39 protein-coding genes and 2 pseudogenes (2 of these 41 only partly in view) are annotated in these 57,671 nt (G+C 71.8%); 22 read left to right on the top strand and 19 right to left on the bottom strand.

The window, feature by feature from the left end:
• From CG719_RS24875 to CG719_RS24860, 4 genes are all read left to right on the top strand, one after another.
• On the top strand, positions 1-3,127 hold the 3' portion of the coding sequence (locus CG719_RS24875; RefSeq protein ID WP_100570901.1) for a Pls/PosA family non-ribosomal peptide synthetase. It extends 932 nt beyond the left edge of the window; the window shows 3,127 of its 4,059 coding nt (coding positions 933-4,059); the start codon falls outside the window, past its left edge; its stop codon occupies positions 3,125-3,127.
• Positions 3,124-3,816: a BPL-N domain-containing protein gene (locus CG719_RS24870; protein WP_100570900.1), complete on the top strand. Its 693-nt coding sequence runs from the start codon at positions 3,124-3,126 to the stop codon at positions 3,814-3,816. The genes CG719_RS24875 and CG719_RS24870 overlap by 4 nt, the downstream gene beginning before the upstream one ends.
• A gap of 87 nt (positions 3,817-3,903) precedes the next feature.
• The gene (locus CG719_RS24865; protein ID WP_100570899.1) at positions 3,904-4,581 is read left to right on the top strand and encodes a response regulator transcription factor; all 678 of its coding nucleotides are present in this window, start codon (positions 3,904-3,906) and stop codon (positions 4,579-4,581) included.
• 3 nt (positions 4,582-4,584) lie between these two features.
• Positions 4,585-5,967 carry a sensor histidine kinase gene (locus CG719_RS24860; protein ID WP_199836767.1) on the top strand — a complete coding sequence of 461 codons (1,383 nt, stop codon included), beginning with the start codon at positions 4,585-4,587 and terminating at the stop codon, positions 5,965-5,967.
• A gap of 53 nt (positions 5,968-6,020) precedes the next feature.
• On the opposite strand, the gene CG719_RS24855 is transcribed toward CG719_RS24860, so the two are convergent.
• The 4 genes from CG719_RS24855 to CG719_RS24840 form a co-directional block, all read right to left on the bottom strand.
• Entirely contained in the window at positions 6,021-12,644 is a 6,624-nt protein-coding gene (locus CG719_RS24855; protein ID WP_100570898.1) for a type I polyketide synthase, read from the bottom strand.
• A gap of 70 nt (positions 12,645-12,714) precedes the next feature.
• Entirely contained in the window at positions 12,715-18,921 is a 6,207-nt protein-coding gene (locus CG719_RS24850) for a type I polyketide synthase (protein WP_199836766.1), read from the bottom strand.
• Positions 18,922-18,977: 56 nt separating this feature from the next.
• A complete protein-coding gene (locus tag CG719_RS24845; protein WP_100570897.1) occupies positions 18,978-20,561 on the bottom strand; it encodes a PfaD family polyunsaturated fatty acid/polyketide biosynthesis protein in 1,584 nt (527 codons plus the stop codon).
• Positions 20,562-20,602: 41 nt separating this feature from the next.
• Positions 20,603-21,793, bottom strand: coding sequence for an SDR family oxidoreductase (locus tag CG719_RS24840; RefSeq protein ID WP_100570896.1), 1,191 nt, complete (start codon positions 21,791-21,793; stop codon positions 20,603-20,605).
• A gap of 618 nt (positions 21,794-22,411) precedes the next feature.
• Here CG719_RS24840 and CG719_RS24835 point away from each other — a divergent pair.
• On the top strand, positions 22,412-23,731 hold the full coding sequence (locus tag CG719_RS24835) for a hypothetical protein (RefSeq protein WP_100570895.1): 1,320 nt from the start codon (positions 22,412-22,414) through the stop codon (positions 23,729-23,731).
• A gap of 89 nt (positions 23,732-23,820) precedes the next feature.
• Here the strand turns inward: CG719_RS24835 and CG719_RS24830 are convergent, their stop codons facing one another.
• Positions 23,821-25,197 carry an NAD(P)-binding domain-containing protein gene (locus CG719_RS24830; protein ID WP_100570894.1) on the bottom strand — a complete coding sequence of 459 codons (1,377 nt, stop codon included), beginning with the start codon at positions 25,195-25,197 and terminating at the stop codon, positions 23,821-23,823.
• A 304-nt stretch (positions 25,198-25,501) separates the two neighbouring features.
• Between CG719_RS24830 and CG719_RS24825 the strand changes: the two genes are divergently transcribed.
• From CG719_RS24825 to CG719_RS24815, 3 genes are read left to right on the top strand one after another with little or no spacing between them, the layout of a single operon-like run.
• A complete protein-coding gene (locus tag CG719_RS24825; protein WP_100570893.1) occupies positions 25,502-26,116 on the top strand; it encodes an ABC transporter ATP-binding protein in 615 nt (204 codons plus the stop codon).
• Positions 26,113-26,928 carry a hypothetical protein gene (locus CG719_RS24820; RefSeq protein ID WP_100570892.1) on the top strand — a complete coding sequence of 272 codons (816 nt, stop codon included), beginning with the start codon at positions 26,113-26,115 and terminating at the stop codon, positions 26,926-26,928. The genes CG719_RS24825 and CG719_RS24820 overlap by 4 nt, the downstream gene beginning before the upstream one ends.
• Positions 26,929-26,972: 44 nt before the next feature.
• A complete protein-coding gene (locus CG719_RS24815) occupies positions 26,973-27,494 on the top strand; it encodes a hypothetical protein (protein WP_100570891.1) in 522 nt (173 codons plus the stop codon).
• 262 nt (positions 27,495-27,756) lie between these two features.
• Here CG719_RS24815 and CG719_RS24810 read toward each other — a convergent pair whose 3' ends face one another.
• The 3 genes from CG719_RS24810 to CG719_RS24800 all read right to left on the bottom strand — a co-directional run bounded on the left by CG719_RS24810 (position 27,757) and on the right by CG719_RS24800 (position 30,637).
• Positions 27,757-28,599, bottom strand: a complete 843-nt coding sequence (locus CG719_RS24810; protein ID WP_100570960.1) for a phosphotransferase — start codon at positions 28,597-28,599, stop codon at positions 27,757-27,759.
• A gap of 161 nt (positions 28,600-28,760) precedes the next feature.
• Positions 28,761-30,032 (bottom strand): MFS transporter, encoded by a 1,272-nt coding sequence (locus CG719_RS24805; RefSeq protein WP_100570890.1) that lies wholly within the window; start codon positions 30,030-30,032, stop codon positions 28,761-28,763.
• 2 nt (positions 30,033-30,034) lie between these two features.
• Entirely contained in the window at positions 30,035-30,637 is a 603-nt protein-coding gene (locus CG719_RS24800; RefSeq protein WP_159024950.1) for a winged helix-turn-helix domain-containing protein, read from the bottom strand.
• Between the two features lie 134 nt (positions 30,638-30,771).
• On the opposite strand from CG719_RS24800, the gene CG719_RS24795 reads away from it, so the two are divergent.
• Together CG719_RS24795 and CG719_RS24790 are read left to right on the top strand one after the other, a co-directional pair.
• Positions 30,772-31,746, top strand: coding sequence for an ATP-binding cassette domain-containing protein (locus CG719_RS24795; RefSeq protein WP_100570889.1), 975 nt, complete (start codon positions 30,772-30,774; stop codon positions 31,744-31,746).
• Entirely contained in the window at positions 31,743-32,504 is a 762-nt protein-coding gene (locus CG719_RS24790; protein WP_100570888.1) for an ABC transporter permease, read from the top strand. The genes CG719_RS24795 and CG719_RS24790 overlap by 4 nt, the downstream gene beginning before the upstream one ends.
• On the opposite strand, the gene CG719_RS24785 is transcribed toward CG719_RS24790, so the two are convergent.
• The 3 genes from CG719_RS24785 to CG719_RS24775 form a co-directional block, all read right to left on the bottom strand.
• The gene (locus CG719_RS24785; RefSeq protein WP_100570887.1) at positions 32,488-35,631 is read right to left on the bottom strand and encodes a BTAD domain-containing putative transcriptional regulator; all 3,144 of its coding nucleotides are present in this window, start codon (positions 35,629-35,631) and stop codon (positions 32,488-32,490) included. The two genes, CG719_RS24790 and CG719_RS24785, sit on opposite strands and share 17 nt — an antisense overlap.
• A 304-nt stretch (positions 35,632-35,935) precedes the next feature.
• A complete protein-coding gene (locus tag CG719_RS24780; protein ID WP_100570886.1) occupies positions 35,936-36,754 on the bottom strand; it encodes an SAM-dependent methyltransferase in 819 nt (272 codons plus the stop codon).
• 200 nt (positions 36,755-36,954) lie between these two features.
• On the bottom strand, positions 36,955-37,713 hold the full coding sequence (locus tag CG719_RS24775; protein WP_100570885.1) for a PIG-L family deacetylase: 759 nt from the start codon (positions 37,711-37,713) through the stop codon (positions 36,955-36,957).
• Between the two features lie 307 nt (positions 37,714-38,020).
• Between CG719_RS24775 and CG719_RS24770 the strand changes: the two genes are divergently transcribed.
• Positions 38,021-39,043 carry an ADP-ribosylglycohydrolase family protein gene (locus tag CG719_RS24770; RefSeq protein WP_100570884.1) on the top strand — a complete coding sequence of 341 codons (1,023 nt, stop codon included), beginning with the start codon at positions 38,021-38,023 and terminating at the stop codon, positions 39,041-39,043.
• Positions 39,044-39,114: 71 nt separating this feature from the next.
• Here the strand turns inward: CG719_RS24770 and CG719_RS37195 are convergent, their stop codons facing one another.
• Positions 39,115-39,249, bottom strand: coding sequence for a hypothetical protein (locus CG719_RS37195; RefSeq protein WP_267895368.1), 135 nt, complete (start codon positions 39,247-39,249; stop codon positions 39,115-39,117).
• Positions 39,250-39,445: 196 nt separating this feature from the next.
• Here CG719_RS37195 and CG719_RS24765 point away from each other — a divergent pair, with 196 nt between their 5' ends.
• Together CG719_RS24765 and CG719_RS24760 are read left to right on the top strand one after the other, a co-directional pair.
• On the top strand, positions 39,446-40,690 hold the full coding sequence (locus CG719_RS24765; RefSeq protein ID WP_100570883.1) for an MFS transporter: 1,245 nt from the start codon (positions 39,446-39,448) through the stop codon (positions 40,688-40,690).
• A 162-nt stretch (positions 40,691-40,852) separates the two neighbouring features.
• Entirely contained in the window at positions 40,853-41,629 is a 777-nt protein-coding gene (locus tag CG719_RS24760) for a hypothetical protein (protein ID WP_100570882.1), read from the top strand.
• A gap of 88 nt (positions 41,630-41,717) precedes the next feature.
• On the opposite strand, the gene CG719_RS24755 is transcribed toward CG719_RS24760, so the two are convergent.
• Together CG719_RS24755 and CG719_RS24750 are read right to left on the bottom strand one after the other, a co-directional pair.
• Positions 41,718-42,224 (bottom strand): GNAT family N-acetyltransferase, encoded by a 507-nt coding sequence (locus tag CG719_RS24755; RefSeq protein WP_100570958.1) that lies wholly within the window; start codon positions 42,222-42,224, stop codon positions 41,718-41,720.
• A 90-nt stretch (positions 42,225-42,314) separates the two neighbouring features.
• Positions 42,315-43,055 (bottom strand): SDR family oxidoreductase, encoded by a 741-nt coding sequence (locus tag CG719_RS24750; RefSeq protein WP_100570881.1) that lies wholly within the window; start codon positions 43,053-43,055, stop codon positions 42,315-42,317.
• A 357-nt stretch (positions 43,056-43,412) separates the two neighbouring features.
• On the opposite strand from CG719_RS24750, the gene CG719_RS24745 reads away from it, so the two are divergent.
• Positions 43,413-43,880 carry a nuclear transport factor 2 family protein gene (locus tag CG719_RS24745; RefSeq protein WP_100570880.1) on the top strand — a complete coding sequence of 156 codons (468 nt, stop codon included), beginning with the start codon at positions 43,413-43,415 and terminating at the stop codon, positions 43,878-43,880.
• On the opposite strand, the gene CG719_RS24740 is transcribed toward CG719_RS24745, so the two are convergent.
• Positions 43,877-44,497: a hypothetical protein gene (locus tag CG719_RS24740; RefSeq protein WP_100570879.1), complete on the bottom strand. Its 621-nt coding sequence runs from the start codon at positions 44,495-44,497 to the stop codon at positions 43,877-43,879. The two genes, CG719_RS24745 and CG719_RS24740, sit on opposite strands and share 4 nt — an antisense overlap.
• A gap of 408 nt (positions 44,498-44,905) precedes the next feature.
• Here CG719_RS24740 and CG719_RS24730 point away from each other — a divergent pair.
• The 5 genes and pseudogenes from CG719_RS24730 to CG719_RS24710 form a co-directional block, all read left to right on the top strand.
• Positions 44,906-45,481, top strand: a pseudogene (locus CG719_RS24730) (LLM class flavin-dependent oxidoreductase); the annotation flags it as partial.
• Positions 45,481-46,167, top strand: coding sequence for a hypothetical protein (locus CG719_RS24725; RefSeq protein ID WP_234375750.1), 687 nt, complete (start codon positions 45,481-45,483; stop codon positions 46,165-46,167). The pseudogene CG719_RS24730 and the gene CG719_RS24725, both read left to right, overlap by 1 nt.
• The gene (locus CG719_RS24720) at positions 46,164-46,778 is read left to right on the top strand and encodes a toxin (protein WP_100570877.1); all 615 of its coding nucleotides are present in this window, start codon (positions 46,164-46,166) and stop codon (positions 46,776-46,778) included. The genes CG719_RS24725 and CG719_RS24720 overlap by 4 nt, the downstream gene beginning before the upstream one ends.
• On the top strand, positions 46,775-47,962 hold the full coding sequence (locus CG719_RS24715; RefSeq protein ID WP_100570876.1) for an MAB_1171c family putative transporter: 1,188 nt from the start codon (positions 46,775-46,777) through the stop codon (positions 47,960-47,962). Before CG719_RS24720 ends, CG719_RS24715 begins: the two co-directional genes overlap by 4 nt.
• Positions 47,955-49,352, top strand: a complete 1,398-nt coding sequence (locus tag CG719_RS24710; RefSeq protein ID WP_100570875.1) for an NAD(P)/FAD-dependent oxidoreductase — start codon at positions 47,955-47,957, stop codon at positions 49,350-49,352. Before CG719_RS24715 ends, CG719_RS24710 begins: the two co-directional genes overlap by 8 nt.
• 98 nt (positions 49,353-49,450) lie before the next feature.
• Here the strand turns inward: CG719_RS24710 and CG719_RS24705 are convergent, their stop codons facing one another.
• Positions 49,451-50,002, bottom strand: a complete 552-nt coding sequence (locus CG719_RS24705; protein WP_100570874.1) for a GNAT family N-acetyltransferase — start codon at positions 50,000-50,002, stop codon at positions 49,451-49,453.
• A gap of 48 nt (positions 50,003-50,050) precedes the next feature.
• On the opposite strand from CG719_RS24705, the gene CG719_RS24700 reads away from it, so the two are divergent.
• Complete coding sequence (locus CG719_RS24700; protein WP_100570873.1) at positions 50,051-50,671, top strand: TetR/AcrR family transcriptional regulator; 621 nt, start codon at positions 50,051-50,053, stop codon at positions 50,669-50,671.
• 7 nt (positions 50,672-50,678) lie between these two features.
• On the opposite strand, the pseudogene CG719_RS36720 reads toward CG719_RS24700, so the two are convergent.
• A pseudogene (locus CG719_RS36720) lies at positions 50,679-51,117 on the bottom strand (FAD-dependent monooxygenase); the annotation flags it as partial.
• Positions 51,118-51,214: 97 nt separating this feature from the next.
• Positions 51,215-52,474 (bottom strand): cytochrome P450 family protein, encoded by a 1,260-nt coding sequence (locus tag CG719_RS24690; protein ID WP_100570957.1) that lies wholly within the window; start codon positions 52,472-52,474, stop codon positions 51,215-51,217.
• Between the two features lie 291 nt (positions 52,475-52,765).
• Here CG719_RS24690 and CG719_RS24685 point away from each other — a divergent pair, with 291 nt between their 5' ends.
• Positions 52,766-54,385: an FAD-dependent oxidoreductase gene (locus CG719_RS24685; protein WP_100570872.1), complete on the top strand. Its 1,620-nt coding sequence runs from the start codon at positions 52,766-52,768 to the stop codon at positions 54,383-54,385.
• Between the two features lie 89 nt (positions 54,386-54,474).
• Positions 54,475-55,515, top strand: coding sequence for an amidohydrolase family protein (locus CG719_RS24680; RefSeq protein ID WP_100570871.1), 1,041 nt, complete (start codon positions 54,475-54,477; stop codon positions 55,513-55,515).
• A gap of 98 nt (positions 55,516-55,613) precedes the next feature.
• Here CG719_RS24680 and CG719_RS24675 read toward each other — a convergent pair whose 3' ends face one another.
• Positions 55,614-57,671 carry the 3' portion of a glycoside hydrolase family 3 protein gene (locus CG719_RS24675; protein WP_100570870.1) on the bottom strand. 846 nt of this gene lie beyond the right edge of the window, so only the last 2,058 of its 2,904 coding nucleotides appear in the window; its start codon lies beyond the right edge, outside the window; its stop codon occupies positions 55,614-55,616.

Below are 57,671 nucleotides of genomic sequence, written 5' to 3'. Positions count from 1 at the left end.
GCGCGTCCTCAACACCTACGGGCCGACCGAGGCCACCGTCACCGCCACCTGGCAGGAAGTCCGGCCGGGACGCCCGGTGACCATCGGCCGCCCGCTGCCGACCTGCTCGGCCGTCCTCCTCGACGAGCGGCTGCGACCCGTGCCGCAGGGCGCCGTCGGCGAGATCTGCCTGGGCGGCCCGGGCCTCGCACGCGGCTACGCGGGACGGCCCGACCTGACGGCCGAGCGTTTCGTCCCGCACCCCCTGGCCCCCGGCCCGGGCCGTCTGTACCGCACCGGAGACCTCGGCAGGATGACCGACGACGGGGAGATCGAGTACCTCGGCAGGGCCGACGCCGAGGTGAAGATCCGCGGCTACCGGGTGTCCCTGGAGGAGATCGACAACGTACTGCTGGAGGACCCCGGCGTGGCCCAGGCGGCCACCACTCTTGTGGCGCCGCGCGACGGACACGACGGCGACCGCGTCCTCGCCGCCTACGTGGTGCCCGCCGGGAACGGCACGGACCCCGACGACGATCTCACCGCCCGCCTGAACCGGCGCCTGCGCAGGTCGCTGCCCGCCTACATGGTCCCCGCCACACTGGACTTCCTCGACCGGCTGCCCGTCATGCCCAGCGGCAAGACGGACCGCAGGAGACTGCCCGCACCCACCGGCCGCCGGCTCGCCGGCACCGGCCGTGTCACGCCGGTCCGCGACCGGCTCGAGGCCAGGGTGCGCGACGCCTGGGCACGGACGCTCGCCATGGACCCCGGCGAACTCTCCGCGGACGCCGACTTCTTCACCGACCTCGGCGGCCACTCGCTGCTCGCCGCCCGAGCGGTGTCCCTGCTGCGCGACCCGGGCGGCGGCCCCGGCCCCACCCTGCGCGACCTCTACGAGAACCCGACCGTGAGCGGCTTCGCGGCACGGCTGCGCGCCACGGCCGACGCCTCCCGCACGCCGCGGCGGCCCCGCCCCGCCCTCCTGCGGCACGGCCGCGCCCGCATCGCGCGCGCCGGCCTCGTCCAGGCCACGGCCCTCTACGTACTGCTCCTCCTGCTCACCGGCCCGGTGGCCGGATCCCTCGTGCTGAGCCACGGACAGGTGACGGGCGGCGAAGCCACGGGGCCCGCCCTCGCAGTGCTGGCCGGCTGGTTCGCCGTGCGCTGGCTCGTCCCCGTCCTGCTCGCACGGCCCCTGGCGGCGGGCGTCCGGCCCGGCCGGTACCCCCTCTGGGGAGCGACATACCTGCGGCTGTGGCTGCTGGACGTACTGCTGCACGGCATCAGCCCCCTGCGGACGCTCAGCGGATCCCCCCTGATGGGCCCGTACCTGCGGCTCCTCGGCGCCCGCGTCGGCCCCCGCACCACCATCGCCACCAGCTTCGTCGGCCTGCCCACGCTGCTGCGCGTCGGCCAGGACGCCACGATCGGCTACGGCGCCACACTGCGCCCCTGGCAGGTCGCCGACGGCTGGGTCACCGTCGCGCCGATCACCGTCGGCGAGCGGGCGTACGTCGGGGCCAACGCGGTCCTCGAACCAGGGGCCCGCCTCGGCCCCGGGTCCGCGCTCGGCGAGCAGTCCGCGGCAGGCCCGGACGAGGCCGTCCCGGCCGGATCGCGCCGCGCCGGATCGCCCACGCGCCCGGTCGAGGCACTCGCCCCGCACGTCGAGACGATGCTGCGCGAGCGGACCGGGGTGGATCCCTGGCGGCCCCGCCACCTGGCCGCCGTCGTGCTCGGCCTGGTCCTGCTGGAGTCCGTCGTGGTCGCCGCGGCCCTGCCGAGCTCCGCCCTGCTCTGGTGGGCCTGGTCGCGCGGCGGCACCTCCGCCGCTCTCGCGGCGGCCGCGCTGTCCGGCCCGGTCTTCGTGGCCACGGTGTGCCTGGTCGTCGCCGTCGGCAAGCGGGCCGTCCTGACCAGGACACCACCCGGGATCCATCCGGCGCGCTCGGCGCTGGGCGTGCGCAAGTGGATCGCCGACAAGCTGCTGGAGCAGAGCCTCACCCTCACCAACTCCCTCTACGCCACGCTCTACACCGTGCCGTGGCTGCGGCTGCTCGGCGCCCGCGTCGGGCGGCGCGCCGAGATCTCCACCGCGGCGCACCTCGATCCCGACCTGCTCACCCTCGGCGACGGCAGCTTCGTCGCCGACATGGCGGGCGTCGGTGCCGCGGCCTTCGCGGCCGGGCGCATGGCCTGCCGGCCCACGGATATCGGCGAACGCGCCTTCGTGGGCAACGCGGCGCTCGTTCCCGCCGGGACGCGGCTCGGCCCGGGCTCGCTCGTCGGCGTGGGCACCGTGCCGCCCGCGCAGCGCGTGCCCGCCGGCAGCACCTGGCTTGGCTCACCGGCCCTGCGGCTGCCCGTGCGCCAGGACAGCGGCTCCTACCCGGAGGAGAAGACGTTCCGGCCCACCCGCGGAGCCGTCCTCGGCCGGCTGGCCATCGAGTTCTTCCGCGTCACCGTGCCCATGTCGCTGCTCGCGACCGCGGCCTGCCTGTACCTGCTCGCGCTGTCGGAGACCGCCCGCCGCACCGGGCCGTGGGTGGCGCCGGTCGTGTCGCCGCTGTTCACGGCGGGCGGGGTGCTGATCGTCATCGGGTGCTGCGTGGCGGCCAAGTGGGTCGTCGCGGGGCGGTACCGGCCGCGCGTGGAGCCCCTGTGGAGCCTGTTCGTGCGCCGCACGGAGTTCGTCACCGGCCTCTTCGAGGCGGCGGCGGTGCCCGCGGGCGTGGGCGCCCTGGTGGGGACGCCGTTCCTGCCGCCGGTACTGCGCCTGCTCGGTGCCCGCATCGGACGGCGCACCTGGATCGGCACCACCTACCTCACCGAGTTCGACCTCGTCGAAGTGGGCGACGACGCCTCGATCGGCATGCACGTCTCCCTGCAGACCCACCTGTTCGAGGACCGGGTGATGAAGATGTCCACGGTGACCGTCGGCCCCGCCGCGAGCGTCGGTGCGCGGACCGTCGTGCTCTACGACACGCAGGTGGGCGCCGGTGTCCGGCTCGGGGCGCTGTCCCTGGTGATGAAGGGCGAGCGCCTGACACCGGGAACGAGCTGGCGCGGGCTCCCCGCCGAAGGAGACGGCACAGTACCGCCGGCCGGCCAGGCCGACGGCGTACCCGCGGTGGGGCGGCCATGACACACCCGGGGCACTCAGGGGCCGCCGCCGGGCGCCGCCCCCTCGCCCTCGTCTACCACGGCCCGGCCTCGCTGCCCGGCTGCCCCGAGGCGGTCGCCGCACTGCTCTCCGCCGGGCCGTGGAACCTCGACGTCCGCTACACCGGCCCGAACGAAGCGCTCCCGCTGTCGGCCGAGATCCTCACCGAGGCCGCGCTGTACGCCCAGCCCGGAGGGGGCACGCTCGCGTCCGCCTACCGGAGACTGCGGCGGCGGCGCCGGGAGATCCGCGACTTCGTCCGCGACGGCGGGCGCTACCTCGGGTTCTGCCTCGGCGGCTACCTCGCCGGGGCCACCCCGGGCTTCGGCCTGCTCCCCGGCGACACCGACCAGTACATCTCCTCCCCCGGAGCCACCGTCCACGACGACAGCGACACCCTCGTCACGGTCAACTGGGGAGGCAGGCCCCGCACCGTCTTCTTCCAGGACGGCCCCTTCTTCGTCCTCGACGAGCACGCCGACGCCACCGTCCTCGCCACCTACGACAACGGCACCCCCGCCGCCCTCGTGACCCCCTTCGGCCGCGGGCGGGTGGCGGTCACCGGTCCCCACCCGGAGGCGACGACCGACTGGTACACCGACCACGGCCTGCCGGTGCACGACACCCTGGACCTGGCCATGGACCTGGTGGAATCCGTGATGGAGGAATGACCCCACCGCCGTAGCGCACACGTCTCTCGGCTTTCTCACGGAAAACGGAGGCTCCCGTCCGGAGCTATCGTTGTTCCTGAGGCTGCCATGCGGACGTTGATCATCGAGGACGAGCAGGCACTCGCCGAGGCCATCGCCGACGGACTTGCCACGGAGGGCTTCGTCTCGGACCTGGCACACGACGGCCCGGACGGACTCTGGCGGGCGCTCCACGAACCGTACGACGTCATCGTGCTCGACATCATGCTGCCGGGCCTGTCCGGCTACGAGGTCCTCAAACGTCTGCGGGCGGCCCGGACCTGGACCCCGGTGCTGGTCCTCACCGCCAAGGACGGGGAGTACGACGAGGCCGACGCCCTCGACCTCGGCGCCGACGACTACCTGAGCAAGCCCTTCTCCTACGTCGTGCTCGTCGCCCGCCTCAGGGCCCTGCTGCGGCGCGGCGCACCCGCCCGCCCCGCCGTCCTCACCGTCGGCGACCTCGCGCTCGACCCGGCACGTCGCCGCTGCCGCCGTGGCCACCGCGACATCGACCTGACCGCACGCGAGTTCACTCTCCTGGAATACCTGCTCAGGCACCCCGACGAGGTGATCAGCAAGGCGGACATCCTCACCCACGTGTGGGACGAGCACTTCGACGGCGACACCAACATCGTCGAGGTCTACGTCGGCTACCTCCGCCGCAAGATCGACGCCCCCTTCGGACGCCGGACCATCGAGACCGTCCGCGGTGCCGGCTACCGGCTGCGCGGCGGTACGGGGTGACCAATGGCCGCGGGGATCCGGTCGTGGTGGGCCCGCCGGTCACTGCGCCTGCGGCTGACCGCCGCCGCGGGCGCCGTCATCGCCGCCGGACTGGCCGGAGCCGCCTTGCTGCTCGTCGTCTGGCTGCACGCCAGCCTGATCAGCGGACTCGACCAGACCGCCTTCCAAGGAGCCCAGGTCGTGGCGGCGGACCAGGACGGCGACCAGACCACGGCGGACGTGCCCACCACCGACCACGGGGGAGTCGCCGTCCAGGTGATCGCGGGGAACGGGAAGGTGCGGGCCAGCTCGGCCAACCTGCGTGGCCGGCCGCGCGCCTTCACCTTCCCGGCGAGCCGGGCCGCGACCCCGCGGGCCCACACCATCGACGACATCCCCGTGGGCACGGGCGGGACATGGCGCGCCGTCGGCATCCCCGCGGGCACCGCCCGCGACCCGGTGACCGTCTACGTCGCCGTGCCCACCGAGAGCGTCGACCACGGTCTTGCCCAGCTCACCGTCGGCCTGGCCACCGGCGTACCGGCGGTCGTCGCCGCCCTCACCGGAGTGGCGTGGCTGCTCACCGGGCGTGCGCTGCGCCCCGTCGACGGCATGCGCGCCCAGACCGCCGAGATCACCGCGTCCGACCTGAGCCGCCGCCTCGACGTACCGCCCGCCGACGACGCGCTCGGCCGGCTGGCCACGACCTTCAACGACCTGCTGGCCCGCCTGGACACCTCGGCCCGGCGGCAGCGGCGGTTCGTCGCGGACGCGGCCCACGAACTGCGCAACCCCCTGAGCACCCTGCACACCCGCCTGTCCGTCGCGGCCCAGCACCCCGGCCTGGGGGACGGGCAGTCCCTCGCCGCCGGGCTCCTGCCGCAGACCGAACGGCTCACCCGGCTCGTCGACGACCTGCTCCGGCTCGCACGGCTCGACGCCCGGCCGCGGCTGCGGGCCCGCCCCGTCGACCTGGACGAGATCGTCTTCACCGAGGTGCGCGAAGCCCGTCGGCGCACCCGCCTCGTCATCGACCAGCACGCCGTGGGCGCCGCGCGGGTGGCGGGCGACGGGGACGCCCTCGCCCGTGTCGTGCGCAACCTGCTGGACAACGCGCTGCGCCATGCCCGCACCCGGATCGACGTCAGCCTCCACACACTCGGCGACACCGCACAACTGACCGTCGCCGACGACGGACCCGGCATCCCGGAGGCCGACCGCGAGCGCGTTTTCGGGCGCTTCACCCGGCTCGACGGCGCCCGCGCCCGGGACACCGGCGGCAGCGGCCTCGGCCTCGCCATCGTCCGTGACACCGTCACGGCCCACCACGGCAGCGCCCGGATCGAGGACAACCGCCCCGGCGCCCGGCTGGTCGTCCTGCTCCCGGCGACGGGCCAGGGCCCGTGAAACCCGGCCGCCCCACCGGCGAGCAGTACGCCCGCCACGGCCGGGCACTCACGTCACGGAGCGGATGAGGGCCCGGGAGCCGCGTCTGACACCACGCGCATGCCCAGCCCCCGCACTCGGTAGATGCAGGTGTCGTCGCCCCACAGCGTCGCGTCCGCCGTCGCGTAGGGCCCCCGCGCGTCCGTACCGCTCTCCACGATGTCCATGTCCACCCGGATCAGCCGGTTGGCCGGGGTGATCTGGCCGCGGTAGGTCCAGGTCGTCTCGCGGCCGGGCAGCACCGGTTCGAACCGCGGGTGCGGGATGCCGTCCGCCGCGCCGCGTTCGAGCAGGTGGTACTGGAGAAGCTGGCACATGGCCTCGACGCCCAACGACCCCGGCTGCACCGGGTCCTGGAAGAAGTGCGCACGGAAGAACCACTCGCCCGGGACGACGTCCTTCTCCGACCGCAGCCGCCCGAGCCCCCGGCTGCCCCCGTCCGGCCAGGAGCCGGTGATCCGGTCGAGCATCAGCAGCATCGGGCCCGGCAGCCGTGGTTCCCCGGCGCAGTAACGGGCGGGCCGGGCGGTCAGATCGACGACGCGGTCGCAGGGCTCGTCGAGACGCGCCCGGTCCGCGGCCGACACCGTGAGGCCTTGCTGGTGCTCGAAGGCCGACGGCGGGAAGTAGCCGAAGGTCGTCGACAGTTCGAACAGCGGCACGCCGTCGGCCGTGCACCTCACCCGGAACGACTCGATGATCATGTCCCCGCTCTGCGAGACACGCGTCAGTTCGGCATGGGTGCGGACCGTGCCCGTCGCCGGAGTGACCTCACCGGTGACCGTTCCCGCGCCGTCCAGGTTGCGGAACAGCAGATCCGTACCGGTGGTCAGCGCGCTGCCCGCGTACGAGGCCAGCCACCCGCAGGGTTGCAGCGCGATCTCCATCAGGACGGCCAGCGGCATCGTACGGCCGCCGCTCTGCTCGAAGTACCAGGCACGCGCGGGCACGTCGTACTCCGCGACGACACCGCTGCCCTCCCGCATGCCGCCCTGCGGACCGTCCACCGAGACGATCCGGCTCATGAAGTGGTACGGCGGACCGGGCAGCCGTGCGACCCTGCGGGTGCCGTCGAACGGCTCGTACGCCGCACCGAACGCCTCGGTCGGCCTGCCCCAGGCACACGCCAGCAACGAGGCGTAGCCGAAGGGGAGCCCATCGGCCGCCGTCGCCACCGGCTTCTCCTCCCGGTGCTCGGCCAGCCCGCCGAGCACCGGGAGCGGCACCGGCGCACCGCTGCCCTGCACGACGGGCGGGCCCGAGCGCCGCCAGTGCGACAGCGGCCAGTCGGGCACCAGCCGCAGCGCCACCTCCTGGCCCAGGAACGCCTTCGTCCCGTCCACCCAGCCCAGCACGTCCGCGTACAGCGTCGGCACCGGACCGGCCGAGACACCGCGCACGAACACCTCGTAGACGACGCGCCGCCCGGCCGGAGTGGCCTGGCCGCGGCACATCGCCTTGAAGGGCAGCCCGTCGACGGGCTCGAAACGCCAGCCGTCCCGGTCCACGGTGAAGCCGAGGGCGGTCAGGTAGAACGCCATCGCCTGGAGGCCGCCCTGCAGCATCAGGGTGCCCGGCATGCAGGGGTCGTTCTTGAAGTGCCCCGCGAAGAACCAGTCGTCCGGCGACAGCGGGGTCTCGGCCCGCAGATAGCCGCGGCCCCACGGACCTCCGGCCGGGTCGAACTCCGTCACCTCGTGCAGCAGCCGCAGCCTGCCGTCGTCGAGCCCCGGTGAGCGTACGTGCGCCGCCGTCGTCTCCCAGCCGGGGCCGAAGCAGTCCGCCGGCCGTCCCTGGGCCAGGGCCCGCACCCGGTCCGCGTCGAAGCGAGCGCGCCCGCAGCGCACGGCGGGCGGGTCGAGCGGCAGGTCGTCGCCGGGCGGCCGCTCGGCGGGATCCCACCGCACACCGCCGCTGCCCGCGAGCTCCTCGGGGGTGAAGAACCCGGCCTGGCCCTCGCGGACGCTGAGCCGGAGCTCGTCGTCCACGTAGCAGTCGTAGTGGAAGAAGGCGAGCCGGACACCGTCGTGCTCCGCGTGGCCGTCGACGTGGATCTCGTAGTGCAGGGTGTCGCCCGCTTCCGGCGGGCTGCCGTGGTACGTCACCTCGCAGCCGAGCAGCCGGTAGGCGCGCTCCCCCCGGTTGAGGAGGTCGATGCCCAGCCAGCTGAGCAGGAGCAGATCCCCCTGGCCCGCCTCGATCATCAGCCCGGCGGGCATACGTCCGGTGGAGTCCAGGTACCAGCCGCCGGGCAGGACGTCGGTCTCCGTCCAGATCGTCCCGCCGGTGCGCACCGGGCCGGGCGCGACGAGCGCCGCCGGCACGGCGTCGATGCCGGTGACCCGGTCCGCGAGCAGCATGGGCGGCTGGGGCATCCGGGTCTGCACCGCGTACGCGTCCTGCTCGGCGAACCGGGGGCCGAACAGCGCGGAGACCTCCCGCGAGGCGAGATGCTCCAGCTGGGCACGGTCGAACTTCGGCCCCGGCCTCAAGGGTGCCGTCTCCGGAGGGACAGACGGCAGGGAGAGCGGGCGGGGAGCGGACGGTACGGGAGCCGGACGCGGGGCCGGGAGGTCCGGTGGCCGCACGGGAACGGACACGCCGCCGCTCCTCAGCGCGGTGACGGCGAGCGCGGACATCCGCAGGAACCGCTGATGGGCCTCGGCGTGCCCGGCGAGGATCTCCTGGTGCAGCGCGGCGACCCGACCGGTCTGCCGCAGGACCGCGGCACGGGCGCCCGTCACCCGCGGCTCCCGTCCGTCCGGTTCCGTCGGCCGGACGCTCGGCGCCGGACGCCGCTCCGAGGCGCCGGGGCGGGGCACGGCGACGGAGGCCGGTGCCCCGGAGCGGCCGGGCTCCCGGTCCGGCACCGGCGCCAGCTCGGGGGCCCGGGGCAGGGTCACCGGGGCCGCCTCCACCGGCGGCAGCACCGGAGACGCGGGTACGGGCACGGTCACCGCGGGCCCGGGACGCGGAACCTCGGCGGCGGCCTCCGCCAGCCTGGCGAACAACTCGTCGGCGCGCACCGGCACCCCGGCGGCGACGAGTTCGGCCACCGCGAGGCAGGGCTGCCGCAGCCCGGTGTCGCCCGGGGCGTCCAGCGCGACGGCCACATGATCCCGGTCGCCCAGCACCCGCTTGATCCAGCCGGTGCACAGCTTGCGCGGCCCGTGCTCCACGAAGACCCGGACACCGTCGGCCCACGCCTGCTCGACCGTGGCCGCGAAGTCGATCGTGTTCAGTCCCTGCGCGGTGAGGGCCTCGGCGGCCCGCTCGGCCGTCGGCCGGTACGACTGCCCGGTGGCCCCGCTGTAGAACCGCACACCGGGCACGTCGACGGTGGCCTGGTGGTGCGCCTGGCGCCACACCTCGCGGATCTCCGCCAACTCCGGTGCGTGGGCGGCCAGGTCGTAGTCGAGCTCGATCGCCCGGTCGGCGCCGATCCTCGCCACGACGGCCGCGCACGCGCGGGACTCGCCGCCGATGACACAGACGCCGGGCGCGTTCACCGCCATCAGATGGACCGCGACCTCGGCGGCGAGCTCGGCACGGACCACCTCCAGGGGCGCCGTGACCAGATGGCTGGACCAGCGGGAGCCCTGGACACCCAGACGCTCCCAGTGCCTCCGGACCGCCCTGAGTTCACCGGTGAGTTCGGTCGTGAACAGACCACTGTCACGGGTGACGTCGAAGAGCCTCGCCGAGTCCGGCCAGGCACCCAGCGCCACCAGGGCGGCCGACTCGCCCGAGGAGTACCCGACAGCGGCGTCCGGCCGCAGCCCGAGCACCTCCCGGCTGAACACCGTGTGAACGGCGGCGAGTTCGGCGGCGGCCCAGATCTGGTCGAACACCCCGCGCTCCGTCCGGGAACGCAGTCGTGCGCCGATGGCCCCGTGCCGGGCCCGGAAGGCCTCGCCGAGCGACGGCAGCGCGAGCATCAACTCGCGGCCCATATCGGGGTACGCGGCAGAGCCGTTGGTGTACACGAACGCGGTCTGCCCCGTGACCGGCCTGTCCCGGTACGCCACATCGGCCGGGCGGGTCCCGTCCCCGGCCAGCCAACGACGGGCCGCCTCCACACGGCCCGGCAACGCGTCGTCGTCGGCCACGAGCGCCAGCCGGGCCGGTCCGGCTCCGGACTCCGCGCCGGCCTCCAGCGCGGCCAGCACCTCCCGGCGGCCGGCCCCGGAGAAGACGTGCAGACGCGGAGCCGGGCCCCGCAGCCACGGCCGTGCGTCTCCCGCGCGCAGCCGGACACTCGCGGTGGGCCCTTCCATCGGTGTCACCACGGCCTTCGCGGTGTCCGCGACGGCCGCGGTGTCCGCGGGACCGCCCGAGCGGGGCACCGCGCGGTGATGCAGCGAGAGCGCCGCGACCGCGACGGAGACCAGCCCGCACGCGGCGTGAGCGCGCCCGAAGGCCGACGCCGGGTCGAACACCGCGTCGGGGCCGTCTCCGATGACCATGCCGGGCGCGCCGGGGGTGTCCTCGTCCAGCAGGGCGACGACGGTGTCGCCGTCCCTGCGCGCGGCGTCCAGCGACTTGAGGACCAGGACGACGGCGGCGTCCCCGGGTTCGTCCTCGTGTCCCAACTCCCTTTGGGCTGCCCGGTGCACCGCCTCGCAGGACAGGTCGGTGGCACCGACGAGGGCGGCGTCGACCTCCCCCGACCGTACGGCCCGGGCCGCCAGGTCCAGCGCCACCAGTCCGGACGCCTCCTCCGCCGAGACCGCGAACCCCGGTCCCGCCAGGTCGAGTTGGGTGCTGATCCGGTTCGCGACGAGGTTCGGCATGCTGCCCACCACCGCCTCCGCGGTCATGGGCGGCACGAACGCGTCCCGCGCCGGCCCCGCCGACGCCGCCGTGGCGGAAAGCCCGGCCTGCTCCAGCCAGTGGGGAACCCGCCAGCGGGCGCCCGCCCGGGCCACCTCGGGGTCCACCCCCATGCCGACGACCACCATGGTCCGCTCCCGAGGCAGGGACACCGACCGTACGGCCTCCCGGGCCGCCTCCAGCACCAGGAGCTGATGGCGCACCGTCCGCTGAAGGGCCAGGGGCGGGAAGCACAGGTCCCTCAACTCCACGGCGATCTCCGTGGCGGGACCCCGCAGTTCACCGCCGAGCACCGCCCGACGGAAGTCCTCGGTACAGGTCCCGTCGCCGACGCGGGCGCCCAGGGCGATGATCGCCACCGGTGTACGGACGCCCGGCGACTCCCGCACCCGGGCCGGGGCGGTCACGGCGTCGGCCGGCGGGTGGACCGGCTGCGACACGGCGGACGTCGGGCGCAGCGGTCGCGGTGCGGCGGGCACCGGGTCGCCGTCCGGAAGGTCCACCACCAGATGGGCGTTGGTCCCGCCGAACCCGAACGCGCTCACCGCGGCCCGGCGCGGCCCCGACCACGGTTCCGGCGCCGCCAGCACCCGCAACGGCGTGCCCGCCAGCGCCTCCAGCGGCCGCTGTGCCCCGAGCGTCGCCGGACGCACCCCGGCGCGCAGCGCGCCGAGTACCTTCAGCAGCCCGGCCGCGCCCGCCGAGGCCAGCAGGTGCCCGACGTTCGACTTCGCCGAACCGATGGGCACGTCGTCACCGGCCCCGAAGACCCGGGCCATGGCGCGCGCCTCCACCGCGTCCCCGACCGGCGTCCCCGTCGCATGGCACTCGACGAGCGACACGGTCCCGGGCGCGACGCCCGCCACCTCGTACGCCAGGCGCATGGCACGGACCTGGCCCTCCTCCGACGGACTGATCAGCCCGGCCCCCCGCCCGTCGTTGGACAACCCGACACCGCGGATCACCCCGAGCACGGGCAGACGGGCGGCGCGGGCCTCGGACAGCCGCATCAGCGCGACGAACCCGGCGCCCTCGCCGTGCACCAGGCCGTCCGCGTCCCGGTGGAAGGGGCGGCTGCGCCCCGTACGGCTCGTCGCCGACAGCCCGCAGAACCCCACGTGCAGATAGAGGGGGTCCGCCCGGCTGACCGCACCGGCCACCATCAGGTCCGCCGTGCCGTCGTGCAGCCGGTCGCACGCCAGCTTGACCGCGTACAGCGACGACGCGCAGGCGGCGTCGAGGGACCACGCGCCCGCGCCGAGCCCGAGGGCCCGTGCGGCGAGCAGGGCGGGCAGCCCGGACGAGAAGCGGTTCCGGGCGTCGGGCCGCTCCCCGCGCTCTCCCGTCAGCAGGGCGTCACGGAGCCGGGGTTGCTGGGCGGACAGCCAGACGTGCTCGGCGAAAGCCGCCCCCGAGGGCGTGGGGTAGGACAGGTTTCCCAGCACAAGGCCCGCGCGCGGCAGCGGACCCTCGCGGCCCGCCTCCGTGAGCGCCTGCCGGACGCCGTACAGGACCCAGTGGAAGAGCGGGTCCAGGGACAGGATCCGCTCCGGGGCCATCCGGAAGCCGCTCGGGTCGAAGACGGACTCGAACCCCGTGACGAACCCGCCGACATCGGTCCAGGTCCGGTCGAGATGGTCGTCCACCGAGCCCATGGCCCAGCGGCGGGGCAGCCGCCACCGGCGCTCCGGGACGGCCGACAGGCTCGCGCGGCCCGCGGCGACGTTGTCCCAGAACGTGTCCGGATCGAGCGCGTCGGGCAGCACACAGCCCCGGCCGACGACGGCGATCGGTTCGAATTGCATGTGGGTCTCACTTCACGGCGGGGCAGGGCGGGACTGGTACGCGGGGGGCCGGGTCGGAAGGGCGCGCGGCTCAGGAGGGGCGGCGGACGAGTTCCACGCCCAGCAGTTCCAGACGGACGGCTCCGTCGGCGTCGATGAGCGCCGCGTCGCAGCGCGCCCCCGTGCTGTGGACCTTCCGGCCCCGCAGCACACACCGCACGGTGCCCTCCACCGGGCCGCGCCGGTGCACCCTGCACTCCGCGACGGCCATCGGCAGGGTCGCAGCACCGAGTGCCTCCTGCGCCCAGACCAGGGCGAGTTGGAGCGCGCCGTCCACGGCGGCCGGGTCGAGCGGCCAGTGCTCACCCGGCCACTCCAGAACGGATACGCCCGCGACGACCGCCTCGGCCCCGTGCTCCGAAACACCTTGCGGCGAGCGGACGGAGTGGAAGCGGGGGCCGTGGAAGAGGATCTCCCCGTCGTACAACTCGGCGCCATCCAGCGGCTTGAGGCCGTCCGGGCTGCTCCACGCGGCCGGATCCGGCTCCTCGGCTCCGGTGTCCAGTACGGCCCGGAAGTGCGCCACCCCGCTGTCGCCCCGCAGTTCCGCCTCCAGCCCCGACGGCGAACCGGCCGGGCCCCGGCTGCCGTGCAGGGTGAGCCGGTGGCCCGCGCCGGCCAGTTCGGGCAGGGCGCACTTCCTGTACACCCGCAGATCGCGCAGGACGAGAGAGCCGGCTGCACCCGGCAGCCATGCGGTGGCCGCCCCGGCGAACCAGTTCAGGACCATCGCCACGGGCAGCACGGGAACCCCGGCGATCGCGTGATCGGCCAGCTGCGGCAGGCTGGCCGCCCGGACCAGCAGCTCAGCCGGACGCGGATCGCCGGCCGGCGACAGGGCCTCCGGATCGTCCCCGGCCACCAGGACGACCCGGGCCCCACCGGCCGCGCCGTCCAGCTCGGCCGTGAAGGCGGCCGCCCCCTGCTCCAGAGGGATCAGCGGAACCCCGGACCGGCCGAAGTGCCCGGCCAGAGCCGGCGTGACCATACCGCCGCGCCACGGACCCCAGGCGACGCACCGCACCAGACAGCCGGGGCGGCGGACCTGCTCGGCGGACGCGACCTGAGCGAGGATCTCGTTGGCCATGGCGTAGTCGCTCTGCCCCGCGTTCCCGAACACGGCCGCCACCGAGGAGAACAGGCAGATCACGTCCAGCGGATCGTCCGCCGTCGCGGCCAGCAGCGTGCGCAGACCGTCCACCTTGGTGGACATCACCGACTCGACCTGCTCGTCGGTCTTGTCGGCGATCAGCTTGTCGGCCAGCACCCCCGCGCCGTGCACGATGCCGGTGACCGGCCCCCACGCGTCACGTACGTCGCGCAGTGCCGCGGCCACGGCGTCCTCGTCGCGGACGTCCACCCGCACGTACCGGACGGGGGACCCCGCCTCCTCCAGCGCCGCCAGCGTCGCCCGCACCTCGCGCGCGCCCAGGATCTCCCGGGCCCGCGCCGCGATCCGGGCGGGCGAGGAGTCCGCCGCGTCCCCGGCGGAACGCTCGGCGAGCAGCCGGGTGAGCGCCGGTTCGTCGGCGGCCGACGCGAGCCCCTCGGGCTCGGGAGACGGTGCCGTCCTGCCGAGCAGCACGATCCGCGGACGATGGGTCCTGGCCAGGTCCAGCAGCGCGGCGGCGGTCACCCCGCGGGCCCCTCCGGTGGCCACGATCACCGACTCCGGTGTGATCCGCCGGGTGCCGTCGGGCGTCACCGGCGCGGGCACCGCCAGCAGGGTGGTGCGGGTACCGTCCGCGCGGAGACCCACCTCCAGGTCGGGGCCGCCTTCCAGCAGCTCCCGCACGATCGCCTCGGCGACCTCCTCGTCGCTCCGGCCGCCGCGTTCGCAGTCGACGGCCTTGACCGAGGCTCCCGGCCACTCCTTCGCCGCGGTCCTGGTCAGACCGGCGACCCCGCCCAGCCAGGCCCGGTCGGGTGCGTGACCGCCGAGCCCGAAGTCGCCTCCGGTGTCCTGCACGGTCACGAACAGCCCGCCGCGCTCGGCCGCCTGTGCCGCGACTGTGCGCGCGGCGCGGAACACCGACCGGTGTACCTCCCGCGCCTCGTCCGGCGCGCCGCTTTCCGTCAGCCCGCCGAGGTGGATGACACCGCGCGCGCCCTCGGGCACCTCCGCCGTGGCGGTGGCGTCCACGCCGTGCTCCGCCAGCTTCCGCGCGACGAGGCCGGTGAGCGGGGCGTCCTGGGGGCCCGCGCCCGTCACCACGAGCGGTCCGTCCAGGAGCCCGGCCGTCGCCAGGCCGGACGCCGGTGACTCCACGGCGCGCGGCACCAGCCTCGTCAGTGCCGTCTCCTGCCCGGACTCGGTGCGCATGGCCGGGATTGTTGGGACGCCGGCCATCTCCGGGGCGGCGGGAATCGCGGGTGCGGTGGGAATCCCCGAGACGGCGGGAGTTCCCGCCACTGCGGGGGTTCCTGACGCTGTGGGAACCTCCGACATGGCGGGGGGCCCGGACGAGGCGGACGCGGACGCGGCCGGGGCGTTCGGCGCCGGGGTCCCGGGCTGCCGGCCGGCCTCCGTGAGCGCCTCGACGATCTCGCGCAGCGTACGGAGCTTGCCGAGCTCTCCGACGTCTCCCGTCGCCATGTCGCCGACGCTGCGGCGCACGGCCGACAGGATCTCGACGCGCTTGATCGAGTCGACTCCCAGATCAGCCTCCAACTCCATGTCCACGTTGAGCATCTCGGCCGGATAGCCGGTGAGCCGGGCCACCACCGAGAGCAGGAGTTCCTCCAGCGCGGACGCCGACAGGGGCGCGTCATCGGTGGCCTGAGCCGGGGAATCCACCGGGACGGCGGCAGGCGCCCGGTCCTCGGCGGCGACCGGTGCGGGCGACGGCGCGACGCCGGACCCGGCGGGTACGAAGGCCGGTTGGGCCCCGGGAACGCCGACCGCCGCCGGGGCCGGTGTCACGGGTGCAGGGACCTGCCGAGGCGCTGAAGGACGGGGGAGCGGGAGCGGTGCCGGGGGAGCCGGGGCGTCGAGCACACCGCCGGTGCCCTGGATCCCGAGCATCGCAGCCAGGGTGGTCTCGGTCATCCGCAGAAAGGCCAAATGGCTGTCGGTCAGCATGCGTTGGCAGGCCGCGTGAGCCTCAGCCGTGTGCCGCTGGACGCTCTCCACCGCGGCGTACCACTCGGCTCCGGGGGCGGCTCCGGACTCGGCACCGTACACGGACAGGGCGTCGTCGGCGGGCACGGCGTCGTACGCGGGTACGGGGTCGTACGCGGGTACGGGGTCGTGCGACGGCTCGGCTTCGTACGCGTGCATGGGAACCACCGGGATGTCGGACGCGGGGGAGGGGGAGGGGGAGAGGGCAGGGGCAGGTGCGCCATACGAGTGGCGCTCCGGCCCACGCTCCAGCACGGGTGCGGGCGGCGATGGCTCGGCCCCGTCGGCGCGGGGCGGGTACAGCTGACCGTAGTTGGCTCCGCTGATCTTCACGGTCATCCGGGGCGTGCGCTCCTTGACTGGGGTTCCGGGCGAGGCGTACGGCGCCCAGAGGGGATCGAAGTCGAGAGGGATGCCGCGCACGGCGAGTTCGCCGAGCGCAGTGTGCAGGCTGGAGACCCCGGACCGGTCCGGCCGGTCCAGGGGGACGGCCGCGTGCTCGCGGTCACCGAGGATCTGCCCGACCAGGCCGGTCAGCGCGGTGCCCGCGCCGACCTCGACGAAGGTGCGCACCCCCGCCGCGTACATCGCCTCGATCTGGTCCTGGAAGAGCACCGGTGAGGCCAGGTGCTCGGCGATCCGGCGGCGTACCTGGGCGGGCGACGACGGGTACGGTGCCGCGTCCGCGTTGCCGTACACCTCGAACCGTGGCTCCGTGAACGTGACCGTACGCAGGAACTCGGCGAGCGGTTCACCGGCCGGGGCGACCAGCGGGCTGTGGAACGCGGTCGACGTGGCCAGCCGGCGTGTGCCGACACCCTCGCCCGCGAACGCCTTCTCGGCGCGCGCGACGGCCTCCGTCGCCCCCGAAAGCACCACCTGGCGCGGGGAGTTGTGGTTGGCCGGCCAGATGTCGCCGAACCCGCCGGCGGTCAGCACCGACACCACGTGCTCGCGGTCCGCCGCCACGGCCAGCATCGCGCCCGGCACGGCGGCCGCGTCCCGCATCAACTCGCCGCGCCTGCGGGCCAGACCGACCAGGGCGTCGGCGTCAAGGGCACCCGCGCAGTGCAGTGCCACCAGCTCACCGAAACTGTGGCCCGCCGCGCAGTCCGGTCGCAGCCCCAACTCCCGCAGTACGTCCAGCAGTGCGAGCGCGTGCACCGCGAGAGCGGGCTGCGCCCACTCGGTGGCGGCCAGAAGCGCCGCCTGAGCCGCGCGTTCCTCGTCGGTGAACGCGGGCGGCGGGAACACCACCCGGTGCAGGGGCCGTCCGTCGAAACCGGTACCGCCCAGCCGGTCCCACACGGCCTGGGCGGTCGGCGAGAGCATCGCGAGGCCGGCGCCCATCCCGACGTACTGGGAGCCCTGCCCGGGGAACAGGAAGGCGAGCCGGCCGGGCTCAGGGTCCCCCACGGCGTACCGGATGCCGTTCGGTGTCGAGAGCGCGGTGCCGGGCCGTTGCCGGATCAGTGTGAGCGCCTGCGCGCACTTCTCCCGCAGGTCCTCGGTGTCCGTGGCGACGACGGCCAGCCGCACCGGGTCGGTGGGCGAGAACGCGCGATGGCTCTCCCGGGCGAGCGCGGCCAGCGGACGGTCGCCGTCCGTCTCCGGCGGCACCAGGTCGGACGGTGACGCGCCGCTGAACAGGACGAGTTCGTCCGGCGCTGAGCGATGGCGCGGCGGCACACGGGCCGCGGTGCCCGAGGGCACGTACTCCTCCAGCGTGACGTGGAAGTTGCTGCCCCCGAAGCCGAAGCTCGACACCGACGCCCGGCGCGGATGACCGGCGGGCCGCACCCACGGCCGGGTCTCGGTGTTGACGTAGAACGGGCCGTCCGGGTCGGCGGCCGCCGTGATCGGCCGGTCGACCTTGATGGTCGGCGGCAGCACCTTGTGGTGCAGGGCCATGACCGCCTTGAGCAGCCCCGCCGCGCCCGCCGCGCACTTGGTGTGCCCGATCTGCGACTTGACCGAGCCGAGCGCGCACCACTGCCCGTCCGTACGCGGCCCGTCCGTGCGCCCCGGCGCCTCGAACACCGCGCGCAGCGCCGTCAGTTCGGCGGTGTCCCCGGCTTTCGTGCCGGTCCCGTGCGCCTCGACCAGCTCCACGGTCCGTGGACCGTATCCCGCCTGCTCGTACGCGCGCCGCAGAGCCCGTGCCTGACCGTCGGGGAGCGGCGCGTAGATCGCCGTACTCCGGCCGTCGGACGAGGTGCCGATGCCCCGGATCACCGCGTGGATCCGGTCGCCGTCCCGCTCCGCGTCGGACAGCCGCTTCAGCGCGTACATCACGACCGCCTCGCCCAGCATGGTGCCGTCCGCCGCGTCCGAGAACGGACGGCAGTCACCGGAGCGGGAGAGCGCGGGCGTCTTGGAGAAGCACAGGAACATGCCGATGTCGTTGCCGGTGTCCACGCCTCCGCTGATCACCAGGTCGGCCCGTCCGAGCGCCAGTTCACCGACCGCCGTGGACAGGGCCGCCAGGGAGCTGGCACAGGCGGCGTCGGTGGTGTGGTTGGTGCCGTGCAGGTCGAACCGGTTGGCGATCCGTCCCGCGACGACATTGCCGAGCAGGCCCGGGAAGGTCGACTCCTGCCACGGAGTGAAGTGCGCCGAGATGCGGTCGCACACGGCCCGCGCCTCGGCCTCTGCGAAACCGTACTCCCGCAACGCCTTCAGCCACAGCGGGCGTTGGGCGCGCCCGTACATGTGCGGGAGCAGTTCCAGGGCGGCAGCGCCGAGGACGACGCCGACCCGGTCCCGGTCCATGTCCGGCAGACCGCCGGCGTCGGTCAGCACCTGGTCCGCGACCATCAGGGCGAGCAGTTGGGAGGTGTCCGTCGCCGGCAGACCGGCGGGCGGCACACCGTACGCCAGCGGATCGAAGTCCACCTCCGGCAGGAAGGCACCCCGGCGGGCGTACGTCTTGTCGGGGGCGGCCGGGTCGGGGTCGTAGTGGTCCGCCACCAGCCAGCGGGAGGAGGGCACTTCGGTGATCAGGTCCCGGCCGCCGGTCACGATCCGCCAGTAGCCGGCCGCGTCCGTCGCGCCGGGCACCAGGGCACCGACACCGACCACGGCGACGGGCACCTGCCCGGGGGCGGAAGCGGACACGACATCTCCTCGGGGATGGACGGCTGCTGCTGACGACTTCGGGACTCGAGGGCCGCTCATGCCAGCCCGCACGGGGTGTAGGTGAACGCCTCGGACGGCAACGGGACTCCGTAGGTGCGCAGTTGATGGGCGCGGGTGAGCACCGCGGCGCCTTCGAGCAGGTTGAGCGCGATCTGCACCACGGACCGGTTCGCCGGTTCGGCGAGGAACGTGCCCGCGACCCAGCGGTTGAACGCGCCCATCGCCGGACCGCACCAGATCTGGTAGTCGGCACGCCGCGCCGACTCGCCGCTGATCGCCCACCGGCTGGAACTGCCCAGGTACCAGCGGAAGACCAGCGCCATACGGTGCTTGGGATCGGCCTCCGCACGCGTGATCTCCGAGGGGTCGCGGCGTTCCCAGAAAGCGCGCGTACGCTGCCAGACCTCGTCGAACGAGGCTCGCAGCACATCCCGTTCGATCGCGATGCGCACCGCGGGCGGGATCTCCTCCAGCGCGCCGTGCGCCCGGTACGCGGCGTGGAGTCTGGCGGCCCGCTGGGCGAACATCGTTCCCCGGGACAGCACCTGCAGCGTGACTCCCAGTTCGAACATGTCCGCCGCCGGTGCCATCGCCACGTCGGCGACGTCCGCCTCGCAGAGCATCGACTTGGCCTCGTCGGACAGGCCCGCCTCGACGGCGGTCTGGTTCACCGATCCGACGACGACGTAGGACGCGCCGAGGGCGAAGGCGGCGGCCACCGCGTCCGGAGTTCCCAGTCCGCCGGCCGCGCCGATCCTGACCGGCCGGGGGTAGCCGAACCGCCGGCAGAGCGCGTCGCGCAGCAGGACGATCCTCGGCAGCAGGGCCGACAACGGCCGGTTGTCGGTGTGACCTCCGCTGTCGGCCTCCACGGTGATGTCCTCGGCCACCGGCACCAGGGCCGCGAGAGCGGCCTCCTCCGGGGTCAGCTTCCCCTGGGCGACGAGCAGGTCGAGGAGCGCGGCCGGCGCGGGGGAGAGGAACCTCTCCGCCACCTCGGGCCGGGAGACCTTGGCGAGCATCCGCGTACCCCGGACGATCCCGCCGTCGGCGCCCCGGCGCAGACCCCGCGCCGAACACAGAACGACGGCCGGGGTCAGCTCCATGAACGCCGACGCCGAGATCCGGGGCACGCGGCAGCGCAGCAGCAGCTCGGCGACGCGGAACTCCAGCGCGGGCTCGGCCGGTGAGTGGATGAGGTTCACGCCCCAGTTCGGACGGGACCGCAGTTCTTGCGCCAGCGCGTGCACGGCCCGCTCCACCTCGGCGTACGCCAGACCGCCGGCGCCGAAGAAGCCGAGCATCTCCGCCCGGGCCATCGCGGACACCATCCGCGTGGTCGCGATGCCGTTCGCCATCTCGCCCGCCACATAGGGGAAACGGACGCCGTGCGCCTCGCAGAAGGTGCGCCCGCCGAGCCACTCGGGGTACAGCGGCGGCAGCGTGCCGAGCACCTGTCCGTCGGGTACGGGGCCGGTCGCGAGCCCCAGCTCACGGCCGCTCGGCCCGCTGACGACGTGTACGGGTTCCCGGACCCTTCGGGCACAGGCGGCGATCTCCTCCAGGGAGAAGGCCGGAGGGGACGCGGCGGGGGCGTCAGGAGGGTAGAGCACGGGCACGAAGGGGCTCCAGCGGGGAGAGGGAAGGCGAGGTGCGCGGGTCAGGCGTACCGGGCGGACGGGAAGGCGGCCGTGGGCGTGGGTGACGGCCCGGCAGGAACCGGGTTTCTCGGGAGCAGCCCGCACAACAGGTAGTCGAGGTCCACCGGCCGGGAGGCCGCCGACGGACCGAACAGGGCCCGGACCCTGGTGTCGTCGAAGCGCCGACAGTGGGCCAGGTAGGCCGTGAGGCCCGGGTAGAAGTCCACCAGCGCCTCCAGCGCCGACAGATCGTCCGGCTTGGTGGCGACCAGGTCGATCGACAGCCCGACCAGCCGCTCCAGCAGGGTCACGATCGTCGGCACCGGCACGTCGCGGTCATGGACGACGTGGTACGTGTCGACTCCGCCCGAGGGTGTCCGGCCGGCCAGCCGCACCATGACCTCGGCGGCGTGCTCCACCTGCATCAGGTTCAGCCGGCCGTGCGGATGCCCCACGATGCGGACGCGGGGACGACCGTCCGGGAGGCCGGCACCGTGCGGGCCATCGGACCCGGCACCGTCGCTTGCAGGTCTCCCGGGACCGGCGGCGCGTCGCGCGTCGCGCAGGATCCGCTCGATGACCTGCAGCGGATGCGAGGGCAGTTCCGGGTGCGGCGGCAGATCCGTGACCAGGATGCTGGGCCGCAGCACCACGACCGGACGGCGGTGCTGCCGCGACCACGCGTGGATCAGCACCTCCGCCTCGTACTTGGAGCGCTCGTAGGTGTTCTCGAAGCCGTTCGCGTCGTCCAGCTCGTCCTCGTACGCGACCCCCTCACGCCGGCTCCCGGCGACGAAGGCCGTACTCACGTGGTGGAGCACGGGTCTGTGGCGTCCGGCGGCGGCCAACTCCAGCACGTGCCGGGTCCCTTCGACGTTGGTCCGGCGCAGCTCGGGAAGATCCCCCTCCAGGTTGATGCTGCCCGCGCTGTGCCAGATCGCGCCGAGCCCGTCGGCCAGCTCCTGGAACGCGCGCCTGGACAGCCCCAGCCCGGGCTGCTCCAACTCGGTTTCCACCACCCGTAGTCGGCCGGGGAGTTCGGCGACGAACGGCTCGGGCGCGCCGGTCAGTTCGAAGAACCGGCTGATGCGGTGCACCGCGTCGCCCGACCCCGCGTGGGCCAGGACCGTCACCGACCGGTGTGTGCCGAGCAGACGGCGCAGCAGGCGCAGTCCGAGGAATCCGGTGGCGCCGGTGAGGGCGACGTGCATGACCTTGGCTCCAAGGGTTCCGAGAGGGACAGGACCACGACCGCGCGCGAGGGCGGTGACGGCCGGGCCGCTGCGGCGGCCGGGAGGCGGGACGCAGTCGACCGCCCCCACGGCGCGCAAGGGCACCGGCGGGCTCGGCCTGATGATCGCGGGGCAAGGCACACAGTGTCAGACGGCGGACGGCGACGGAGCTTTCGATCCCACCGGCTCACCTGAACGGATGACCTGGGCCATGGTCCGTGCGTATCCAGGACGTTCCTTCGAAGCGCCCGTCGCGATGGCAGGACGCCCGTCCGCAGCGACGCGACGAAGCGGCCGGGACCGAGCGGGCGACGGGAAGGCCTGTCCTCCTTTCGGATGATCTCGCCGGAGGCGGCGGAGAGGTGACGATGCGCGGCCCCGGGCGGTTCCGCCTCGCCGCCTGCGGGCGGTGCGGTGCGTCCAGCCCGGCGTGAGACGGAGGAGCCCGCGGTCCCGAGCGCCTACGGCCGCCCACCACGCGCGGATATAAACCGTGTTGATCCAGGCCGAGGTGACGCGTCCCGCGGTCGGTCGGGATGGCCGACCGCCCGGCCTCGCCCCGCCTGCCCGTCCCTCGGCACGAATGGAAGTTCCCCGATGCCCGCGTCCGTCCCGTCAGCCCCGTCCGATCCGTTGCCCGGTCTCCCCACCCACACGATCGACCGCGTCTTCCTCAGCATGGAACGCCGTCACCCCGACACCCGCTGGGACGCCGGCGGCGTCGCCTACCTGAGCGGGCCGCCCCCGAGCCTGGCGGACCTCCGCGCGTACGTGGGCTTCCGCCTGGGCCGGCTGCCCCTGCACACGAGCTGGATCCAGGGCGGCGGCTCACGGCGCCCCCGGTGGCGGCCGGACGCGGACTTCAGCATCGACCGTCACGTCCACGAGGTGGTCGCAGAGGGTTCCGAGGGCTGGGACACGGCCCTGCACACCGCGGTCAACGCGCCGTTCGCGCCCGGCACCTACTGGGGGCTCTGGCTGGTCCATGGCCATGCGCCCGACGAGTACGCCCTGTGCTACCGCTTCCGCCACGCCTGCCAGGACGGTTCGGCAGCCGCGATGACGTTCCGGGCCATCCTGGGCGAGGGGGAGGCCTCGGCCCGCCCGGTGCCGGCGAAGGGCCGCCCGGCCGGTCTGCCTCGGCGGGTGGGCACCGCCGTCGGGCTGGCGGCGAAGTTCATTGCCGGCTCGCTCACCCTCCCCGGCCGCCGTCCGGCCATCCCCTTCGTCCCCACCGGGGAGCGGCGACTGTGGCGGGGCCGGGTGTCGGCGGACGCCCTCCGCCGGATCGGTGCGGCACGTGGGGGATCGGCGCACGACGCCCATCTGGCCGCGCTCGGCGGGGCGTTGTCGGCCTGGTCCGCCAAGTCCGGTGTACGGCTTCCCCGCGTGACGGTACTGCTGCCTGTCGACGCGCGCCGCCCGGAGGAGGAACAGACCTGGGGCAACCGCTGTTTCGCCCTGCCGTTGGAACTGCCCGTGCGGGCCGCCCCGCAGCGCGGCACCCCGTCCCGGGACGGCGACTCGTCCCTGCGGCGCCTCGAGTACGTCATGGCGACGACCCGGAAACTGCGGGGCGACTCATGGAGGCAGGGTATTCAGGACCTCGTCCGCCACATGCCCGACCGCCCGACCGAGTGGTACCTGCGCAGGATGCTCTCCCCGGGCGTCACCCAGGTCATGGCCACGTCCATGCCGGTCGCCGACAAGGGCAGCCTGGGGACCACCCAGGTGACGGGCGTCGCCCTGCTGCCCCTGCTGGTGCCCGGACACCTCTTCGGAGTGGGCCTGTCGTTCTTCGGCAGCTCGGCCGAGGTGACCTTCGTGTCCGACCGGGCCCTGCCGTTCGGGGAGTTGCTCCCGGAACTGTGGGAGCAGGCCGTGGGTGAGCTGGAAGGGGCCTCGGCGCCCGAGTGAACGAACCGGCACCGGGCCGAACCCAGCGCTCGGGTACGGTCCCGGTGCCAACCCTTCCTTTCAGAAGGCCACTTGGCGATCCCCAGGGCTCACACGGCGTCGGCCGCACGGGTGGTGCCGCTGACGCCGGGCAGGCTCGGCATGACGCCACGTGCGCGACGCCTGCCCGCTCGGCGCTCCCGGCGCAGGGTCCTTCGGTAGGAGCGGAAGTCGATCTCGATCCCGTGGCGGTAGGTGGACACGTACGTCGTGCGATGGCGGCGCCACTCGCGCGCGATCGCCCGTGCCATGTCCGCCGGTGACGGCAGCGCCACCGCGCCCTCGATCAGTTCGGCGATCCATTCCGCCTGCGGTTCGAGCAGCGGGAAAGCCGCGCCGGAAGGCTGTGCGAGCCCCATGAAGTAGAGCCCGGGGATGCGGGGCGGGACGGTACGCAGATAGAGCTCGGTGCGGCCGTCCGGGGCGGCGAACAGGGACGGTTCCAGGAAGGGGAACGAGATGGTGTAGCCCGTCGCGTACACCACCGCGTCCACCGGTTCACGGCTGCCGTCCGTGAAGGCCGCCGTGGTCCTGCCGAAGGAGCGGACACCGGGCTTCGGCGTGACCGCGCCCCGGGCCAGCTGGACGAGGAGTTCGTCGGAGGTGGAGGGGTGGCGGGCGAGCGGCCCGCGGTCCGGCGCGGGCAGCCCGTAGTGGGCCGGGGCACCGCGGGTGAGCCGCAGGAGGAGCCGCAACCCCGGGTCCTTCAGGAGCCGCGGGAGACCGGACAGCGGGCTCCACACCAGATGGTCCGCCGGACGGCCGAGCAGCATCTTGGGGAACACGTGCGCCGCGTCGCGCGCGGAGAGGAACGTCCGGGCCGCCGTGCGCGAGATCTCCGCCGCGATCTCGCACGCGGAGTTGCCCATGCCGATGACCAGCACCCGCAGACCGGCGTACGGGTCAGGGGTGCGGTAGTCGTGCGAGTGGATCGCGGTCCCCTCGAACTCCTCGGCACCGGGCACGGCGGGGGCCGGGAGACGCGGGTCCCAGTGATGGCCGTTGGCCACCACCACCTCGCTGTAGCGCCGCCTCTCCTCGCCCGTGTCGCCGCGGCGCCGGCACACCACCTCCCAGCCGCCGCCGTCCAGGGGCCGCACCGAAGTGACCTTCGTGCCGCACACGATGTGGCGGTGCAGGCCGAACGACGCGGCGTAGTCCTCCAGGTAGGCCAGGACCTTGCTGTGGTGCGGAAAGACCGGGTAGCTCTCCGGCATGGCCAGGGAGGAGAACGACATGCTCTCCTTCGAGATGTTCGCGTGCAGCGACGCGTACACCCCCGACATGCCGTTGTCGTTGCCGTACCGCCAGAGTCCGCCGATGCCCGACCCGGCCTCGAAGCAGTCGAACGGAACGTCCCGGGAGGCGAAGACCCTGCTCGCCGCCAGGCCTGAGGGGCCGGCGCCGATCACACATGTCCTCCGCATGACTGACCGACCTTTCTGGACCGGGGCGGAAACCCGGGCGGGCGGACCCGCCGGCCCCCCGGTCCGGGCGACGCTAGCCGTCCCGGTGGTCCCGAACCCCCTTTCCGTCGGCGGAACCGCCGCACGCGTGACGCTGCGGGCGCCGGATTGACGCCGTGGGACGGAGCCGGGACCACGCCGTTTCCCTTGCTGCGGCTGCTCGTTGGGCACGGGCGGCCCGGTTCCGCCGCCGCTTCGGAAGGAGCCGGAAGACGCGGACCGGTTCCGCGGACAACCGGAAGACCTGGCACGACGGAGCAGCGCGATGGACGTCACAGATGTGCACCACTCCTACCGGCAGCACGCGGTTCTACGGGGCGTCGACCTCCGTCTGCGCACCGGGGTGCTCGCCGGGATCGTCGGAGAGAACGGCGCCGGCAAGACGACGCTGCTGAAGATCCTTTCCGGTGAACTCAGGCCGGACCGGGGCTCGGTGCGCCACAGAGGCAGGTTCGGCTACTGCCCGCAGTCCGTGGTCCTGGACGACTCCTTCACCGTTCGTCAGCATCTCGACTTCTTCCGGCACGCCTTCGGACTCGCGGACCTGCGGCGGGCCGAGGAAGTGATGGAGACCCTGGACTTCACCGAGTACCTCGACCAGCGTGCGGGCCTGCTCAGCGGGGGCTCACGGCAGAAGCTGAACCTGACCCTGGCGCTCATGCACGACCCGGACGTGCTGCTGCTGGACGAGCCCTACCAGGGCTTCGACTGGGAGACGTATCTGCGCTTCTGGGAGTTGGCGACCGGGCTGCGCGACGCCGGACGCTCGGTGCTGGTCGTCTCGCACCTGGCGTACGACATCGACCGGCTGGACCAGTTGTGGCGCCTGGAGGACGGACGCCTGCACCGCCAGGACCGCTGCGCGGAGGCGGCGGCATGAGGCGGCACTGGGCCCTGTTCACCACGGCCTCCCGGTACGCGCTGATCGGCCACGCCCGCAACCGGTTCGCGATGCTGCTGGTGGTGCTCTACATCCCCGTGTGGATCGCCCTGGCCTACGTGACCATTCCCGACCGGCCGGCGCCGTTCCGACTGCGTGCCACGGGCGAGGTGCTGACCCCGCCCGGCAACCATCTCACCCAGATCACGGGCGCGTTGAACGCGGTCACCCTGATCGCCGGGTTCATGATGTTCGCCGCCACCTTCACGGGCGGTGCCTTCGACCGGCGCCTGGCCATGGCGGGTTACCCGCGGCACCACCTGGTCCTCGCCAAGCTCTCCGCGCTCACCCTGGTCTGCGCCGCCGTCGCCGCGTACGCCACGGCCGCCGCCGGCTTCGCCTGGTCGCCCCGGCAGCCCCTCATGCTGACTGCCGCGCTGTTCTTCGCCGCCCTGACCTACGGCGCGCTAGGAGTGGTCTTCGGCTCGGTGCTCCGCCGCGAGGTGGAGGGCATGTTCGCCATCCTGATGATCAGCATCATCGATGTCGCCCTGCAGAACCCCCTCTCAAGCTCCGGGTCGGACAGCGCCGTTGTGCGCTTCCTGCCGTCGTACGGAGCCGTGCAGGCCAGTATGTCCGCGGCCTTCTCCACCGCGCCGGTGGCTCAGGGCCTCGCGATCCAGCTCCTCTGGCTGACTGGGGCGGCGCTGGCCGGGTTCATGGTCTTCCGTCGCCGTACCCGCGACGCGCTCCCACCGGAACAGGCCGCCGTGACCGCGGCGGCCAATGATCGTTCTGTAAGCGGGCGTTGAATCGCCCCGAACCATCACATTCTTTACGCAAGGAGCACACCCCCATGAGCCTGTCGCGTACCGTCCAGCGCACGGTCCTCACCACGGCCCTCCTGTCCGCCTCCGCGCTGGCCTTCCCGGCCTCCGCACAGGCGGCCCCGCTGCCGCCCGCGTGCCAGGAGGCGCTGCTCACCACCCTCGACAAGTTCCCCGTCACGGACTTCACGGTCCCCGACAAGGTCCAGAGCGCCATGCTGGTCGAGGTCATGAACCTGAGCGACGCCGACCAGAAGGCCATCACCCAGGAGGCTTGCGCGGCCTGGAACAACTGGGCCACCAAGAACGGCCAGGCGGTGGCCACGGACCTGGACACCCGCTACCGGAACGCCGCCGGACCCGCGTGCAACAAGTTCACCACCTCCGCCATCGGGACGATCAAGAAGTTCGCGCCGAACATCCCTGCCCAGACACGGGACTTGGAGAAGGTGGCCAAGAAGGTCTGGCAGAACAGCATGGAGAAGCTCTCGACGGAAGCCACCAACGCCGACTGCCGCAAGGCCTACAACGGGGTCAAGGCCGGCTGGTAGCAAGCCCCGGCGGATGACACCCCCGCCCGCCGAGTGACGCTTCCGTCCGTCGCCCACTCCCGACGGCCTCAACCACCCGCACCGCCCCCGAGCCGCAGGCATCGGCACCGAGGCAGTGCTGTGGCCGCGGCCATGGCCGACGGTACGGAAGCGCCGTTTGCGGGCTGAGGGGTGGTGACCCTTCAGGTAGTCGTCGAGTTCCGGGAGCTGGTCGAAAACGAAGAGGACTTCCGACCGGCCCAGCAGCCCCTGTGTTTCGAGTTCAGCCAGGTCCGCAGCGATCAAGTGCGGCGCGAACCCGGTTGAGGCCCTCCACTCTCCAGTGGCCCCGGTCGGGCATTTGGTCGTGTCGGCGCCAGCGCCAGGCCGAGAACATCGCCCAGTTCACGGCGCGGCACCGGTGAAGCAGGGAGTGGTCAGCCCCCGCATAGTGCTTTCCCGCTTCTTCGGGCGCATGGGCGAGGTCGAACTCGACCGGCCCACGGCAGCACGTGGCGAGGTCCACGAACAGCGGCCCTCTCCTCGTGTTGAGGAGGTTGCCCGGATGCGGCTCGCCATGCAGCAGCTGGTCGCGGGTTTTGTCGGTGCTGATCGCAGCGGTCAGACCGCTGAGCGTGCCGCTGAGGAGTTCCCGGTCAGGCTCGGGCAGCTCGGGGGACCGCTCCCGGGCGTTCACCTCTCTCAGTGCCACGGCGACTCGATCGGTGAAATGCGGTGCGTCCAGATCGAGCTGCCGCAGGGCGGCATGGTGCCGCATGAGCACGTCCGCGTAGTCGGCCGGCGCGATCTCCGATCCCACAGGTTCGTAGTAGGTCCAGAGCGAGATGGCGAAGGCATCACGCACATGGACTCGGGGGACGACCCGAGGATCGAGCTCAGCCACGGGTGCGTCGATGGCAGCGAGACGGTGAGCAACCTCTACTTCGAATTCGGAATCAGCCAGATGCCCCGAAGGTGCGACCCGAGCCAGAACATCGCAGGGGACCAGGCGCAGCGCGATGCGGTCCGAGTTGTGGATGACGACCACGTCTTCGACCTGAAGGCCCAGCTCCACAGCGGTCGCCCGTCCCGCCTCAACCGCGCGGCGGAGTTCCCATGGCTCCATGACGTCCTCCCTCGTTGTTGAGTACACATACACGGGTGAGGGCAACTGTGGCGAAGGGTTTCCTCACCGCCTGCCGGACAGTCCGCTTCATGAGAGCGCGCGGTTGACGCACCGGCTACTGCAGATCGCCGACTCCGACCGGCGGTCCGTGAGCGGTGACGTCACCCGCGGTGCGGCGGCGATGCTTCCGGTGTCGCTTCGCCTGCCGCTTCGCCGAGCTCTTGCGCCAGTGGCGACTGGACGCCTGCCCCGGTCGGCCGGTGGGTGGGGCGGGTGGCCAGGTAGAGCGCCGCGGCGGCCATCAGGACCGCCATCACGGCGAGTATGGCGCGATAGTCCACCAGCGCGATCAACGCGGCTCCCGCGGCGATGGCCCCGGTCTGCGGTACTCCTATCAGCACGCTCAACGCGGCATCGGTCCGCCCCATCAGAGAGGCGGGCGTGCGCCGTTGGAAGAGGGTCATGACGCCCGCAACGATCAAAGGCAGGCTGGCGCCGATGAGTACGGTGCCCGGCGCGACCGCGAGCAGAGATGGGGCGGCACTCAGGGAAAAGCCCGCGGCGGCGCAGGCCAGGCCGAGCGTCACGGTCCGCGCTTCGCCCGCACGCCGCATGAACACCGCCGCGGCCACCCCGGCCGCTATGGCACCGACACCCTCCAAGGAGCTGAGGACGCCGAGGAAGGGTGGTGGGCGGTGCAGCCCCAGATCGACAACGGCAAAGAGCACCGACTCGGAGAAACCGAAGGCGACGACGGCGAGCACCACGGCGACGGTCGACTGACGCAGGGCGGGGGTCCGCGCGATGTAGCGGAAACCGGCGGCGATCCGGGCGCCGGTATCCTCTTGCCGCGCCGGCTGCGGGCGTTCCTCCCGCTGCCGGATCAGTGCGATGAGCAGGGCTGCGAGAGCGAAGGTCGCCGCGTCGCCCACCACCAGCGGACCCAGGCCGAATGCGGACAGCACGCCTGCCCCCAGGAGAGGCGCAATCAGGCGCAGGCCCTGCAGCAGGGTCTGCAGGAGGCCGTTGGCATCGCCCAAGTGCTCCGATGGGATCAACGTCTGGGTGAGCGCGGTCATGGCCGAGCCGGTGGCGCCGCTGCCCAGCCCGTACAAAGCCATGACGACATAACAGACCCAGATGCTGTGGCGGTCGTGCACCAGGAGCAGCGGCAGGACCAGCACCGTGGAGGCCAGGTTCAGGACGATCAGCAGCGGCCGACGCCGTGCCCGGTCGACCAGGGCACCGCCCAGGGGTGCGCCCAGAGTGCCGAGGATGAAGGCGAAGAAGACCAGTCCGGCGGCGGAGTTGCTGCCGGTGAGCTCCTTGACCCGGATACCGAGGGCGATCCACAGGGCATTGCTCCCGGCCATGTCGATCAGCCTGGCGGCGACGAGCAGGCGGATGTCCCGGCGAGTGAGAAGGGCACGCACGGTCAGTCCTCCTGGGTGTGCAAGGCGTCGGCGGGGAAAGTGAACTGGATCAGCTCCATGGCAACAGCGCCCTCGGGCCGCAGCGACGGATCCTCAAGGCGCTCGCGATAGCGGAAGAGCAGGGCGGTCAGCTCCGCCTTGAAGGTCTCGGCTTCCTCGGGGGTCAGATAGAAGACCGACTCGGCAGCACTGGTGATCTTGTTCCAGTGCTCGGGGAACGCGTATCGCATCGCGCCGATCTTGCGGATTCGTTCCAGCCAGGAGTCCCACAGCACGGCGCTGAGCGCTGCCGCGGCGATCGCCCCCGCCGGGTCGGACTCGTCGACCGTGAAGCCGATGTGAGCACGCCGCCACGGGCGACTGCGACCCGTGCCGCCTCCCGCCTCCTCGACGAAGCCGTACTTCGCCAGCGTGCGCAGATGGAAGGCGCAGTTCGTCGGGGACTCTCCCACCACCTCGGCGGCCTCGGTCGCGGTCAGCGGCTCGCGCCGACTCAGAGCTTCGAGCAGGGCCAGGCGGGTGGGATGCGCGACGGCCCGCATGGCCTTCGGGTCGGTGAGCTTGCGGTGTTCACGCGGAGCAGCGCCCCCGGTTTCGAAAGACATGTTTCGAGACTCTACGCTCGAAACATGTCTTTCGAAAGGGTCGGGACCGTGCCTGTGCGCGGTGGAACGCCGTGTCAGTGGTCGTGTCAGGGGCGTGACAGGCGGGTGACTGGGCCGGCGGGGACCGTGAGGGCATGAATAGTGCGGCGATCGCAGTTTCAGGGCTGCGGAAGGCATACGGCGACAAGGTCGTGCTCGACGGCATCGACTTCGAGGTTGCCGCGGGATCGGTGTTCTCCCTGCTCGGCCCGAACGGAGCCGGCAAGACGACGACGGTGAACGTCCTCACGACGTTGATGCGAGCCGACGAGGGGACGGTGCGCGTCGCCGGGCACGACGTGGTGACCGCGAGCAAGCAGGTGCGCGCGGCCATCGGTGTGACCGGTCAGTTCGCCGCGGTGGACGAACTGCTGTCGGGCCGGGAGAACCTTCAGATGATGGCGGACCTGAAGCGCGTGCGCTCGGGTGGCCGTGTGGTCGCGGGACTGCTGGAGCGGTTCGACCTGGGGGAGTCGGCGGACAAGCCGGCGTCGGCCTACTCCGGCGGTATGCGCCGGAAGCTGGACCTGGCGATGACGCTGGTCGGCAACCCGCGGATCATCTTCCTGGACGAGCCGACGACGGGTCTCGACCCGCGCAGCCGGCGCACGATGTGGGGGATCGTCCGCGAGTTGGTGGCCGACGGAACGACCATCTTCCTCACCACCCAGTACCTCGAGGAAGCCGACCAGCTCGCCGACCGGATCGCGGTGCTCGACCAGGGCCGCCTGGTCGCTCAGGGCACCCCCGAGGAACTCAAGCGCCAGGCCCCCGGCAGTCACGTCCGGCTCCGCTTCACCGGCCTCCACGAACTCGACGCGGCGGCACGGATTTTGGCCGGCTCCACACGGGGCGATCAGGAACTGACCCTGCGCGTTCCCAGCGACGGCGGTTCGAAGTCGCTGCGGGCCGTGCTGGACACGCTCGACGAACACACGATCAACGCCGCCGAGTTCTCCGTGCACACGCCGGACCTCGATGACGTCTTCCTCGCCCTGACCGGGCGCACGAGCACGAGCACCGACACGAGCACCCACACGAGCACGAGCGCGGAGGCGATCGCGAAATGAGCACTGTTCCCACGGCGTTCGGCGACGCGGCCATCATGCTGCGCCGCAACTTCAAGCACACCGCCCGCAATCCGGTCACGGTGTTCCAGGCAGTCCTGTTTCCCATCGTGATGATGCTCATGTTCGTCTACGTCTTCGGCGGCGCCTTCAAAGTCGAGGGGAAATACGTCGACTACGCGGTGCCGGGCCTGCTCGTGATGGCCATCACCTACGGGCTGGGGCCGACCGCGGCGGCCGTGAACGGCGACATGACGAAGGGCATCATCAACCGGTTCAAGGCCATGGACGTCTCTCACGGCGCCGTGCTGGCCGGACATGTCGTCTCCACGACGGTGCGCAGCCTGATCGCCGACGCGGCCATCATCGGCGTCGGCTTCGCGATGGGTTTCCGCCCGCACGCGAGCTTCCTCCAGTGGCTGGCCGCGATCGGCATCATGGTGCTGCTCGCCTTCGCGACCAGCTGGCTCACGGTCGCCATGGGCCTGGGCGCGAAGACCGCGGAGTCGGCGGGCCTGGCCACCGTACCGCTGATCATGCTGCCGTTCCTGAGCAGCGCGTTCGTGCCCGCCGACACGATGGGGACCGGCGTGCGGCAGTTCGCGGAGTACCAGCCCTTCACCCCGATCATCGAGACGCTGCGCGGACTGCTGACGGGCAACCCGTCGAGCGGCGACGCGTTCGCGGCCCTCGCTTGGTGCGTCGGGCTCGGCCTCCTCGGATACGTGTGGGCGGTCTCCGCGTTCAGGAAGCGAGCGTGACCTCGACCAGCTGAGACCAGCCGGTCCGTGTCCCCTCGCGGGCCGCCTCGGCGAACTTCTCGTCGCCGAGTCGGCTCCGCGCGCTCCGCTCGATCCGGGCCACGTCCGGGTGGGAGCGGTCCGGCAGACCGCGCACGCCCGCGCTCGCCGCGAGCAGCCGCGCCGCCTGCTCGTGCTCGTCACGGCGCAGCGCCAGGTCCGCGACCCCGACGAGCACTCCCGCGACCAACGGCGCGTGCCCCGTCTCGGCCGCCGCCTCGCAGGCCGCCGCGCGATGCGCCCGCGCCTCGCGGAGATCGACGGCGAGGTAGCCGAGCAGGTCGTGCCTCACCGCGCGGATGTGCGCCCGCTCCGCCTCGTCGCCCAGTATCGCCGTCGCGGCACCGAGTTGCCTGCGCGCCTCTTCCGCATCGCCGCCCCACCGGGCGAGTTCCGCCTTGGCGAGGGCCAACTCGGCCAGCGCGTCGGGCCAGGTGACCCGCTCCGCGCACCGCTGCGCCTCGGCGATCGCGGCCGCGCAGGCGTCCTCGTCGCCCAGCAGCCAGTACAACTGCGCCTGCCGCGACCGCATGCGGATGACGTCCTCCGTGGCACCGACCTCGGTGACGACCGCGGCCGCCTGCTCGTAGTGCTCGCACGCGGCGGCGAACTCGCCGCGCGCGGCGATCCGGTCCGCCAGCTCCGTCAGCGCGAACGAGATCCCGAACCGCTCACCGAGCACCCGGAACTCGGCGAGCGCCGTCTCCAGGTACGCGTCCGCGTCCCGGCCGCCCTGTCCGAGCACGATCCGCATCTTGCCCAGATGCAGCCGGGCCAGCGCGCGTACCCAGGCGTCCTCGTCGTCGAGCAGCGGTTCGAACGCGGACAGGACCGCGTCCGGCGTGCGCACCATCCGTTCCAGCACCGCCACGAACCCAAGGGTCGGATGGCTGCCCGTACTGCGCCGGCTGAACCGGTACGCCTTGTGGATCCACTCCGCCGTCTGGTGGGCGTCGCCCCGCCCGGAGCTCATGAAGTGCACGACAAGTCCGTACACCATGGCCCGTACGTCGTCGGTCACCTCGCCGGGCGTCCTGGTGGCCGCGGTGATCAGCTCCAGGCCCTCGGCCTTGTGACCGCTGAGCCACCAGTACCAGCCGGCGCCCGCCGCCAGCCGCATCGCCGCCTGTGCCTCACCCGCCGCGAGCGCACCACGCATCGCGGAACCGATGTTGTCGTGCTCGGCCCCGAGCCTGGCGAGCCACTCCAGTTGCTCGGCGCGGCGCAGGTGCGGCTCCGCGGCCTCGGCGAGTTCGGTGAAGCAGGCGAGATGCGCGTGACGCGCCCGGTCCGATTCACCCGCGTCCGCGAGCCGCCGGCCGGCGTACTCCTTGATCGTGCCGAGCATGCGGTAGCGCGGCGCGCTGTCGTCCTCGGTGACCAGCAGCGACTTCTCGGTCAGTGCGGTGAGCAGATCGAGCACCTGCTCCCGCTCGACCGCGTCGCCCGCGCAGACCTGTTCGGCGGCTTCCAGACTCGCCCCGCCGGAGAACACCGAGAGCCTCCGCAGGACCGTCCGCTCGGCCTCGGTGAGCAGCTCCCAGCTCCAGTCGACCACCGCCCGCAGCGTCTTGTGCCGCGGCAACGCGGTACGGCTGCCACTGGTCAGCAGGCGGAACCGGTCGTCGAGCCGGGTGGCCAGCTGGTCGATGGACATGGTGCGCAGCCGGGCCGCGGCCAGCTCGATCGCCAGCGGCATCCCGTCCAGGGCCCGGCAGACACGTACCGTCGTCGCCAACGTGGGGGAGTCGGCCGCCGGATCACGGCGCACCGCCCCGGCCCGGTCCCGCAGCAGCCGGACGGCGGGCGAGGACTCGATCTCCTCCGGGCCCGCGTCCTCGCGCGGCAGAGCCAGTGGCTCGACCAGCCACAGCGCCTCCCCGGTGATGCCGAGCGGCTCCCGGCTCGTCGCCAGGATCCGCAGCCGCCGGCACTCTCCGAGCACCCGGTGGGCGAACACCGCCGCCGACTCGATCACGTGCTCGCAGTTGTCCAGGATCAGCAGCGCCTCGCGCTCGCGGACCGCGGCGATGAGCCGGTCCGTCAGCTCCGTGTCCGGGGCCCCGCCGAGCAGGGCGTCGCGCAGACCCAGCCCGGCGAGCGCCGACTGCGCCACGTCGCCGTCCGAACCGATGGCCGCGAGCTCCACCAGCCAGGCCCCGTCCGGCAGTTCACCGAGCAGCGTGCGCGCGGTCTCCGTGGCCAGCCGGGTCTTTCCCGAGCCGCCCGGCCCGATCACGGTGGTGAGCCGGTGCCCGGCCATGAGCTCACGGACCGCGGCGACGTCGGAGTCCCTGCCGACGAAAGAGGTCAGCTCTGCGCGCAGGTTGGTCCTGCGACTCGTTTCCCGCTGCCCCAACTCGCCCCGCAGCAGCGCGAGGTGCAACGCGGACAGCTCCGCAGAGGGATCGACGCCGAGCGTGTCGGCGAGGGCCTCCCTCGCGCGCTGGTACACCAGCAGCGCCTCGCTGTCGCGACCGGCCGCGACCAGCGCACGCATCAGCGCGGCTACGAGCCGCTCCCGCACCGGGTGCGCGGCCACCAGGTCGGTCAGCTCCGTGACCATCTCCGCGCCGCGTCCGACGGCGACCTCCGCGTCGACCCGCTCCTCCGTGGCGGTCAGGCGCAACCCCTCGAGCCGGACGACCGCGGCGTCGAACGCGGCGCTGTCCTGCAGACCGACGTCCTGCATGGCCGCACCACGCCACAGTTCGAGGGCCTCGCGCAGCAGCGGCACGCGACGGGAGACGTCCTCGGCGCGGGCCTGGCCTGCCACGACGAGACGTTCGAACCGCACTGCGTCGACGGCGTCGGGCTCCACCGGCAACCGGTACCCGTCCGTCTGCCCCTCGACAACCCCGCCCGGCAGCGCCTTCCGTAGCCGGGACACCAGGCGCTGCAGGGCGTTCGTCGCGTCGGCGGGCGGGTGCTCACCCCAGATCCAGTCGATGAGCGATGTCTTCGGGACCACGTGACCCGGCCTGAGCGCGAGGGCGACCAGCAGTCCGCGCAACCGCGCGCCCGGTACGTCGACCAGGAGGCCGTCGTCCGTGCGAACCTCCAGTGGACCCAGCATCCCGATCTGCACCCGCTGATTTTGCCACGGGCGTTCGGCGGGCATCTCCGAGGCGACAACGCCCCCCGGACCGAGCCGTACGAGGGAGCGAGGCTAGGGCCTCTCGTGTGGATCATGCCGGGCTCGCGGGCCCTGGCACCGCTCCCCCTAGCTCTTCGAGCAGGGGGCACCCCCAGCCGCGTTGTCGTCGGTTGGCAGGGCTCCGCCCTGCCGCCCTCCTCCGCCTTGCGACGCTCCCCCACTGCCTGAACGGCGTGGGAGGTGCCCCCAGCACCAGACCCCGCTCCCTGATCCGGCCTGATCCAAACGAAAGACCCTAGGCCTTGCGGGCCAGCCCGGCGGCGATGAGACGTTCCCAGACAGTGAGTTCCCGTTCGCCGGTGCCGCTCCACGGGCCCTCCACCGTGCCGGGACGCCACAGGGGAGCGGGAACGATCCCGGGTTCGAGGATCTCCAGGCCGTCCAGCAGGGTTTCGATCTCCTCGTCGGTGCGCCACCGGCCGCGCCCGAAGGTCTGCTGGAGGACCTTCTCGGCCTCCGCCGTCTCCGGGTTGTTGCCGGAACGGAAATGGCTGACGAAGAAGTAGCTTCCCGAGGGCACCTGGTCCCGCCAGTAGCGGACGATTCCAGCCGGGTCCTCCTCGTCGTTGACGTGGTGGAGGATGGCGCTGAACATGACGGCGACGGGGCGATCGAAGTCGATCAGCTCCAGGGTGTCCGGGTGGGTACGGATGGCCTCCGGGTTCCGTACGTCGACCGGGACGACCCGGGTCCGCTCGTTCTCCTCCAGCAACGCCCGCCCGTGGACCAGCACTTGGGGGTCGGTGTCGACATACACGACCCGGGACTCCGGAGCATGGCGCTGCGCGACCTGGTGGACGTTGTCGGCGGTCGGAAGACCACTGCCCAGGTCGATGAACTGCCGTACCGCGGTGGTCGTGACGATCTCCTCGACCGCCCGGGTCAGGGCCGCACGGTTGGCGAAGGCGATGGCCACCGACCCGGGAAGGTCACGTTTGAACACGTCGCCGATCTCCCGGTCCACGGCGTAGTTGTCCTTGCCGCCGAGCAGGTAGTCGTAGACGCGGGCGATGCTGGGCTTGCTGGAGTCGATGGAGGAGCCGTCAACCGTCATGACGACCATCCTGCCCCCAACGCCACCCGCTCACCACAGCTTTCGGTCGGCTGGCGACACAGTGATCAGCGAGGCCCGGTTCTGCCAAGCGGGTTGGGAGGACCACTGCGGACCCTCCAGCTCCAGCCGACCGACAGCGGCATGCCGGCGCCCGAGTCGGGAGGCGATGCCCGCCGTCGTCCTCGCGAGGGGGCCGTGTGTCAGGTGGTCAGTTCCGTCTGACGCGGCGCTGCCGCAACCGGGACATGGCGGATGTACCACTCGGTGGCGAAGAGGCGCTTCCGTTCATCCGGCGAAAGGCCGGCGATCACACCCGGTAGGGCTCCCCTCTCCACCTCGGAGCGGTGGGCCAGCACCGCGGCGATCTTCTGCTCCATCCAAGGGCCGACATCGACAGTCGCGGTGACGTGTTCGTCCGGAACGCTGAACCTCGCCTTGCGCGCGCCGATCACGTCTCTCAGTGCCGGCACGGCCGAGTGCGGGTGCGTGGCCAGGTACAGGGCACGCGGTTGCCAGGGGGTACCGGTGTCCGGGTAGAACTGCTCCAGTCCGGCCGCTTGGGCGGCGAGCACGGTCACCCGGTGGGTGTGGACGTGATCCGGGTGGCCGGGCAGACCGCCGTACGCGTCATGAGTGACCATGATGTCCGGGCGGAACTCACGGATGTGCGCCACCAGCCCCCGCACCGCCTCGTCCAGCGGCGCATCGCGGAACCGCGGGCAGCCCGGGGCCGACCGCGGTACACGCGCATCGGCGAAGCCGAGCATGCGCGGGCTGCCGGCGCCGAGGATCCGGAGCGCCTCGGCCAACTCCCTGGCCCGCGGGGTGCCTGCGCCCCAGGTCGCGGTGACGACCGCGGTCCGCGCGCCCGCGGACGCGTGACGCGCGAGCACCCCGCCTGCCGACAACGACTCGTCGTCCGGGTGGGCGAAAACCGCGAGCAGGCTCGGCACAGGCATGGACGGACCACCTTCCGGTGCGAAGGAAGCCTGACTTTACGTCACATACGGACCCCGCGGGCGAACCGTTGTCCCCCCGCAGGAGATGCGCACAAGGGAGCTCCCCGAGGTGACGGACTCCGGCCGCCGGATCCGTAGCGCTCGAGGCAATCGCGGCGCCCAAGTCGCGGATCACGCCGAGCGGTTCTCACGAGGCGGGTCTGGCAGCTGTTGGCCGGTGGCAACGATGTGGCCCGGCGGGCGAGCTTGTAAGAAGCCCCTCACCTCACTTATGGTCTTCTTGACGATAAGCGAGGGAAGGGGCTTCATGACCGCGAATACGGTGGGCAAGCGCGCCGCGACCGGAGCATTGATCGGGCTTGCCCTCGGCGACGCTCTCGGTTTTCCGACCGAGTTCAACGACGTGCCCTCGATTCTCGCCAAGTGCGGCCCATGGCGGGAAATGGAACTGCCGAAGCGCGCGATCGTCTCCGATGACACGCAGATGACCCTCGCCCTCGGCCGCGGGCTCAGAACCGCCATGGAACGGGGCCTGCTCACCCCGAAGCGGCTGGAGCGGCCGCTGCGCGAGGAGTTCGTCGACTGGTACCAGTCGCCGGAGAACAACCGGGCCCCGGGCAGAACCTGCCTGACCGCCTGCGCTCTGCTGAAGGCGGAGGGACGGGTCTGGCAGGAGGCCAGCCAGATCGGCTCGAAGGGATGCGGCGCCAACATGCGCGTGGCCCCCATCGGGCTCGCCCCCGGGCTCAGCGACGAACAGCGCGCCGGTGCCGCCCAGTTGCAGTCCGCGCTCACCCATGGTCACCCGACGGCCCTGGCGGCCTCGGACCTCACCGCGCACGCGGTACGCCTGCTTGCTCAGGGCACCGACCCCGCGGGACTCGTCGGCCGGCTGCGGTCGTACGCCGAAGACAACCGCACCCGCTACCACCACACCTGGCTCGGAGACCTGTGGACCCGCTCCCAGGACCCGACCCCCGAGCACTTCATCGCGCGCGGCTGGGACGAGTGCCTGGAGATACTCGGACGGCTCCGGGAGGCCGTGCGCACCGTCTCCCCGGAAACCGACCCGTGCCTGGCCACGGGTGTGGGCTGGGTCGCCGAGGAGGCCTTCGCCACCGGCCTGCTGTGCTTTCTGCTCTTCCCCGACGAACCGGTCACCGCCCTGCGCCGAGCCGCCTGTTCCTCCGGCGACTCGGATTCCATCGCCTGCCTCACCGGCGCCTTCGCGGGCGCCTGGCTGGGCACGGACGCCTGGCCCGCCCCGTGGGCGGACCGGATCGAGTACCGGGCCGACCTGCTCGCCCTGGGAGAACTCTGGGACGCGTAGGTGCTGCTGGAGCGCACGAGGACACATGACCCTTCGGCGTCCCTCGATGGTCGACGGAGCGTCCGCGTGCGTCACTGGAGCACCTCGGCGCCACGGCCGGCCGCGATCACAGTACGCAGAGGCAAGGCGACGGCGACCAGGAGCCCACTGACCCACAGGCGAGGCACCTCGGTTCCACCGGAGTCGGCCTGTGCCACCAGCGTCATGTGCCGTGACACCTGGGCAGCGCGGTGGCCCGATCACCGTGCCCAGGCGGGCGTCGAGGACCACTCCGACATGCCAGTGGTACAACGAATGGCTGTGCGTTCCTCGCCCTCGGTTGTTTGATCCGGCCATCCGCCACTCGCTTGGATGCCCATGGTCGGCACGAGGTTGTTCGGATGGGCGAGAGGCGTTTCGGAGATGACAGGCAGGCGGTCGCTGGGGCGGCGGTTCGGGTGGTTGTGGGCCTCGTACGCGGTCAGCTCGTACGGCACCGGGTTCGGGTTCGGCGCGTTTCCGCTGATCGCGGTCCTCGTGCTGCACTCCGGTCCGGCCGAGGTGGCGGCGCTGTCCGCCGCGGGGCGGGCCGTGGGGGCGCTGGTGGCGGTGCCGCTGGGCCCGTGGGTGGAGTTCCGCCGCAAGCGGCCCGTCATGATCGCGGCGGACCTGGTCCGGTTCGCTGCTCTGATGAGCGTCCCTGCCGCCTTCGCGTTCGGCCGGCTCAGCTTCGCCCAGCTGCTCGTCGTGTCCGTCTGCGTCGCCGCGGCCAACATCGCCTTCACCGCGGCCGGCGGTGCGTATCTGAAGGCGCTCCTGCCGCCGGAGGACCTGCTCGTCGCGAACAGCCGGTTCGAGTCCACGACGTGGTCCGCGACCATGGTGGGACCACCGCTCGGCGGAGCCGCGATCGGGCTGTTCGGCCCGGTGACGACCGTCATGGCCGACGCGGTCAGCTACCTGCTCTCGGCGCTCGGCATCCGCGCCATCGGAGGGACGGAGCCGCGCCCCGCACGTACCGGCGCCCCGCGGCTTCGAGCAGGCGATCTGCTCGAAGGATGGCGCCACATCCTCACCCACCCCGTGCTGCGCCCGCTGTTCTTCAACACGCTCGCGGTCAACGGCCTGATCATGGCCTCCGAACCCCTGCTCGCCGTACTTCTGCTGAACCGCCTCGGTTTCGCACCCTGGCAGTACGGCTTGGTGTTCGCGGCCCCATGCATCGGTGGCCTCGTCGGCTCACGCCTGGCCCGCCGACTCGTGGCACGGTCCGGGCAGCACAGGGTGATGCGCACCTTCGGGGTACTGCGCGCCTGCTGGTCTGTCGGATTGGCGTTCGTCCAACCCGGCCTCCCCGGGATCCTCCTCGTCATCGCCGTCCAACTCGGCCTCATCACCTGCTGCGGCGTGTACAACCCCGTGCTGTCCACCTACCGACTCGACCACACCGACCCCGACCGCGTCGCCCGCACACTCGCCGCATGGTCGGTCAGTACCAGCACCGCCATCGCGGCCCTGACCGCCGCGTGGGGCCTGCTGGCCGCCGTCACCAGCCCCCGCATCGCCCTCGCCGCCGCCGGAGTGCTCCTCCTGGCGACCCCGCTGCTGCTCCCGCGCCGCGAGCACGCCCCCCAGAACACAGCGGAACAGGCCGCGAGCCTCACCTGACGCACCGCAGCCATACGGTTGGCTCGGCGAGTGGACGAGCAAGGCGGTGCCCGCTCCCACATCTTCCGCGGGTAAAGGGCGGGCGATACTTTCGTTATGTACGCGTGAGATGCGAGCAGGCAGGCGGATGGCACACTCCTGCCTGCCATGAAGAGATCACCAATGAAGAAGCGTCTCAGACCCCTGCTGCTGTCCGCCGCGTGCCTGACCTTCGCTGTCGCCGCGAGCGCGTGCGGTCCGGCCGACGAGGGGGCCACGTCGGTGAAGTCCACAACCGGGGGGTCAATTCCCCAGAAGACAGCGGCGAGTTCACCGGTGAGTCCCTCGGCGACCGCATCGCCGACTCCCACCCCGGCCCGCACCACGTACACGCCCACACAGAAGCCCACACCAAAGCCGACCCCGAAGCCGACACCCGTCAAGAAGACGGTCGCACCGCCCACTCGCGCCGCCTGGCCGCGCACCTCCTTCGCCGGGCTGACGTTCGAGATACCCCCGGGCTGGACCCTGACGAAGTACGGCAGCGACGCCTGCGTACAGCCCCTCCAGCGGGCCGGTCTGGCCACGGCGTTCGGCTGCGCCGGAATCGCCATCAAGTCCGGCTCCATCACCGGCAACGAACTGCGCCCCTACGAGGCCCGTCAGTCCGGCGGCTGGTACGCGGCCACCGACGTCCAGCCCTGCCCGGTCCGCCCGACCCTCGCGGACGGTTCCTTCAACGGCATCACCAGCGGCACGTCGTCGCCGCCGATCGAGTCCGGCCTGCGCCCGGTGGGCAGCCGCACGGCGGCCTACGACCGCTGGACGGCCGCCTGCACGAGCGGCTACCGCTTCTCACCCCAGGCGTGGCACCTGCCCGTCTCCCGGGTGCTGTTCCTCGACTACACGGGCCACGCGGAGACGGCCCGTGTACTGGAGTCGGTCCGCTTCCCCGGCTGATCGTCACCCCGGTCACCCTGACCCACCGCGGCTTACGGGAAAGCCTCGAAGCCCTGGACCCATGCTCCGGGGCTTTCCGCCCGCCCTCCTACAGGACGCACCGGTAACGAACCTCCGGCACCGACACTCCGTCGTAGTCATCAGCCTGAACAGCACCGTCGGCGGTGTAGCCGGCCCGCTCGTAGAAGCGACGTGCCCGAGTGTTGTCGGTGAGGACCCACAACAGCATCAGGCTGAAGCCACGCACACGAGCGTGAGCGTGCACGGCGTCGAGGAGCGTACGCCCGATTCCCGTCCCGACGAGTGAGGGCTGCACGTACAGGGCGTAAAGCTCACCCACAGCCGCACCGGTCCCGTCGCCGCCGGAACGCCCAAGGCACGCCCAGCCCACCACTCGTCCGTGAGTGTCGACCGCCACCAGGTTGGTCGTGCTGGTCGTGCCCTCCTTCGAGCTGTCGAAGTGCCGACGGCGCTGCTGAATATCCGCCTCGACCGTCATGCCGTCGAGGAAGGACCGTGGCACGATCCCGTCATAGGCGGCCTGCCAGCCGGTCACTCGTATCGCCGATACAGCCGGAACATCGGCTTCCGTCATGGCTCGCACAGTCAACATCCCGGAACCGTACGAGACCCGCCACCACGTCCGCCCGGGAATTACGGCAGCGCCCGCCCCGCTACGCCGACCTCATGTGCGGGACGTGAGCCAGTCTCTGTAGTGGGTGGGCGCGATGCGGGCGTCGCCCTTGGCGATGATGGCGTCGCCGCGGACGGCGGCGAACATGCCGGCGGTGTCATCGGTGACGACCGTGCGGCCGTCGGGGCGGGCGTTCAGAGTGACCTGGCCGAGTTCGTCGAGGGCGAAGACATCGGGGCCGGCGATGTTGAGGGTGCCGTTCAGCGGGGGGCCGACGGCGACGTCGGCGACGGCGTCGGAGACCTCCTGGGCGGCGATCGGCTGGACAAGGGTGCTGGGCAGGCGGACGGTGCTGCCCTCGGTGGTCGAGGACAGGACGGCGTCGATGAACTCCATGAACTGGGTGGCGCGGACGATGGAGTAGGGGATCGGCCCGGCCTTGAGGATGTCTTCCTGCAGGGTCTTCGCCTGGTAGTAGACGAATCCGGGCACCTGGTCGGTACCGACGATCGAGAGGATGACGACGTGCCCGACCCCGCCCTTGTGGCCGGCGGCCAGGACGTTGTCCATGGAGGTCCGGAAGAACGCCAGGGAAGCCTCGTCGAAGGTCGGGGAGTTCGTCACGTTGACGACGACGTCGGCACCGGCCACCGCCTCCTCCAGACCCTGGCCGGTGATCACGTCCACGCCTGTGGACAGCGAGAGCGGCGCCGCTTCATGTCCTGCCGCGTTGAGCTTCTTCACGACCTGCGAGCCGATCAGGCCGGTACCGCCGATCACCGCGCACTTCATGGGTCACCTTTCGTCGCGCACCACGGCGGGCCGTCACCTCGCACAGTGACCGCCCCACGCCGCCAACCACGGGCGCGTGATCGCGGGTGGATCACGGCCATGCCTCCAGGTTGCTACGGCGCCGTGCGCGGCGCACGCCGCCCGGATCACGTCGTCGGGCTGCTGCGCACCCATGAGAGTGAACAAGCACCGTGAGGGGAAACGGTCGGCGACCTCTGACCTGCGGGTTGCCATGTGAGCGGGGCGGATGTGCTGTTGCGATCACGCGAATGATCGGTATGCAATGAATGGCCGAACGCGACCGAGTCGGTATGGCGGGCACCAGACCTTGAAAACCGTGATGCTCCGGGAGAGTCGATGGCCTCGAAGCCTCCTGTTCCCCCGTTCACCCGGGAGAGCGCGACCGAGAAGGTCCGCCTCGCCGAGGACGCGTGGAACACCCGGGACCCTGAGCGTGTAGCTCTCGCCTACACGGTCGACAGCCGCTGGCGCAACCGTGCCGAATTCATCAACGGTCGCGAGCAGATCGTCGCCTTCCTCACCAGGAAGTGGACCAGGGAACTGGGCTACCGGCTCATCAAGGAGCTGTGGGCTTTCGAGGGGAACCGCATCGCCGTACGCTTCGCCTACGAGTGCCACGACGACTCGGGCAACTGGTTCCGTTCCTACGGAAACGAGAACTGGGAATTCGACGAGCAGGGCCTGATGCGGGTCCGCCTGGCGAGTATCAACGACCTTCCTGTCAAGGAAGAGGAGCGCAAGTACCACTGGCCCCTCGGCCGCCGTCCCGACGACCACCCGGGTCTGAGCGACCTGGGTCTCTAGCACTCCGCTCGCCGCCCGTGGTGGGCCCGAGCACCGGCTGCCAAGGATTCGGCGCGCTGCCGCCGTTGGCCGGTGAGCAGCGCGATACCGATGGCCAGGCCGACGGCGAACTCCGCGCACCATAGAGGTGCGGCGCCGGTGTAGGCACGCTCAATGAACGCGCGGAAGAGGGCCTCACCGAGGAACGGGGCCGCCAGCGCGGATGCGCGGATCATCACGGACCTGTGTGCTGCCCAGTTGCCAAGGGCACCGAAGGCCGCACCGGTGATCAGTGCGGCTATGACCCACTGCCGCATGCCGATGGCCCATTCCGAGGCGAGGTGCGCCCGCACTCCGACGGCCCCGTGTCCCAGATGGCCGTAGTACATGACTATCCGGTCAGGGGGAAAAAGCGCGTTCCAGAGCCCACGGCCGTAGAACCCGATGACCGCCGAGAGAACACCGGCGAACCCAGCGAGCATCGAGCGTACCCAGCCCGTCCAGAGCAGGCCTGCCACGACAGCGATCAGCGGGAAGGGCGCTGCAAGGTTCGCGATCCAGAACCGATGCGGATCCGAAGGCGAGGGGATGAAGGACACGCCTGTGCCGTACGCGGCAGGCAGCGTCACGAGCAGCAAGGGGCGGGTTCTGTGAATTGCCCGCGCAACACAAGACACCGAGCCGGTCGCTCCTTCGCACGTCTGGCTGAGGGTGCGGTCGGGGTGGCCCCGGATCAGTGCTCCGCCCCTGTCTGGTCGCCCGCCATCCAAACACCCACCCCGAGCAAGATCAACATGGCATCAACAGTGGCCACACCCGTCTCCGCACCGACCCGACCAGCAAGTTCACGGTCGACAGTCGGCGTTTAGGCCATCCCCAGGCTCTTCCGGCAGACCGTGGAGCTGTGGCGAACCCTCATGCCCACGCGCAGGTACAGGGTGAGCGCGCCGGTGTCGGAATGCGTGCCGAGGGTGCACGTCCGCCGGCCTTGCCGATGGAAGGCGCGGAAGGCGTGAAGCAGGAGCAGGCGGCGACCATCTCAGCGCGGCCGGGTGATCTTCGCCGCCGGGCTGGGCGGCCCGATCGAGGACGAGTACCGCAGCTTCGGCGACGCCGCCGAGCCACGCCTCCTCGCCGAGCGGCTGGACGAGGGACTGGACCTGTTGAGGCGATACTGGTCCGGCGAGCCGGTGAACCACCGAGGCCGGCACTACGAGGCCAGGAACGTGGCGCTACTGCCCGCCCCCGTGCAGCGTCCCCGTCCACCGGTGTGGATCGGCGGGTTCTGGCCGCGTCGCCCGCCCATGCGGCGAGCAGCGCGGTGGGACGGCGTGGTGCCGCTCTTCGAGACGGCCCGCCATGGTCATGTACCGGACGCGTCCGAAGTGCGCGAACTCGTCGGCTATGTGCGCAAACACCGTTAGGCCGGGGCCGAGTTGCCCTTCGAGTTCGTGCTGGGCGGTGCCACGCCCCCGGACGCGGCGAAGGCCAGGGACGTGATCGGTCCGCTGCGCGACGCCGGCGCCACCTGGTGGGACGAACGACAAGTGCAGACCGGCCCCGACCTCGACCGCCTGCCGCCAGTACTGCGCCGCATGGAGGCGGGGCCGCCGGTGTTCTGATGAGCCAGGTGGTCCGGGCGACGGCGGAGCGCCCAGGACCCCCGCGAACGCGCCGCCAGCAGATGACAACGATCGTTGTCCGGGCTGAAAACGATCCTTTGTACGACGGGTGTCGTCCGCGTAGGCTGCACGCCATACCGCAACTGATGAGAACCGGGAGACAACCGGTGAGGCCCATGTCGTCCCTCTCCGAGACGCTTCAGCGATTAGACGCCCTCATCGAAGATCAGCGGTTGAACGGTGCGGAACTCCTCGAGCCACTCCGGCTGGCAGAGAAGACGGCTCTGCCGGAGAGCACCGTCCGCACGCTCCTCGCCGGGGGAACACCACCCCGTGAGGAGGTTGGTGAACGGGTCTGCGCACGGGTGAGAATTCTCGCCGACGCCCACCTGGCCCGGACCGGGAGACGAAAGCCGGAGCTGGTCGCCGCCGTGCACCGGCAGCGCGGGGTATCCGAGGTGTGGGCCCGGCAGATCATCGACGGCAGGAAGGTTCCCTCCGTCGAACTCCTCCACGCCCTGGTGAAGTTCTTCGACCTCAACGACGCGCGGGCCCTGATGAAGAAGTACGGCGTGGCCGCCACGGACATGCGCCACCACGGAAGCCTGACCGCCGAGCAGCTCGAGACGCTCCTTGCCGGCGTCATCAAGTCCGTCATGCCCCCACAGGAGGACAACGGCCGATGAGTACCCGCGCCATGAAGTCTCTGCTCACCACCCTCGGCAGGGAAGCGTCCAGGACCGTCCGGCGGCCCGACGAACCGAGGGCCGTCATGAACGCGTTCTGCCAGGCCATGAGCGCACGCACGGGCCGCCCCGTCCAACTGGCCTTCCGCTCGTTCCCCGCGGACCTGCCCGTCCCGGTCTCCGGCATGAGGATCGACTTCGGCGAGCGCTCCGTCATCGTCGTCGAGCAGAGCATGCACCCCGAGGCCCAGCTCGTCATCCTCGGGCACGAGCTGTGGCACGAGGAGAACGGTGACTGCGGCCACCACGTCGCCGGCATGAACGCGGCGGCCCGCGCCACCACCGGCGTGGCGCCCGAAGCCGTGCGGCGAGCGGTCGAGCAGATCCTCACCACGGAGGAAGTCCCACGGGACGCCCTGCTGACCGTCGCAGCCCGGTCCGACTCGGTCGACAGCCAGGAAGTGGACGCCGAGACCTTCGGCCTGCTCTTCGGCCGTGAGGTCCGCACGTGGGTGACCGGCCGGTACGCGGAGAGCCCGGTCAGCGCGACCACCGTGGAGGGCCGCCTGAACCTGTCGCTCCTTAACCGGGGCGGGCGCCTTCTCCGATGAGCCCCCACTTCCATGTGCCGTACCTGCTGCCCACCGCTCTGCTCGCCATCGCGCTCGCCTTCAAGACGCCGACCTTCTTACGCGCCTGGCGCGACCCCGACGTCAGGGCGACCACCCTGCTGCTCACCTGGGCCACGGCCGTCCTCGTGGTGATCAACCCGATCAACATTCACCGGCTCAACGTACTGACCGGCGTCCCCAACATCGCGGCGCCCTGGGCGTACTCGTTCCTCACCGCGTTCAACGCGACCGGCCTGACCATGATCATCCGGTGGCGGGAGGCACCCTCCGAAGGCCGTCGGCGGCGGATGATCCGCATCTACTGGATCTACGCGGCCGTCGGAGTCGGCCTCTGGGCGACGTTCCTCCTGGCCCACGCCCCCGAACCCCGCGTCTACGACCTCGACACCTACTACGCCTGCACGCCCTGGATGCGCGAGCACATCCTGCTGTACGTGCTCGCGCACATGGTGTCGGCCCTGGTCGCCACCTACATGCTGTGGCGGTGGCTGCCCGAAGTGACCAACCGGTGGCTGAAGACCGGCGTGGTCTTCCTGCAACTCGGGTTCGCCTCCGGGCTGGTCTTCGACGTCACCAAGCTGATCGCGGTGAGCGCCCGCTGGTTCGGAGCCGACCTCGATGTTCTCAGCACCAAGGCCGCGCCTCCCTTCGCGCTCATGGAAGCCATTCTGGTCGCCCTCGGGTTCATCGCCCCGCAGACCGGGCCCGCCCTGCAACGGTGGAGCCGGGACCAGCGTGACTACCGGCGGCTGCGGTCCCTGTGGCGCGTGGTCCGCGTCGTCAGGACCGCCGCGGCCACCGCCCGGCTCGGCTTCTGGGCCCCGGTCGATCTGCGCCTGATGCAGCGCCGGCAGCGCATCCATGACGCGCTGCGCCTGCTCGCCCCCTACCTCGACCAGGGCCTCTACCGGCAGGCGTACGAGGCGGCCGCGGCCGCCCACGGCGCCGACGAGGCCCACGGGATCGCCGGGGCCGTCGCCGTCCAGGCCGCGACCGACGCGTACCGCGACCAGACCCCCATCGTCGGCGGCCGGCCCCAGCAGGCCGCACCCGACATCGCCGACCACATCGACGCCGTCTCCCGGGCCCTGTCCCGCCCCCGCCTCATCGGCAGCATCCGCCGGCGGGTGACCAGCACAGAGAGTGTGACCGCACATGCCTGACACAACCGCCCGCCGGCCCACCGTCATCGTCATCGGCGCCAGCGCCGCGGGTCTTTTCGCCGCCGCCGCACTCACCGACCACGCCGACGTCACCCTCCTCGAACGGGACACCCTGCCCGACGGCCCCGAGCCCCGCCGCGGCGTTCCCCAGGCCCGGCATGCCCACCTGGTGTGGAGCGGCGGCGTACGCGCTTTCAACGACCTGGTGCCCGGCCTCGTCGACGGCGTCGTCGCCGAGGGCGGCCGCCTGGTCCACATCATGGGCGACATGGTCTCCCGCGCTCCCAACGAGGTGTGGTTCCGCCGTTTCACGGCGACGCACCACCGCAACCTCGTCAGCTCCCGCGACCTCCTCGACGCCGTGCTGCGCCGGCACGTCCTCGCCGACCAGCGAATAACGCTCCGTCAGAACACCACCGCCCTGGCCCTCGTGGGCGACGCCGACCGTGTCACCGGTGTCCAGGTCCGCACGGGCGACGACACGTCCGTCCTCACCGCCGACCTCGTCATCGACGCCTCCGGCCGCGGATCCCGTGCCCCCCAGTGGCTCGAGGACCTCGGCCTGCCCCGCGTCACCGAGCGGGAAGTCGACGCCGGCGTCGCCTACGCCACCCGCGTCTACCGCGCACCGGGCACCACCGCCGACAGGGACTTCCCCCTCATCAACGTCCAGGCCAACCCCGCACACGCGCCCGGCCAGGGCGGGATCATCCTGCCCGTGGAGGACGGCCGCTGGATCGTCACGCTCTCCGGCACCCGCGGCGGCGAACCCACCGGCGACCCCGACGCGTTCGTCGACTTCGCGCTCGGCCTGGGCGACCCCGTCATCGGGGAACTGCTCAAGACCGCCGAGCCGCTCGGCGACGTCGCCACCACACGCAGCACCGCCAACCACCGCCGCTACTACGAGAAACTCGCCCGCTGGCCCGACGGGTTCACCCTCCTCGGTGACGCCATCGCCGGATACAACCCCGTCTACGGCCACGGCCTCACCGTCGCCGCTCAGGGCGCCCTCGCCGTCCGCGACACCCTGCGCACCACCCCGGTCACGGCCCCTGGTCTCGCGCGCCGCCTCCAGCGCGTCGCGGCCCGGCCCGTCGCCGCCGCCTGGGACCTGGCCGTCGGCCAGGACGCGTTCTACCCCGGCGCCAGTGTCACCCCGCCCACCGCAGTGGAGCGCTACCTCGCCGCGTTCGTCGACCGGGCAGTGGCCACCGGCGCCCGCAACCCGCGCGCGCTCGGCGCCCTCCTGGACGTGATGAGCATGGAGAAGCCGGCGACCCGCCTGTTCTCCCCGGACATGCTCGTCCCGATGCTGCTCGGACCGAAGCGTCCGTTCCTGGCCAAGCCGCCCCTCACCGACGACGAGCGGTCGGCCGCCAACCCCTGACCCGGATCATCCTCGCTCGACCGGGCAAGTCACTGGGGCCCCGTACGACTGACGTACGGGGCCCTCCCGTTCCTCGAACCGGGCACGAGGGCTTGCCGTCACTGGCGGTGGGCGCGCCATTCCGGGGCGAGGACCGCCCACATCTCCTTGTCGTAACGGGTGCCGCCGTAGGGCCAGTACTCCCGCCGCACACCCTCGAGGGTCATGCCGAGCCGCTTGGCCACCGCGGAGCTGCGCCCGTTGTCGGCCCGGCAGTGCCACTCGGCCCGGTGCACCCCGCGGGAGGTGAACGCCCACTCCAGCAAGGTGCGGCACGCCTCCGTCACCAGGCCGTGCCCCTCGGCGGCCGGCTCCAGCCAGCAACCGATCTCGCACGAACCGGAGACGGCGTCGAAGTCCACGAACATCACGCCGCCGACCAGCACGCCGTCGAGCCAGATGCCGTAGATGCGGGCGCCGTCCGCGGCCTGGCGCTCCGCGTACCGGCGCAACGTGGCCCGCGCGCCGTCGACATCGTCGGTGACGAACTTCGCCCCGACCCAGGGCCGGATGTGCTCGCGCGCCCGGTCCATATGGGCGGCGAACTCCTCGGCGTGCCATATCTCGAGCGGACGCAGAAGAGCGTTGTCCCGCAGCGGCAGGGAGAACATGGTGACCCCATTCACACAACAAGCGTTATGGTTATGTACGGTAGCAGCATGCCACGCACCAAGGGGGACCACGAGGCCCGCCGGCGCGACGTCTCCGAAGCGGTCTGGCGGGTGCTGGCCGCGCACGGCTTCGGCGGACTGACCATGCGCGCCGTCGCCGCCGAACTCGACGCGACCACCGGTCTGCTCACCCACTACTTCCCCACCAAGCGCGACCTCGTCGCATACGCCCTGGACCTGCTCGAACCGCGCAGCGACGCCCGTCTTCGCCGTACCGCGGGGAAAGGCATGTCCGCCGTGCGGGCCGCGCTCCTCGACGTCCTGCCGCTGACGGACGAGGCCACCGTCAGCAACCGGATCTGGGTGTCCTCCTGGGACATCGCGCTCGCCGACCCGGAGCTGAGCGCCGACTACGCCGGCAAGTACGCGCGAAGCCGCGACAAGCTCCGCGACCTGGTCGCCGCGGCCCAGCAGCTCGGCGAACTGCCCGCAGGAGACGCGGCCCGCGTCGCGGCCGGCATCCAGTCCTTCGTGCTCGGCCTGGTCGTACAGGCCCTCCTCGACCCCGAGGCGTTCCCGCCCCACCGCCAGATCGAGCTCCTCGACGACTACCTGGCGACGCTGGTCTTCCCGCCCCCGCCCGGTGACGGTCGGGCGGCCTCGTCCTGATGCGGCTTCACTCGGCTTTCCGGTGGGAGGCGAAGAACTCGGTCATTCGCTCCAGGCCCCGCTCGCCGAACATGGTCTCCAGGCTGGTGGCGGACTCGGCGGCGGACGCCTCGCCGCGCGGGAAGAGCGCTTCCTCGTACGCGGTCAGGGCCGCCTCCGTGTCGCCGGGGTGGGCGGCGATCGCCAGGCCGAGTTCGCCCTGCCCGTCGGACACCGCTGGGACCATGTCCCGGGCGTGAGCCTCCCGGTGCGCGAGGAAGCCGCGCTGATCACCGAGGCAGATGAAGAACCCGTCACCGAGGAGGGCGGCGCTGCCGGGGTGCCGGGCGTCGGCGTCGAGCAGATCGGTCTCGATGAACGAGGTGCCGGTGCAGGCGGGCTCGGCCGGGGAGAGCAGCGGTAGGACGCGCGACCAGGAGGTCGGTGGTGATGGCGGATCCGTCGGCGGCAGGGCCGCTCAGGTACGCGTAAAGGTCACGGGCCTTCGGCGTGATGTGCGCCGAAGGCCCGTGGGTGTGCCGGCCCGGGGTACCCGACGACCGGTCACGGAACCAGCGTGACAGGGAGCCTCTCAAGTCCGCGGAAGGCGGGGAACGGGACCTTGAGCCATTCGGCCTCGGACGCCGGGAAGTCGAGGTCGATCTTCGGGAACTTCTGGAAGAGCGTGGTCAGCGCCGTCCGCATCTCCATCCTGGCCAACGGCGCACCGAGGCAGTAGTGCGCCCCGCTGCCGAAGCCGAGGTGCGCGCTCTGCAGACCCGGCCGCTTCACGTCGAAGGTGTCGGGGCAGGCGAACTTCTCCGGGTCCCGGTTCGCGGAGGCGACCGCGACCTGCACGAGGGAACCCTTGGGAATGAGCGTGCCGCTGATGTCGATGTCCTCCAGCGCGTGCCGGAACGTCGCGTTCTCCACCGAGCCCTCGAAGCGGATGACCTCCTCGATCGCGTTCGGCAGCAGTTCCGGGTCCTCCAGGACCTCGTGCAGTTGGTCGCGATGGGTCAGCAGGTTGAACACGGCGTTGCCGATGAGGTACGCGGTCGTCTTGTGGCCGGCGAAGAGCAGCACCCACAGGGTCGACAGAAGCTCGCCGTCGGTCATGGCGCCCTGCTCGTCCTGCGTCCGGATCAGATCACTGAGCAGGTCGTCGGACGCGTTCTCCCGCTTCCGCGAGATGAGTTCGGCGAAGTAGTCCCGCAGTGATCCCTCGGCCTGTGCCAGCTTTTCCTTGTCCGCCTTGCTGAATCCGGTCCGTGCGACGGTGGTGCACCATTTCTGTGCTTGTGCGCGCTCGTGCTCGGGAATTCCGATGAGTTCGCAGATCACGATGAGCGGGAGCGGGAAGGCGAAGGACGACAGCAGGTCGATGGGCCCGTCGGTGGAACAGCGGTCCAGCAGTTCGTCGGTGACCTGCTGAATACGAGGACCCAAGGACTCGATACGCCGCGGACTGAACGCCCTGTTGACGATGCGGCGCAGCCGGGTGTGCTTGGGCGGGTCCGCGAAGAGCATGTTGTCGTCGAGCGCGATGGACGAGTCGCCGAAGATGGTGTGGTACGCGTCCATCGCCGCGTACATGTCCTTGCTGATGCGGGGGTCCGTCAGGGCGGCCTTGGCGTCGTCGAACCGGGTGATCAGATAGGTGGACACCCCGTGCGGGGGAGTCAGCCGGCACACCGGGGCCGACTCACGCAGGCACGCGTACACCGGATAGGGGTTGGCGCGGTACTCCACTGAACCGCGTGAGGCCGCCGCGATCGCGTCCGCTGTCGAGTTCGTCGTGTCCCGTTCGTCGAGCTGAGTCATCATCCCGGCCTTTCTGAAAGCTTCCGCCCCGGCCACGGGACAGCAGATGTGCGACTTACCATCCACCGGTCCCCGGAAGGATCCCGTGCATAAACGCGATTCGCCCGATCGCACCCACTGGCCTCCCGCACGGCCGCCGGGGCCCATTCGTACGGGCTGCGGCGGGGCGGATGTGCCTCTGTTCGGGTGATCGCTGCTTATCGGCTCGCCGAGCATGGCAAAAAACTGAGAGCGAGCCACGGAACCCATCGGCCCCCGTGCTGCGAAGACGCTGATCCGGAGGAGAACGCGATGAACGATCGCGGCAACGAGTATGTGCCCGTCCTGGTCGTGGGGGGCTCACTCGTGGGCCTGTCCGCATCCGTGTTCCTCGGACGCCTGGGCATCCAGCACTGTGTCGTCGAGCGTCACGCCGCCACGTCTGCGCATCCGCGCGGCCGCGGCAACAACATGCGGACGATGGAACTGTTCCGGACCGCCGGGCTCGAACCGCGGATCCGGCAGGCCGCGACCACGCTGTCGAAGAACCACGGGATCCTGCAGGTGGACACCCTGCGCGGAACGAACCGGCGGTGGCTCTCGGCGCGGATCACGGGCAGGCCGCCCGAGGCGGACCTGTGCTCGACGATGCGCTGCGCCTGCAGCCAGAACGATCTGGAACCGGTCCTGCTGCAAGGTGCCCGCGACCTGGGCGGGGACGTGCGCTTCAGCACGGAACTGCTGTCCTTCAGCCAGGACGACGACGGGGTGCAGGCCGTTCTGCAGACCAGGGACACCGGCGAGACGTACACGGTGAGGTCGGACTACCTGCTCGCCGCCGACGGTCCCCGCAGCCCCGTCCGCCAGCGGCTCGGGATCGAGCACTCGGGCTCGGGCGATCTGTTCCACAACGTCAGCGTCACCTTCCGCAGCAAGATGCTGCGCGAGGTCGCGGGGGAGCAGAAGTTCGTCGTCTGCTACGTCACCGACCCCGCCGGCGAAGGCGTGCTGCTGCCCGTGGACAACGAGGAGCAGTGGGTCTTCCACGTGCCCTGGTTCCCGGAGCGCGGACAAACGCTGGAGCACTTCACCGATGCCCGGATCACCGACCACATCCGGGCTGCGGCCGGGGTGCGCGATCTGGACGTGGAGATCACCGGACGAGCACCGTGGCACGCGGCGGACCGCGTGGCGAACAGCTATCGGGACGGACGCGTCTTCCTCATCGGTGACTCCGCTCACGAGATGCCGCCGACCGGGGCGTTCGGATCCAACACCGGTATCCAGGACGCGCACAACCTCGCCTGGAAGATCTCCGGGGTCCTCCGGGGCTGGGCGGACCCGGCGCTGCTGGACAGCTATGAGGCCGAGCGCAGGCCGGTGGCACAGACCACCAGCGCGCGGGCGACGATCCAGGCGGCTCGCGAACAGCACCCCGGCTACTCCGCCAGGACGGCGTCGAACGACACCGCGGACCTGATGACCGTGGCGCTGGGTTATCGCTACGCATCGCGGGCGGTGGTGGGCGCGAACGCGGACGACCCCGTCCTCCCCGACGTCCTGTGCCTGAACGGCGAGCCCGGAAGCCGCGCACCGCATCTCTGGGTCACACGCGACGGGGCGAAGGTCTCCACCGTCGACCTGTACGAGCGGTCCTTCGTCCTGCTCTGCGGGGGTCCTGCCTGGCACACCGCTGCCCGTACCGCGGGCGCGCGGCTCAACGTACCGCTCGACGTCCACTCCGTCGGCGACGGGGCGGAGTACGACCTGGACACCGGCGGCGACGCGGACTGGGCCTCGGTGCACGGCGTCGCACCGGAGGGCGCGGTGCTGGTACGTCCGGACGGCTTCGTGGCCTGGCGGGCCGAGGCCGGGACGGCGGACATGGAAAAGGAACTGACCGGCGCTCTCCTCCAGATTCTCGGGCGCTGAACCCCGCCGCGGCCCGGAACGCGGAGCCTCCTTCACAGGCACGACTTCCCGGGCGTCACCGGCGTCACCACAGAAACGGGAGCCTGTCCATGACAGATATACAGACAGCCGCGGGTACGGCCGCGGTGACCGGCATAGCCAACAGCGGGCCGACCGGGGCGGGCGAGGACGACGCACGCCGGGCGCGTGTCGACGTACACCACCACTACACCGCGCCGGAATGGCTCGACTGGGCGGAGAGACAAGAGATCGTCCAGCGTGGGAACCTGCCGCGGTGGACCCAGTGGGATCTCGGTACGGCTCTCGGGATGATGGACGCGGCAGGCATCCGGACCAGCGTGTTCACCGTCGCGATGCTGGGCCGCCTCCAGGATCCGAAGGTGCGCAAGGAAAGCGCCCATGTCGCCCTGCAGGCCGCCGGCGACCTCGCCGCAAGCCATCCCGGCCGCTTCGCCTTCTACACCCCCCTGTTCCTCGACAGCCCCGAGCTCTCCATGTGGTCGCTCACCCACGGAATGGACGAACTCGGGGCTGTCGGCGTCAGTGTGCGCACCAGCGTCAAGGGTGTCTACCTCGGTCATCCCGACCAGGACAGAATCCTGGCGGAGCTGAACGAGCGCTCCGCCGTGGTCAGTACGCACCCGATGGACGTTCCCGGAGGCGGTGCGGAGCTGGAGGGCGTACCGCCGTTCCTGTGCGACTTCCTGATGGACACCACGCGCGCGGCGATCAGCCTCATCCTCAACGGGACGCTGGACCGCTACCCGGACATCACCTTCATCCTCCCGCACGGAGGCGGCTTCCTGCCGTACATCGCCGGTCGCGTCGAGGTGTTCAGCGACCACCTGACGCCCAAGGTGGAACCCGCCCGGGTCCGTGACTACCTGCACCGCTTCTACTACGACACGGCCGGCCCCATGTCCCCGTCGTCCACGCCGAGTCTGCTGTCCACCGTGGACCCCTCCCGCATTCTCTACGGCAGTGACTGGCCACCCACCCCGGCACACCTGGTCACGGATGTCACCGCACCCGCGCTCGACAACGACCCCGCCCTCGACGAACAACAGCGCCGCTGCATCAACCGCGACAACGCGCATCGTCTTCTTCCGGCACTCGTCGCTCGCCGGTAGCGGCCTGTCGGGACGGGCTGCCGCCCACGAACCGGGCGTCGTCGAGACCGCCCAGCACTCGTCGGGGCCCGGCAGCCCGCCCCACGAACCGTGCGAACTCAGCGCAGGCTGAAGGCCGACATACGCAGCCCCTTGCTCAGCACCAGGTAGACGTCCGCACGGCCTTTCGCGCCCGCCGCCAGCGGCGCCGTCGCCGTCCTGTAGGTGTACGGGGACGATGTGCCGTCGAAGCGCGCCGAGCCGACGATCCTGCCGCCGGGCGAACCGATGCGCACCTCGAGCGTGCCGGAAGCCCCAGCCAGCTCGGCGGTCAACCGCGCGGCACCGGAGCCCAGTTGCGTGTCCGTGAACTTCAGCCACGCCCCGTCGGCCGTCGCGGCCACCGCCGTTCCCCTCGACTTCGACTCGTCCACCAGGCTGATTGCGCGGTAGTCGTCGAAGTTCTCGGCCCGTGTCGCCTTCCCGAGGTCCCGGGGCGGGATGGTCTCGCCCTGGACCTTCAGCGACGTACGCGCCCGGATGTCCGCCGACGACGCGCCGGCCATCACGTCGTACGTCCCCGACTCCACCACCCACTTCGAGCGCGTGACGTCCCAGTGCGCGAGATCCGACGTCGCCAGCCTCAGCCGCACCGTCTTCGTCTCGCCCGGCTTCAGGGACACCCGCGCGTACGCCCTCAACTGCCTCAGCGGCTGCTTGTCACGGGACGTCCGCTGGTGGACGTACAACTGGACCACCTCGTCGCCGGCCCGCCGCCCCGTGTTCGTCACCGCCACCTCGTACCCGTCCGAAACCCGCTGCAGCCCGCCGTAGCGGAACGCCGTGTACGACAGGCCGTAGCCGAACGGGTACAGCGGCCGGCCCTTGAAGTACTGGTACGTGCGGTCGGACTTGATGATGTCGTAGTCGAGGATGGAGGGGAGGTCGGACGCGGACCGGTACCAGTTCTGGGTGAGGCGGCCCGCCGGGTTCGCGTCGCCGTACAGGAGGTCGGCGAGGGCGTTGCCGGTCTCCTGGCCGGCGTGCGTGGTCCACAGCAGGGCCGGGACCTCCTTCTGCAGGGCTCCGAGGGTGGTGGGGTAGCTGTTCTCCACGACCACCACGGTCCGGGGGTTGGCCCGGCGGACCGCCTTGACCAGCGCCTGCTGGGAGGGCGCCAGTCCCATGTCCGTGCGGTCGTGCGCCTCGCGACCGTTGATCGCGGGCATCGAGCCGACCACGACCACGGCCGTGTCCCTGCCCCTGACCGCGGCGACCGCCTCGTCGACGCCGCTGCGGATCACGTCCTTCGCGTAGTGCGCCGCTTGGTCCTTCGGTACGAGGCCGAGCGTGCCGTCCGCGCCGGCCGGGCCGAGGTAGACCGGGTTCGACCACCAGGACTCGCCGGTCTCGTACCCCGCGTACCGCAGCAGGTACGTCCCGTCGGCCTGCCGCTCCAGCTCGAACTGCTGCTGCACGAACCAGCCGTTGGGCTGTGTCTGGTCGTTGACGAAACCCGACCAGTCGTAGCCGACGTACCTGCCGTTGGCCGCCGAGCGCAGGGTGACGATGCCCGAACCCCAGTCGAAGACGTCGAACTGCGCACGCACACCGGCGTCCGTGGTCTCCTTCAGGGCCGCGCCCGCCTCGCCCGTGCCCGCCGTCACGTACTTCCCGTTCGCCGTGTTCTTCAGGGCGATCCGGTCCACACCCTCGCTGCTCGTCACCGGAGCGCCGAGCTTGGCCGCGATGCCGTCCTTCGGCGTGACCGCGTAGGGGAGGGTGCCGGAGTACCAGTCGGTGTAGAGGGTGTCGGCGAGCGGGCCGACGACGGCGGCACTGGAGGACTTCCTCAGCGGCAGCGCTCCGTCGTTCTTCAGGAGCACCGCCGCCTCGGTCGCCGCCGTGCGCGCCAGCTTCCGGTGCGCGGGGCTGTCGATGACGGACTCGTCGATCGATCCGTATCTGCCGCCCCCCGGGTCGAACTCGCCGAGCCGGACGCGGATGCTCAGGATGTGACGGACGGCGGTGTCGATGTCCGAGGACTTCAACAGCCCGCTGGAAAGCGCCGACTTGACAGCCGCCGTGGTCGGTCCGGGATCGGTGTCGTTGTCGGTGAAGCTGTCGATTCCCGCCTTCAGCGCCGCCGCGTCCGCCTCCGCCTGGGTGCCGTAGTA

Source organism: Streptomyces sp. CB01373 (genome assembly GCF_002803075.1).
Classification (GTDB): Bacteria; Actinomycetota; Actinomycetes; order Streptomycetales; family Streptomycetaceae; genus Streptomyces.
The sequence above is the reverse complement of the archived record's forward strand: the minus strand, read 5'-3'. Positions and strand labels throughout refer to the sequence as shown.

Coding starts and splice junctions, on each gene's coding strand:
- CG719_RS24870 (WP_100570900.1), top strand. CDS start 3,124: ATGACACACCCGGGGCACTCAGGGGCCGCCGCCGGGCGCCGCCCCCTC.
- CG719_RS24865 (WP_100570899.1), top strand. CDS start 3,904: ATGCGGACGTTGATCATCGAGGACGAGCAGGCACTCGCCGAGGCCATC.
- CG719_RS24860 (WP_199836767.1), top strand. CDS start 4,585: ATGGCCGCGGGGATCCGGTCGTGGTGGGCCCGCCGGTCACTGCGCCTG.
- CG719_RS24855 (WP_100570898.1), bottom strand. CDS start 12,644: ATGCAATTCGAACCGATCGCCGTCGTCGGCCGGGGCTGTGTGCTGCCC.
- CG719_RS24840 (WP_100570896.1), bottom strand. CDS start 21,793: ATGCACGTCGCCCTCACCGGCGCCACCGGATTCCTCGGACTGCGCCTG.
- CG719_RS24835 (WP_100570895.1), top strand. CDS start 22,412: ATGCCCGCGTCCGTCCCGTCAGCCCCGTCCGATCCGTTGCCCGGTCTC.
- CG719_RS24830 (WP_100570894.1), bottom strand. CDS start 25,197: ATGCGGAGGACATGTGTGATCGGCGCCGGCCCCTCAGGCCTGGCGGCG.
- CG719_RS24825 (WP_100570893.1), top strand. CDS start 25,502: ATGGACGTCACAGATGTGCACCACTCCTACCGGCAGCACGCGGTTCTA.
- CG719_RS24820 (WP_100570892.1), top strand. CDS start 26,113: ATGAGGCGGCACTGGGCCCTGTTCACCACGGCCTCCCGGTACGCGCTG.
- CG719_RS24815 (WP_100570891.1), top strand. CDS start 26,973: ATGAGCCTGTCGCGTACCGTCCAGCGCACGGTCCTCACCACGGCCCTC.
- CG719_RS24810 (WP_100570960.1), bottom strand. CDS start 28,599: ATGGAGCCATGGGAACTCCGCCGCGCGGTTGAGGCGGGACGGGCGACC.
- CG719_RS24800 (WP_159024950.1), bottom strand. CDS start 30,637: ATGTCTTTCGAAACCGGGGGCGCTGCTCCGCGTGAACACCGCAAGCTC.
- CG719_RS24795 (WP_100570889.1), top strand. CDS start 30,772: ATGAATAGTGCGGCGATCGCAGTTTCAGGGCTGCGGAAGGCATACGGC.
- CG719_RS24790 (WP_100570888.1), top strand. CDS start 31,743: ATGAGCACTGTTCCCACGGCGTTCGGCGACGCGGCCATCATGCTGCGC.
- CG719_RS24780 (WP_100570886.1), bottom strand. CDS start 36,754: ATGACGGTTGACGGCTCCTCCATCGACTCCAGCAAGCCCAGCATCGCC.
- CG719_RS24775 (WP_100570885.1), bottom strand. CDS start 37,713: ATGCCTGTGCCGAGCCTGCTCGCGGTTTTCGCCCACCCGGACGACGAG.
- CG719_RS24770 (WP_100570884.1), top strand. CDS start 38,021: ATGACCGCGAATACGGTGGGCAAGCGCGCCGCGACCGGAGCATTGATC.
- CG719_RS37195 (WP_267895368.1), bottom strand. CDS start 39,249: ATGACGCTGGTGGCACAGGCCGACTCCGGTGGAACCGAGGTGCCTCGC.
- CG719_RS24765 (WP_100570883.1), top strand. CDS start 39,446: ATGACAGGCAGGCGGTCGCTGGGGCGGCGGTTCGGGTGGTTGTGGGCC.
- CG719_RS24760 (WP_100570882.1), top strand. CDS start 40,853: ATGAAGAAGCGTCTCAGACCCCTGCTGCTGTCCGCCGCGTGCCTGACC.
- CG719_RS24755 (WP_100570958.1), bottom strand. CDS start 42,224: ATGACGGAAGCCGATGTTCCGGCTGTATCGGCGATACGAGTGACCGGC.
- CG719_RS24750 (WP_100570881.1), bottom strand. CDS start 43,055: ATGAAGTGCGCGGTGATCGGCGGTACCGGCCTGATCGGCTCGCAGGTC.
- CG719_RS24745 (WP_100570880.1), top strand. CDS start 43,413: ATGGCCTCGAAGCCTCCTGTTCCCCCGTTCACCCGGGAGAGCGCGACC.
- CG719_RS24725 (WP_234375750.1), top strand. CDS start 45,481: ATGAGCCAGGTGGTCCGGGCGACGGCGGAGCGCCCAGGACCCCCGCGA.
- CG719_RS24720 (WP_100570877.1), top strand. CDS start 46,164: ATGAGTACCCGCGCCATGAAGTCTCTGCTCACCACCCTCGGCAGGGAA.
- CG719_RS24715 (WP_100570876.1), top strand. CDS start 46,775: ATGAGCCCCCACTTCCATGTGCCGTACCTGCTGCCCACCGCTCTGCTC.
- CG719_RS24710 (WP_100570875.1), top strand. CDS start 47,955: ATGCCTGACACAACCGCCCGCCGGCCCACCGTCATCGTCATCGGCGCC.
- CG719_RS24705 (WP_100570874.1), bottom strand. CDS start 50,002: ATGTTCTCCCTGCCGCTGCGGGACAACGCTCTTCTGCGTCCGCTCGAG.
- CG719_RS24700 (WP_100570873.1), top strand. CDS start 50,051: ATGCCACGCACCAAGGGGGACCACGAGGCCCGCCGGCGCGACGTCTCC.
- CG719_RS24690 (WP_100570957.1), bottom strand. CDS start 52,474: ATGACTCAGCTCGACGAACGGGACACGACGAACTCGACAGCGGACGCG.
- CG719_RS24685 (WP_100570872.1), top strand. CDS start 52,766: ATGAACGATCGCGGCAACGAGTATGTGCCCGTCCTGGTCGTGGGGGGC.
- CG719_RS24680 (WP_100570871.1), top strand. CDS start 54,475: ATGACAGATATACAGACAGCCGCGGGTACGGCCGCGGTGACCGGCATA.